This is a genomic window from Pseudoxanthomonas sp. (assembly GCF_036845285.1).
GTDB lineage: Bacteria > Pseudomonadota > Gammaproteobacteria > Xanthomonadales > Xanthomonadaceae > Pseudoxanthomonas_A.
In genome coordinates this window covers 57,672-113,691 of record NZ_DAIUEE010000009.1, presented here as the reverse complement: position 1 = coordinate 113,691, position 56,020 = coordinate 57,672, and the positions used below count along the sequence as shown (strand labels likewise).

General features: G+C 68.8%; 53 protein-coding genes and 1 pseudogene (2 of these 54 only partly in view). 28 read left to right on the top strand and 26 right to left on the bottom strand.

Annotated features, from left to right (window positions below):
• Positions 1–528: the 5' portion of a phenylalanine 4-monooxygenase gene (gene phhA, locus V7060_RS12505; protein ID WP_334179574.1), read on the bottom strand. 357 nt of this gene lie to the left of the window's left edge; the window shows 528 of its 885 coding nt (coding positions 1–528); its start codon is at positions 526–528; the stop codon falls past the left edge of the window.
• A gap of 129 nt (positions 529–657) precedes the next feature.
• Here phhA and V7060_RS12500 point away from each other — a divergent pair, with 129 nt between their 5' ends.
• The 3 genes from V7060_RS12500 (at position 658) to V7060_RS12490 (ending at position 2,242) form a co-directional block, all read left to right on the top strand.
• Positions 658–1,137, top strand: coding sequence for an Lrp/AsnC family transcriptional regulator (locus V7060_RS12500; protein WP_334179573.1), 480 nt, complete (start codon positions 658–660; stop codon positions 1,135–1,137).
• A gap of 63 nt (positions 1,138–1,200) precedes the next feature.
• Positions 1,201–1,503: a putative quinol monooxygenase gene (locus V7060_RS12495; RefSeq protein ID WP_334179572.1), complete on the top strand. Its 303-nt coding sequence runs from the start codon at positions 1,201–1,203 to the stop codon at positions 1,501–1,503.
• Between the two features lie 127 nt (positions 1,504–1,630).
• Entirely contained in the window at positions 1,631–2,242 is a 612-nt protein-coding gene (locus V7060_RS12490) for an N-methyl-D-aspartate receptor NMDAR2C subunit (protein ID WP_334179571.1), read from the top strand.
• Positions 2,243–2,246: 4 nt separating this feature from the next.
• Here V7060_RS12490 and V7060_RS12485 read toward each other — a convergent pair whose 3' ends face one another.
• Both V7060_RS12485 and V7060_RS12480 read right to left on the bottom strand, forming a co-directional pair.
• Positions 2,247–3,281 carry a patatin-like phospholipase family protein gene (locus tag V7060_RS12485; RefSeq protein WP_334179570.1) on the bottom strand — a complete coding sequence of 345 codons (1,035 nt, stop codon included), beginning with the start codon at positions 3,279–3,281 and terminating at the stop codon, positions 2,247–2,249.
• Between the two features lie 71 nt (positions 3,282–3,352).
• On the bottom strand, positions 3,353–4,309 hold the full coding sequence (locus tag V7060_RS12480; protein ID WP_334179569.1) for an AraC family transcriptional regulator: 957 nt from the start codon (positions 4,307–4,309) through the stop codon (positions 3,353–3,355).
• A gap of 173 nt (positions 4,310–4,482) precedes the next feature.
• On the opposite strand from V7060_RS12480, the gene V7060_RS12475 reads away from it, so the two are divergent.
• The 5 genes from V7060_RS12475 to V7060_RS12455 all read left to right on the top strand — a co-directional run bounded on the left by V7060_RS12475 (position 4,483) and on the right by V7060_RS12455 (position 9,485).
• Positions 4,483–4,785 carry a hypothetical protein gene (locus V7060_RS12475; RefSeq protein WP_334179568.1) on the top strand — a complete coding sequence of 101 codons (303 nt, stop codon included), beginning with the start codon at positions 4,483–4,485 and terminating at the stop codon, positions 4,783–4,785.
• Positions 4,786–4,804: 19 nt separating this feature from the next.
• On the top strand, positions 4,805–5,656 hold the full coding sequence (locus V7060_RS12470; RefSeq protein ID WP_334179567.1) for a DUF692 domain-containing protein: 852 nt from the start codon (positions 4,805–4,807) through the stop codon (positions 5,654–5,656).
• Positions 5,653–6,423: a DNA-binding domain-containing protein gene (locus tag V7060_RS12465; RefSeq protein ID WP_334179566.1), complete on the top strand. Its 771-nt coding sequence runs from the start codon at positions 5,653–5,655 to the stop codon at positions 6,421–6,423. The genes V7060_RS12470 and V7060_RS12465 overlap by 4 nt, the downstream gene beginning before the upstream one ends.
• A 17-nt stretch (positions 6,424–6,440) precedes the next feature.
• Complete coding sequence (locus tag V7060_RS12460; protein WP_334179565.1) at positions 6,441–6,902, top strand: DoxX family protein; 462 nt, start codon at positions 6,441–6,443, stop codon at positions 6,900–6,902.
• Between the two features lie 291 nt (positions 6,903–7,193).
• Entirely contained in the window at positions 7,194–9,485 is a 2,292-nt protein-coding gene (locus V7060_RS12455; protein WP_334179564.1) for a TonB-dependent receptor, read from the top strand.
• 400 nt (positions 9,486–9,885) lie between these two features.
• Here V7060_RS12455 and V7060_RS12450 read toward each other — a convergent pair whose 3' ends face one another.
• Both V7060_RS12450 and V7060_RS12445 read right to left on the bottom strand, forming a co-directional pair.
• Positions 9,886–10,671 (bottom strand): rhomboid family intramembrane serine protease, encoded by a 786-nt coding sequence (locus V7060_RS12450; RefSeq protein WP_334179563.1) that lies wholly within the window; start codon positions 10,669–10,671, stop codon positions 9,886–9,888.
• A gap of 90 nt (positions 10,672–10,761) precedes the next feature.
• On the bottom strand, positions 10,762–11,721 hold the full coding sequence (locus V7060_RS12445) for a TerC family protein (RefSeq protein WP_334179562.1): 960 nt from the start codon (positions 11,719–11,721) through the stop codon (positions 10,762–10,764).
• 242 nt (positions 11,722–11,963) lie between these two features.
• Between V7060_RS12445 and V7060_RS12440 the strand changes: the two genes are divergently transcribed.
• Together V7060_RS12440 and V7060_RS12435 are read left to right on the top strand one after the other, a co-directional pair.
• The gene (locus V7060_RS12440; protein ID WP_334179561.1) at positions 11,964–13,133 is read left to right on the top strand and encodes a class I SAM-dependent rRNA methyltransferase; all 1,170 of its coding nucleotides are present in this window, start codon (positions 11,964–11,966) and stop codon (positions 13,131–13,133) included.
• A gap of 2 nt (positions 13,134–13,135) precedes the next feature.
• Complete coding sequence (locus tag V7060_RS12435) at positions 13,136–13,813, top strand: DUF1080 domain-containing protein (RefSeq protein ID WP_334179560.1); 678 nt, start codon at positions 13,136–13,138, stop codon at positions 13,811–13,813.
• A 142-nt stretch (positions 13,814–13,955) separates the two neighbouring features.
• Here the strand turns inward: V7060_RS12435 and fabV are convergent, their stop codons facing one another.
• Positions 13,956–15,173 carry an enoyl-ACP reductase FabV gene (gene fabV / locus V7060_RS12430; protein ID WP_334179559.1) on the bottom strand — a complete coding sequence of 406 codons (1,218 nt, stop codon included), beginning with the start codon at positions 15,171–15,173 and terminating at the stop codon, positions 13,956–13,958.
• A 166-nt stretch (positions 15,174–15,339) separates the two neighbouring features.
• Complete coding sequence (locus V7060_RS12425) at positions 15,340–16,776, bottom strand: amino acid permease (protein ID WP_334179558.1); 1,437 nt, start codon at positions 16,774–16,776, stop codon at positions 15,340–15,342.
• A gap of 326 nt (positions 16,777–17,102) precedes the next feature.
• Between V7060_RS12425 and rmuC the strand changes: the two genes are divergently transcribed.
• Complete coding sequence (gene rmuC / locus V7060_RS12420; protein ID WP_334179557.1) at positions 17,103–18,452, top strand: DNA recombination protein RmuC; 1,350 nt, start codon at positions 17,103–17,105, stop codon at positions 18,450–18,452.
• A 221-nt stretch (positions 18,453–18,673) separates the two neighbouring features.
• On the opposite strand, the gene V7060_RS12415 is transcribed toward rmuC, so the two are convergent.
• The 6 genes from V7060_RS12415 to V7060_RS12390 all read right to left on the bottom strand — a co-directional run bounded on the left by V7060_RS12415 (position 18,674) and on the right by V7060_RS12390 (position 22,923).
• Complete coding sequence (locus V7060_RS12415; RefSeq protein WP_334179556.1) at positions 18,674–19,681, bottom strand: MlaA family lipoprotein; 1,008 nt, start codon at positions 19,679–19,681, stop codon at positions 18,674–18,676.
• 28 nt (positions 19,682–19,709) lie between these two features.
• On the bottom strand, positions 19,710–20,012 hold the full coding sequence (locus V7060_RS12410; protein ID WP_334179555.1) for an STAS domain-containing protein: 303 nt from the start codon (positions 20,010–20,012) through the stop codon (positions 19,710–19,712).
• Complete coding sequence (locus V7060_RS12405) at positions 19,996–20,658, bottom strand: ABC transporter substrate-binding protein (RefSeq protein WP_334179616.1); 663 nt, start codon at positions 20,656–20,658, stop codon at positions 19,996–19,998. The genes V7060_RS12410 and V7060_RS12405 overlap by 17 nt, the downstream gene beginning before the upstream one ends.
• Before the next feature lie 8 nt (positions 20,659–20,666).
• Positions 20,667–21,209, bottom strand: coding sequence for an outer membrane lipid asymmetry maintenance protein MlaD (gene mlaD, locus V7060_RS12400; protein ID WP_334179554.1), 543 nt, complete (start codon positions 21,207–21,209; stop codon positions 20,667–20,669).
• A gap of 3 nt (positions 21,210–21,212) precedes the next feature.
• Positions 21,213–21,965, bottom strand: coding sequence for an MlaE family lipid ABC transporter permease subunit (locus V7060_RS12395; protein WP_334179553.1), 753 nt, complete (start codon positions 21,963–21,965; stop codon positions 21,213–21,215).
• A gap of 169 nt (positions 21,966–22,134) precedes the next feature.
• Positions 22,135–22,923 carry an ATP-binding cassette domain-containing protein gene (locus V7060_RS12390; protein WP_334179552.1) on the bottom strand — a complete coding sequence of 263 codons (789 nt, stop codon included), beginning with the start codon at positions 22,921–22,923 and terminating at the stop codon, positions 22,135–22,137.
• Positions 22,924–23,139: 216 nt separating this feature from the next.
• Here V7060_RS12390 and recC point away from each other — a divergent pair.
• The 5 genes and pseudogenes from recC to V7060_RS12365 form a co-directional block, all read left to right on the top strand.
• Positions 23,140–26,508 (top strand): annotated as a pseudogene (gene recC / locus V7060_RS12385) (exodeoxyribonuclease V subunit gamma); the annotation flags it as partial.
• 212 nt (positions 26,509–26,720) lie between these two features.
• On the top strand, positions 26,721–30,347 hold the full coding sequence (locus V7060_RS12380; protein WP_334179551.1) for an exodeoxyribonuclease V subunit beta: 3,627 nt from the start codon (positions 26,721–26,723) through the stop codon (positions 30,345–30,347).
• Entirely contained in the window at positions 30,344–32,257 is a 1,914-nt protein-coding gene (recD, locus tag V7060_RS12375) for an exodeoxyribonuclease V subunit alpha (protein WP_334179550.1), read from the top strand. The genes V7060_RS12380 and recD overlap by 4 nt, the downstream gene beginning before the upstream one ends.
• A 175-nt stretch (positions 32,258–32,432) precedes the next feature.
• Positions 32,433–32,705 carry a hypothetical protein gene (locus V7060_RS12370; protein WP_334179549.1) on the top strand — a complete coding sequence of 91 codons (273 nt, stop codon included), beginning with the start codon at positions 32,433–32,435 and terminating at the stop codon, positions 32,703–32,705.
• Between the two features lie 8 nt (positions 32,706–32,713).
• Entirely contained in the window at positions 32,714–33,058 is a 345-nt protein-coding gene (locus V7060_RS12365; RefSeq protein ID WP_334179548.1) for a hypothetical protein, read from the top strand.
• Positions 33,059–33,139: 81 nt separating this feature from the next.
• On the opposite strand, the gene V7060_RS12360 is transcribed toward V7060_RS12365, so the two are convergent.
• On the bottom strand, positions 33,140–33,307 hold the full coding sequence (locus tag V7060_RS12360) for a hypothetical protein (RefSeq protein ID WP_334179547.1): 168 nt from the start codon (positions 33,305–33,307) through the stop codon (positions 33,140–33,142).
• Positions 33,308–33,500: 193 nt separating this feature from the next.
• Here V7060_RS12360 and V7060_RS12355 point away from each other — a divergent pair, with 193 nt between their 5' ends.
• The 4 genes from V7060_RS12355 to V7060_RS12340 all read left to right on the top strand — a co-directional run bounded on the left by V7060_RS12355 (position 33,501) and on the right by V7060_RS12340 (position 36,441).
• Entirely contained in the window at positions 33,501–33,776 is a 276-nt protein-coding gene (locus V7060_RS12355) for a hypothetical protein (protein WP_334179546.1), read from the top strand.
• A gap of 267 nt (positions 33,777–34,043) precedes the next feature.
• Positions 34,044–34,412: a GFA family protein gene (locus tag V7060_RS12350; RefSeq protein ID WP_334179545.1), complete on the top strand. Its 369-nt coding sequence runs from the start codon at positions 34,044–34,046 to the stop codon at positions 34,410–34,412.
• 103 nt (positions 34,413–34,515) lie between these two features.
• Positions 34,516–35,496 (top strand): alpha/beta hydrolase, encoded by a 981-nt coding sequence (locus V7060_RS12345; RefSeq protein ID WP_334179544.1) that lies wholly within the window; start codon positions 34,516–34,518, stop codon positions 35,494–35,496.
• Positions 35,497–35,649: 153 nt separating this feature from the next.
• Entirely contained in the window at positions 35,650–36,441 is a 792-nt protein-coding gene (locus V7060_RS12340) for an alpha/beta hydrolase (protein WP_334179543.1), read from the top strand.
• Positions 36,442–36,510: 69 nt separating this feature from the next.
• Here the strand turns inward: V7060_RS12340 and V7060_RS12335 are convergent, their stop codons facing one another.
• From V7060_RS12335 to V7060_RS12325, 3 genes are all read right to left on the bottom strand, one after another.
• Positions 36,511–37,608 (bottom strand): hypothetical protein, encoded by a 1,098-nt coding sequence (locus tag V7060_RS12335; RefSeq protein WP_334179542.1) that lies wholly within the window; start codon positions 37,606–37,608, stop codon positions 36,511–36,513.
• 50 nt (positions 37,609–37,658) lie between these two features.
• Positions 37,659–38,357, bottom strand: a complete 699-nt coding sequence (locus tag V7060_RS12330) for a class I SAM-dependent methyltransferase (RefSeq protein ID WP_334179541.1) — start codon at positions 38,355–38,357, stop codon at positions 37,659–37,661.
• Positions 38,358–38,424: 67 nt separating this feature from the next.
• On the bottom strand, positions 38,425–38,973 hold the full coding sequence (locus V7060_RS12325; RefSeq protein WP_334179540.1) for a DUF2058 domain-containing protein: 549 nt from the start codon (positions 38,971–38,973) through the stop codon (positions 38,425–38,427).
• A gap of 77 nt (positions 38,974–39,050) precedes the next feature.
• Here V7060_RS12325 and V7060_RS12320 point away from each other — a divergent pair, with 77 nt between their 5' ends.
• The gene (locus V7060_RS12320) at positions 39,051–39,551 is read left to right on the top strand and encodes a M48 family metallopeptidase (protein WP_334179539.1); all 501 of its coding nucleotides are present in this window, start codon (positions 39,051–39,053) and stop codon (positions 39,549–39,551) included.
• Between the two features lie 97 nt (positions 39,552–39,648).
• On the opposite strand, the gene V7060_RS12315 is transcribed toward V7060_RS12320, so the two are convergent.
• Positions 39,649–40,077 (bottom strand): hypothetical protein, encoded by a 429-nt coding sequence (locus V7060_RS12315; RefSeq protein ID WP_334179538.1) that lies wholly within the window; start codon positions 40,075–40,077, stop codon positions 39,649–39,651.
• 138 nt (positions 40,078–40,215) lie between these two features.
• Between V7060_RS12315 and V7060_RS12310 the strand changes: the two genes are divergently transcribed.
• On the top strand, positions 40,216–40,767 hold the full coding sequence (locus tag V7060_RS12310) for a YdeI/OmpD-associated family protein (RefSeq protein ID WP_334179537.1): 552 nt from the start codon (positions 40,216–40,218) through the stop codon (positions 40,765–40,767).
• Positions 40,768–40,830: 63 nt separating this feature from the next.
• Here the strand turns inward: V7060_RS12310 and V7060_RS12305 are convergent, their stop codons facing one another.
• On the bottom strand, positions 40,831–41,307 hold the full coding sequence (locus tag V7060_RS12305) for a nuclear transport factor 2 family protein (protein ID WP_334179536.1): 477 nt from the start codon (positions 41,305–41,307) through the stop codon (positions 40,831–40,833).
• Positions 41,308–41,332: 25 nt separating this feature from the next.
• Complete coding sequence (locus V7060_RS12300; RefSeq protein ID WP_334179615.1) at positions 41,333–41,680, bottom strand: Atu4866 domain-containing protein; 348 nt, start codon at positions 41,678–41,680, stop codon at positions 41,333–41,335.
• Positions 41,681–41,819: 139 nt separating this feature from the next.
• Between V7060_RS12300 and V7060_RS12295 the strand changes: the two genes are divergently transcribed.
• A complete protein-coding gene (locus V7060_RS12295; protein ID WP_334179535.1) occupies positions 41,820–42,731 on the top strand; it encodes a LysR family transcriptional regulator in 912 nt (303 codons plus the stop codon).
• A 153-nt stretch (positions 42,732–42,884) separates the two neighbouring features.
• Positions 42,885–43,124 (top strand): hypothetical protein, encoded by a 240-nt coding sequence (locus tag V7060_RS12290; RefSeq protein WP_334179534.1) that lies wholly within the window; start codon positions 42,885–42,887, stop codon positions 43,122–43,124.
• A 51-nt stretch (positions 43,125–43,175) separates the two neighbouring features.
• On the opposite strand, the gene dcp is transcribed toward V7060_RS12290, so the two are convergent.
• Positions 43,176–45,323, bottom strand: a complete 2,148-nt coding sequence (dcp, locus tag V7060_RS12285) for a peptidyl-dipeptidase Dcp (protein ID WP_334179533.1) — start codon at positions 45,321–45,323, stop codon at positions 43,176–43,178.
• Between the two features lie 242 nt (positions 45,324–45,565).
• Between dcp and folE the strand changes: the two genes are divergently transcribed.
• Together folE and V7060_RS12275 are read left to right on the top strand one after the other, a co-directional pair.
• Complete coding sequence (gene folE / locus V7060_RS12280) at positions 45,566–46,171, top strand: GTP cyclohydrolase I FolE (protein ID WP_334179532.1); 606 nt, start codon at positions 45,566–45,568, stop codon at positions 46,169–46,171.
• Positions 46,172–46,316: 145 nt separating this feature from the next.
• A complete protein-coding gene (locus V7060_RS12275; protein ID WP_334179531.1) occupies positions 46,317–46,700 on the top strand; it encodes a YchJ family metal-binding protein in 384 nt (127 codons plus the stop codon).
• An 11-nt stretch (positions 46,701–46,711) separates the two neighbouring features.
• Here the strand turns inward: V7060_RS12275 and V7060_RS12270 are convergent, their stop codons facing one another.
• Complete coding sequence (locus V7060_RS12270) at positions 46,712–49,579, bottom strand: protein kinase (RefSeq protein ID WP_334179530.1); 2,868 nt, start codon at positions 49,577–49,579, stop codon at positions 46,712–46,714.
• 128 nt (positions 49,580–49,707) lie between these two features.
• On the bottom strand, positions 49,708–51,021 hold the full coding sequence (locus V7060_RS12265) for a M20 family metallopeptidase (RefSeq protein WP_334179614.1): 1,314 nt from the start codon (positions 51,019–51,021) through the stop codon (positions 49,708–49,710).
• Positions 51,022–51,254: 233 nt separating this feature from the next.
• Here V7060_RS12265 and V7060_RS12260 point away from each other — a divergent pair, with 233 nt between their 5' ends.
• Positions 51,255–52,043, top strand: a complete 789-nt coding sequence (locus tag V7060_RS12260; protein ID WP_334179529.1) for a TSUP family transporter — start codon at positions 51,255–51,257, stop codon at positions 52,041–52,043.
• A 164-nt stretch (positions 52,044–52,207) separates the two neighbouring features.
• Here V7060_RS12260 and V7060_RS12255 read toward each other — a convergent pair whose 3' ends face one another.
• The 3 genes from V7060_RS12255 to V7060_RS12245 all read right to left on the bottom strand — a co-directional run bounded on the left by V7060_RS12255 (position 52,208) and on the right by V7060_RS12245 (position 54,896).
• Positions 52,208–53,515, bottom strand: coding sequence for an amidohydrolase (locus V7060_RS12255; protein ID WP_334179528.1), 1,308 nt, complete (start codon positions 53,513–53,515; stop codon positions 52,208–52,210).
• A 196-nt stretch (positions 53,516–53,711) separates the two neighbouring features.
• Positions 53,712–54,563 (bottom strand): formyltetrahydrofolate deformylase, encoded by an 852-nt coding sequence (gene purU / locus V7060_RS12250; protein ID WP_334179527.1) that lies wholly within the window; start codon positions 54,561–54,563, stop codon positions 53,712–53,714.
• Positions 54,564–54,578: 15 nt separating this feature from the next.
• Entirely contained in the window at positions 54,579–54,896 is a 318-nt protein-coding gene (locus tag V7060_RS12245; protein ID WP_334179526.1) for a hypothetical protein, read from the bottom strand.
• Between the two features lie 105 nt (positions 54,897–55,001).
• Here V7060_RS12245 and V7060_RS12240 point away from each other — a divergent pair, with 105 nt between their 5' ends.
• Positions 55,002–56,020 carry the 5' portion of a linear amide C-N hydrolase gene (locus V7060_RS12240; RefSeq protein WP_334179525.1) on the top strand. It continues 40 nt past the right edge of the window, so 1,019 of the gene's 1,059 nt are visible here — the first part of the coding sequence; its start codon is at positions 55,002–55,004; its stop codon lies beyond the right edge, outside the window.

Genomic DNA, 56,020 nt, shown 5'->3' with positions numbered 1-56,020 from the left:
GTACAGCCGGGTCAGGTGCTGCAGCGCGTCCGTGCCGATGCCGTGCGCTTTCACGCCGCCCTTGCCGTACGCCTCCATGTAGTCGGCGAACACCGGGTTCATCAGCAACGGCACATGGCCGAACAGGTCGTGGAACAGGTCCGGTTCGGCGATGTAGTCGATCTGGTCCGGGCGGCGGATCCACCAGGTCACCGGGAAGCGGCGGTTGGCCAGGTGGTCGAAGAATTCCAGCTCCGGCAGCAGGCCTTCCACGCCGACCAGCGTCCAGCCGGTGGTGGCGCGCAGCACGTCGTTCAGCGCGTCGAAGCGGGGGATGCGGTCCGGCGTCATGCCCATGGCGTCCTGTGCCTGCAGGAACTCGTCGCAGGCACGGCCGACCAGCAGGGCACGCTGGCGCTCGTACAGCGCGCCCCAGGTGGCGTGATCGTCGGCCGGGTAGTCGGCGGGCTGGTCCACGAGGGCGGTCGTATAGACCGGCACGTAGCCCTTGTCGGTCTGCTGGTGCTCGACGCGGCGCGGCTCGTTCATGGTGGTTCCCAGGGCGGACGGGTGAAGGAACGATGCTAGCGGCAGAACCGCGCAACAGGCTTGCAAAGTTGCGTCTCTGTCGACCAATGGCGCAATGATCGTGCATGAACAGGATATTCTGTGCAGCAAATGACCGAATCGCCCACCCTCGACCGTATCGACCTGCGCCTGCTGGCCCTGTTGCAACGCGACGGCCGCGCCACCAATGCCGACATCGCCGCGCAGGTGAACCTGTCGCCGTCGGCCTGCCTGCGCCGCATCCAGCGACTGGAAGCGACCGGCGTGATCGCCGGCTATGCGGCCCGCGTCGACCCCAAGGCCATCGGCATGGGCCTGCAGGCGTTCGTCCGCGTGCAACTGGAAAAGCACGACCCCGCCAGTGTCCAGCTGTTCGGCGACGGCGTGCGGGCGCGGGACGAAGTGGTGGCCTGCTACGCACTGACCGGCGACATGGACTATCTGTTGCACGTCGTGGTGCAGGACCTGGAGCACTTCTCGCGCTTCCTGCTGGATGGCCTGCTCAACGCCAGCGGGGTGGCCGACGTGAATTCCAGCTTCGTGCTGCGTGCGGTGAAGACCGACGCCGGCCTGCCGTTGCCGAAGGCCTGAACGGGGACACGCATTGTCCGCATCACGCGCCATAACGTGCTCGACCCTCCCGGAGAACCCGCCATGTACGGACTGATCGGCACGATGCGCGCCACGCCGGGCCAACGCGACGCGCTGCTCGCGATCCTGCTCGACGGCACCGACGCCATGCCCGGCTGCCTGAGTTACGTCATCGCACAGGATCCCGCCGACGCCGATGCGATCTGGATCACCGAAGTCTGGACGGATGCGGCCAGCCACAAGGCCTCGCCGTCGCTGCCCAACGTGCAGCAGGCCATTGCCAAGGCACGGCCGCTGATTGCCGGCTTCGACAGCCGTGTCGAAACCGTGCCGGTGGGCGGGCATGGATTGCCGTCCAGGCGGTGATCGCGCGGAACATTGATGTGGGAGCGACGTAAGTCGCGATGAACCGCCGCGGTGCCGTCATCGCGACTTACGTCGCTCCCACACCTGAGTCTCCCGCGCTTGCACCTCTTTGGTCCTAGACTGCGCCATGGATCTTTTCACTACCTCCTGGCGACGCGCCTGGGCCGGCATTGGCGCGGTGGGCGAGGGCGGTGCGTTGTTCGCGCAGCTGAAGGGGGCATACGCCGAACCGCGGCGCCATTACCACACGCTGCAACACCTCGGCGAATGCCTGGCGGCGTTCGACGACGTGCAGGCGCAGGCGGAGCATCCGCACGAAGTGGAACTCGCGCTGTGGTTCCACGATGCGATCTACGACATCAAGGGCCACGACAACGAACAACGCAGTGCGGACTGGGCGCGCGATGCGCTGCGCGAAGCGGGCGTCGCCGCGGCGTCCGCCCAGCGGGTGCATGACCTGGTCATGGCGACGCGCCATACCGCCGTGCCGTCAGGACGCGATGAGCAATTGCTCGTCGATATCGACCTGTCCATCCTCGGTGCGGAGCGCGCGCGCTTCGATGAGTACGAACAGCAGATCCGCCAGGAATACGCCTACGTGCCGGGCTTCCTGTTCCGGCGCAAGCGGCGCGAGATCCTGAAGGGCTTCCTCGACCGGCCCGCGATCTACAGCACGCCGCAGTTCCACGACGCGCTGGAGGCGAGGGCGCGCGACAACCTGCGTCGCGTGACGGCGTAGCCGGTTACGGCTTCACCGGTTGGCCGGTGGCATCGCACTTCACGTCGCGGCCGAACAGCTTGCCGAGCCGCGAGGGTTCTTCCAGGCAGCGCGGGTCGGGTTTCGGCGGCGCATGTTTCGCCGCGTGTGCGGCAGTGCGCGTGCGCTGCAGTTCGGCGAGCTTCGCCTTGATCTGCGGCATCGCCGCCAGCGCGGCGCGCTCGCCTTCGAGGATGGCGTTGTTCTTCTGCTCGAAGTCGGCCGGACCGATGTCGTTGACCTTCGGGCGGATGACGATGTCGGCGCGCGCCAGTTCCTGTTCGCCCAGGCGCTGGCCCATGATGCCGATGGACTGGTTGACGATGCCCAGCATGCTGCCGGGCTTGGTGCCGGGCGCCTTGGTGGAGATGTCCACGGCGATGACGAAGTCGGCGCCCAACTGGCGCGCCGCGTCCACCGGCACCGGGCTGACCACGCCGCCATCGACGTAGCTGGCCTTGCCGATCACCACCGGCTCGAACACGCCGGGGATGCTGCTGGACGCGCGCACGGCCTGGCCGGTGTTGCCGCGCACGAACACGGTGCGCTCGCCGTTCTCCAGCTGCGTGGACACGGCGGCGAACGGCTTCTTCAGCTGCTGGATGGTGCGCTTGCCGACCAGGTCGTTGACGTAGTCCTGCAGTTTCTGGCCCTGCACCAGGCCGCCGGAGAACAGGCGCACGTCACGGATCTTCGCTTCGTCCAGCGCGAAGGCGGTCTTCTGCATCTGGAACGGGTCCATGCCGCTGGCGTACAGCGCGCCGACCACGCTGCCGGCGCTGGTGCCGGACACGACGACCGGCTCGATGCCGTTGGCTTCCAGCATCTTGATCACGCCGATGTGCGCGAAGCCCTTGGCCGCGCCGCCACCGAGCGCGATACCGACCTTCAGCTTCGGCGCCGCTGGCGCCGGTGCGACCGGAACGGGGGGCGGTGTCGGCTTGACGTTGTCGCCGCCGCACGCAGTAAGCAGCAGCGGGCCGAGCAGCAGGGCAGGGAGCAGGCGAAGGGCAGGGCGCATGGGCAGGACGCTGGGGAACCGGCGCGCAGGATAGCGCCCCTTGCCGCAACCCCGGCCAACACGCGGCGTGGCTAAGACGTGCCGCCCGGCCGGCGGCGGGCGCTGCCGGGACCCACCCCTTCGACGCGCTTGAAGAAGCGGCGGAACGCCGCCTCGCTGCTGTAGCCCAGCATGTCGGCGATGGCCGCCACGGAAAAGCGCCGGTTCTTCAGCAGTCGTCTGGCCTCGGTGGCGCGCCAGTGCGCCAGGTACTGGATCGGCGGTGTGCCGACCGTCGTGGTGAAGAGTTCGGCGAACGCGGTACGGGACATGCCGGCTTCCTGCGCCATCGACTGGATGGTCCAGTCCTCGCCGGGACGCGCGTGGATCGCGGACAGCGCGCGCGACAGGCGTGCATCGGTCAGTGCCGCCAGCAGGCCGCGCGGCTGTTCCGCCTGGCGCACGTACTCGCATACCGCCATCGTGAACAGCGAATCCGCCAGCTTGTTCTGCACCAGCTGGCGGCCCCAGCGGCGTTCGCGGCTGGTGTCGGCCAGCATCTGGGCCAGCTGGCGGAAGCCGGCGCTGCTGTCCTGCGCGCGGATCACGAACCAGCGGGGCAGCGCGGCGAAGATCGGGTTGTGCGAGCCGGTGATGAACTCCAGTTCGCCGCACAGCATGCTGGTGTCGCCCGCATCCGGCGCGTCGGGCAGGTGCGGGTCCGGCGAGGACGACAGGATGTGGCGTATGCCCGCCGGGAACACGATCAGGTCGCCGCGCTCCAGCAGCACCGGCGTCTCCAGCGCTTCCCCGCTGATCCAGCAACATCCCTGCGTGACCAGATGGAACTGGCCGTGGTGCGTGGCAGGTTCGCTGTCGTACCAGGTGCCGCAGTAACGCACGTCGGCCGTGATCTCCACCCGCATGCGGTACGCGCCCAGCACGGTTTCCAGCACGGCATCGCGGTCATCGTCCTCGATCAGGGCGAGCGCGGAGAGCGGAGGCGTATCCATGCCGGCATCGTAGGCCACGCCCACCGCGCGGGCCATGACCGTGCGTCCGGCGGTTCATGCGCGCACGTCCGGACCGCGGCGCGACTGGACGATGGGGCATATCGCGGGAACGCGCGGGAATGGTCGCCGGTGCGCGGTGGCGCTGGAATGGCCATGCGTCCTGCGGCGGTCCGTCGGGGGACGTCCTTCCCATTCCAACGAGGATTCCCATGAACACCACCAAGCTTTCCGGCCTCTCGGTCGCCGTCGCCGCCGCAGCCCTCTTCCTTGGCGCGCCGATGGCGCAGGCCGCCCAGGCCGGCGCGGCCAAGGTTGGCCACTGCGTCGGCGCCAACGCCTGCAAGGGCCAGGGCGCCTGCAAGAGCGCCGCCAATGCCTGCAAGGGCCAGAACGCGTGCAAGGGCCATGGTTTCACCGAATCGACCGCAGGCGCCTGCAAGACCGCCGGTGGCAAGTTCGAGGCGCCCAAGCCGCAGAAAAGCGCACCCGACGCGAAGAAAGCCAACAGCTGACGCGCCGGAGCGACACGCCATGACCATGCCGCTGCACGGGTTCGGGCTGGGCCTGCGCCCCCACCACTACGACGCGTTGCTGGCCGGCGCGGCGGCCGTGGACTGGCTGGAGATCGTCAGCGAGAACTATCTGGTGGCCGGCGGACGGCCCCGGTGGATGCTGGACCGGATGATCGAACGCTGGCCGGTGGCGATGCATGGCGTGTCGCTCAACATCGGTGGCCGCGATCCGCTGGATCGCGACTACCTGCACGCGCTGCGCGGACTGGTGCGCCAGACGCGCCCGCGCATCGTGTCCGATCACCTGTGCTGGACCCGCCATGGCGAGGTCCATTTCCACGACCTGTTGCCGTTGCCGCAGAACGAGGACACGGTGCGGCACGTCGCACAGCGCGTGCGCCAGGTGCAGGATGTGCTGGGCCTGGCGCTGGTGCTGGAGAACGTGTCCAGCTACCTGCGCTTCGCCGACGACACGCTGGACGAAGCGCAGTTCCTGTCCGCCATTGCCTCCGAAAGCGGCTGCGGGCTGCTGCTCGACGTCAACAACGTCTTCGTCAACGCCCACAACCATGGCTTCGATGCGGTCGCGTTCCTGGATCGCCTGCCACGCGGCGCGGTACGGCAGATCCACTTGGCCGGACACAGCGAGGATGCGCGCGGCAGCGGCCTGCTGATCGACACGCACGACGCACCGGTGCCGGACGGCGTCTGGCGTCTCTATCAGCACGCCGTACGCCGGTTCGGTTCGGTGCCCGCGATGATCGAGCGCGACGACCACATTCCCCCGTTGGACGAACTGCTGACGGAACTGGACATCGCACGCCAGCTCGCTGCCGAAACACTGGAGGTGCAGATGGATCGCGCGGCATGACCGCCACGATGCCGCTCGCACGCACCCAGCGGGCGTTCGCGGCGTGGCTGCTGCATCGCGATGCCGCGAAAGCGCCCGGCATCGTCGCGGTGGACGAGGGCGACCGCGCGGTGAGGCTTGGCATCTATGCCGATGGCTACCGGTGGCGGCTGGTGGACGTGTTGGGCGACGACTACCCGGTCCTGCGCGCGTCGCTGGGGCAGGACCGCTTCGATGCTCTGGCGGAGGCGTATCTGCACGCGCATCCGTCGCGGCATCCGTCCGTGCGCCACGTCGGCGCCGGCTTCGCGCGCTGGTTGGTGACCCGCACGCAGGAAGCCCCCGCGCTGGCCGACCTGGCGCGACTGGAATGGGCGCAGGGCGAGGTGTTCGACGCCGCGGACGCGGACACCGCCAGCATCGACGCGCTGGCCACGCTGTCCCCCGATGCCTGGCCTGCGCTGCGTTGGTCCCTGCACCCGGCCGTGCGGCGGATACGCCTGCGCAGCAACGCGATCGCATTGCTGGATGCGCATGCCGGTAACGCATTGCTGCCCGCGTTGCGCAGCCAACCCGCCACGACGTGGCTGTTGTGGCGTCATGCCTTCGACGTGCACTGGCGCCGCCTGCCGCGCGACGAAGCCATGGCGCTCGCTGCCGTCGCCCGTGGCGCGCCCTTCGCCGACTGGTGCGCGCGCCTGCCCGGTGCGGTGCCGGCGCTGCGTGCTGCCGGCCTGCTCAAGCGCTGGCTGACCGACGGCCTGCTGACAGACCTGCCGTCCCCCTGACCCTCTGGAGACCTCCCATGCAAACGACGCCCCTGTACGCCCGCGCGCTCGCGTTCCTCGATGACCACGCCTGGATCGGCCCGCTGCTGGTGCGGCTGGTGTTCGGTTACTTCTGGCTGGAAACGGGGTGGGCCAAGCTGCACAACCTGGCGTTCTTCACCGAGCGCTTCGTCGAGTGGGGCATCCCCTGGCCGGCCCTCAGCGCGACGGTGTGCGCGGGCACCGAATTCATCGGGGGCGCCTTGATCATGCTGGGCCTGGCGACACGCCTGACCATGCTGCCGATGATCTTCAACATGCTGGTGGCGCTGGCCGTTGTGGTCCTGCCCGGCATATCCACGCTGGACGGGTTCGTCGAACTGGACGAAGTGCTGTACGTGGCCGTATTCGTGTGGCTGCTGTTCGCCGGTCCCGGCCAGGCCAGCCTGGATCATCTGATCGCGCGCCGGGCGAAGGCGGGGACGCCCGCGTTGGCGTAGGGGCGCTTCCCCCGTCGCCGCCTGCCGCGCCCCTTCAGCGCGGGCGAACGCCCGGCCCGCCTCCGGCGGAAGGGGCGACACGGACGAAGGAACGCCCATCCGGGGCGCGGCGAGTGCCAAAGGCACGCCGGCGTGCGTGGCCATGACGTGGCCAGCCGCAGGTCGGCGGGCATCGGCGCGATGGCCGAAAGCGGGACTTCCGGCCATTGCTCCCCCTGTTGCTGTAATGCAACATCCGGGTGCTAGCGCCGCCAGGCGCCCCGAACCCCACCCACTCGGAAAGCCACCGCCATGTCCCCAGTCCGCCCGGCCGCCATCCGGCCGCATCGCCTTGCCTTTGCCATCGCCGCCCTGCTGCCTTTCGGCACCGCGTTCGCGCAGGACGCCAACCCTGCAGCGGAGAAGGAAGCCGCCACGCTCGACACCGTGCGGGTCACCGCGCAGCGCAAGGTCGAGAACATCCAGGACGTGCCGGTGTCCATCAGCACGATCAACGGCGAACAACTCGGCGTGCTGGCGTCCGGGGGTGCCGACATCCGCTTCCTGTCCGGTCGCGTCCCCAGCCTGAACATCGAGTCCTCGTTCGGCCGTGCGTTCCCGCGCTTCTACATCCGCGGCTACGGCAACACCGACTTCCGCCTCAACACCTCGCAACCGGTCTCGCTGGTGTACGACGACGTGGTGCAGGAAAACCCGATCCTGAAGGGCTTTCCGCTGTTCGACCTGGAGCAGGTCGAAGTGTTGCGCGGCCCGCAGGGTTCGCTGTTCGGTCGCAACACGCCGGCCGGCGTGGTGAAGTTCGAATCGGCCAAGCCGTCGCAGGAAACCAGCGGCTACGGCAAGGTCGGCGTGGGCAGCGACAACATGTGGAATGTCGAAGGTGCTGTCGGTGGAGCGCTGAGTCCGAACTGGTCGGCACGCGCGTCGGTGCTGTACCAGCGTCGCGACGACTGGGTGACCAATACCTATCCCGGCCCGAACGATGGTTTCGAGGGCTATGACGAATCCGCGGGCCGCGTGCAGTTCCTGTACGAAGGCGATGGCTTCGAGGCGCTGCTCAATGCGCATGCACGCAAGCTCAACGGCACCGCGCGCCTGTTCCGCGCCAACATCATCGATCCCGGCACCAACAACTTCGTCCCCGGCTTCGACAAGGACAAGGTATCGCAGGACGGCCTGAACTACTCCGAGCTGGAGTCGCAGGGTGCCAGCGCACGACTCAATTGGGATGTAGGCGACTACAAGCTGTACTCGATCACCGGCTACGAAAGCGTCGAGACGATCAATCGCGGCGACATCGATGGTGGCTCCGGCCCCTATTTCACGCCGGAGCTTCCCTTCGCTTCCGAGACCGCCGACGGCATCCCCGACCATTCGCAGTGGACGCAGGAATTCCGCATCGAGTCCGAGTACGCCGGACCGTGGAACTGGCAGGCGGGTCTGTTCTATTTCAAGGAAGACTACCGCGTCGAAAGCTTCAGCTACGACTCGCTCAACAACAGCGCGCAGGACGGCTACCAGCGCATCCGCCAGACCAACGACGCATGGGCCGTGTTCGGCGCAGCGACCTGGCAGGCGACCGACAAGCTGGAGCTGCGTGCCGGCCTGCGTTACACCGTCGACGAGAAGAAGCTGACGGTCGAGGATTACTGGAACACCGGTTTCGCCGCCTGCGTGCTGGCCGGCAAGTGCACGCTGGCGCAGCTGGCGGCGCAGGAACCGGATGGCGATCTGTCCGCTTCGCCGGAAGACAAGAAGTTCAACTGGGACCTGTCGGCCACCTACGCCGTCAACGACGACGTCAATCTGTATGCGCGCGCGGCCACCGGCTTCCGCGGCAGCAGCATCCAGGCGGCGGGCGCGTTCAACGGCAAGTCCGTCGCCGGGCCGGAAACCGTCACCTCGTTCGAGACGGGCGTGAAGGCCGACTTCTGGGACAAGCGTGCGCGCATGAGCGCAGGTGTCTTCTACTACCGCGTGAAGGACCAGCAGCTGACCGCGGTGGGCGGTGCGGCCAATGCCAACATCCTGGTCAATGCCGACAAGTCGGTCGGCAAGGGCTTCGAGCTGGATTTTCAGGCCTACGTGCTGGACAACCTGCTGGTCACGCTGGGCAGCAGCTACAACGACACCGAGATCAAGGACGACAACCTGAACGTCGCCGTCTGCGCGGCATGCACCGTGACCGACGAAGAGGTGCTGGACGAGAACGACGACCCGACGGGCCGCTACTACATTGGCGGAAACCGTTTGCCGCAGGCACCGAAGTGGGTACACAACGTCACCGCGCGCTACAGCATCGGCATGGGCGAAGGCAGCGAACTGTACGTCTACACCGACTGGGCGTACCGCAGCGAGGTGAACTTCTTCCTGTACGACTCCATCGAGTTCACCGGCAAGTCGTCGCTGGAAGGTGGCCTGCGCATCGGTTACGGCTGGGGTTACGGCGACTACGAGGTCGCCCTGTTCGGCCGCAACATCACCGACCAGCGCCGCATCGTCGGCGGCATCGACTTCAACAACCTGACCGGCTTCATCAACGAGCCGCGCACGGTGGGCGTGGAGTTCAGCGCGAAGTTCTGATCCGCACAGACACGCGATCGACACACGGGCGCCCCAGGGCGCCCGTGTTGTTCGTAGCGTGCGCCATGCGCACGACCTCATGATTCCTGACCGAAACCGCAGTCGTGCGCATGGCGCACGCTACGTGCACCAGGTGTCCTTCGTGGGAGCGACGTGAGTCGCGAAAGAGCGCCGATCCATCATCCGCAAGAAGAAAAGGCAGCCCAGCACGGCCTGCCCGTTCCTTGTGTCCCATCGACTGATCCGCGCAGACGCGCGATCGACACACGGGCGCCCCAGGGCGCCCGTGTTGTTCGTAGCGTGCGCCATGCGCACGACCTCATGATTCCTGACCGAAACCGCAGTCGTGCGCATGGCGCACGCTACGTGCACGAGGCGTCCGTCGCTGCCACAGAAATCATCACGATGTCGGCGGATCCCGTGGCGGGAAACGCAGCACGACGCCACGCTGTTCCTCTTCCGGCTGCTCCGGGCGTACCCACAACAGCGGCACCTCGCGCGGCGCGGGCAGTTCGAGTTCGTCGTCGCTGTGCGCGGCGGCTTCCTCTTCCTCGATTTCCCAGCTGTACTTCTTGCGCGGCAGTTCGGGGTCGAGGCGACGGAACAGGAATGCGGCGATCAATCCCGCGACTGCGCCGCCCAGGTGCGCCTGCCACGACACGCCGGCTTCGCGCGGCAGGATGGTCAGCACCATGCCGCCGTAGAACAGGAACGCGATCATGCCGGCGGCGATCGCCGCACGGTCGCGGCGTAACAGGCCGAGCATGAAGACCATGAACATCAGGCCGTGGGTCAGTCCGCTCGCGCCCAGCGTATGCGTGCCGGGTTCGGCCAGCAGCCACGGACCCAGTCCGGAACCCAGCCACACCAGTGGAATGGCCCACAACGTCGCGCGTGGATAGACCGCGCCGGCCAGCGTGCCGAGGATCAGCAGCGCCGATGCGTTCGCCGCGATGTGCTCCAGCGAACCGTGCAGCAGCGGCGCGGTCAGGATGCCGAGCAGGCCTTCCATCGACAGCGGCGAGATGGTGAAGGCGCGCACGTCGAAACTGTTCTGCGCCGAGTACACGATGGCCAGCAGCAGCACGAACGCCAGGCTCAGGTTGAGCGCGCGCAGGATGCGCTTGCGGTCGTAGCGCTGCTGGGATTCCGGATCGAACGCCGGGTCGTCGGGATGCAGGTCCATGGTCCAGTTCTGGCGGCGCCCGGCGCGAATGCAAGCCCGGACGCCGATGGACAGACCATCCCGCAGGCGGGATGGTCTGCCGGCGCCGCGTCAGGCGACCGGGTCGGCGTTCTGCGGCCGCGCCAGGCTCAGCGCGACGGTCACGCCCAGGATCAACGCTACCGTACCCAGCGCCCACGGCACCGGGATCTTGTAGACATCGATCAGCAGCATCTTGGTGCCGATGAAGCCCAGCACCACCGCTAGGCCGTACGGCAGCAGGTGGAAGCGGTCGGCCATGCCGGCCAGCAGGAAGAACATCGCGCGCAGGCCCAGCACCGCGAACACGTTCGAGGTCAGCACGATGAACGGGTCCGAGGTGATCGCGAAGATCGCCGGGATGCTGTCCACCGCGAAGATCACGTCGGTCACGCCGATCAGCACCAGCACCACGAACAGCGGGGTGAACCAGCGCGTGCCGTTCTCGCGCACGCTCAGCCTGTCGCCACGGTAGCCATCGGTGAGCTTCAGGTGGCCGCGCATCCAGCGCAGCGCCGGGTTCTTCTCCAGGTCCGGCTCCTTGCCGGCGGCGAACCACATCTTGATGCCGGTCAGCAGCAGGAACGCGCCGAACAGATAGAGCAGCCAGTGGAACTTCGCCAGCAGCGCCGCGCCGGCGAAGATCAGGATGCTGCGCAAGACAATCGCGCCCAGGATGCCGATCACCAGCACGCGCTGGCGCTGTTCCTCCGGCACGGCGAAGTAGGTCATGACCATCAGGAACACGAAGATGTTGTCGACCGCCAGCGCCTTCTCGACCAGGTAGCCGGTCAGGAACTCCAGGCCCACACGGTTGGCCTCGACCAGACCGGCGGTCTCGTTGACGTACCACCACAGGCCACCGTTGAAGGCCATCGCCAGCGCGACCCAGCCCAGGCTCCACCACATCGCTTCCTTGAACGTGACCTTGTGCGGCCCGCCGTGGCGCATCAGCACCAGATCGACCAACAGCGCGATCACCACCAGGCCGCCGAAGCCGGCCCACAACCAGGGGTTGCCAATCGTTTCCATCGAGATTCCCGAAAAAAGTGGAGGACGGCCGCGGGTGCGGACATCTCGGGAACCGGTGAACGGGGATCCAGGGTATGCCTTCGCCATCGCGGCGAAGGTCTCGCTCACAGCCCGGTGGGCTGCCGTGGGACCGGAGCATCGCTGCTCGAAATGACGGCCGGCACGTTGGGAGCTACTCCCCTTCTGGCGCGGATTGTCCGGATGGCGCCCGGCTGGGTCAACCGGACGGGTAAAATGCGTTCATGAACACGCCCAACCCGACCGTACGCCTGAAGAACGCCTGGCGTTCCAGCCACCCGTGGATCTTCCAGAAACTGGTCGAAAAGCCGACCGCCAAGCCCAAGCCCGGCACCGTCGTCGAAGTCGTCGGCGTGGACGGCGAATGGATCGGCCGCGGTTTCTACAACGGCCATTCGCGCATCGCCGTGCGCATCCTGGAGACGCACTCCGACATTCCGATCGACGCCGGCTGGTTCTCGCGCAAGATCGCCGACGCCGTGGCGCTCCGCCGCGAGGTGCTGAAGCTGGACGCCACCACCGACGCGTGGCGCGTGGTGCATGCCGAAGGCGACGGCCTGTCCGGCCTGGTGGTGGACCGCTACGGCGATCTGATCGTGGTCGAATTCTTCGCCGCCGGCATGTTCCGCCATCGCGAATGGATCTACGAGGCGCTGCGCGAACAGTTCCCCGGATGCCGCTTCCACAGCTTCGCCGACGAGCACGTGCAGAAGCAGGAGAGCTTCGAGTTCCACGGCAATACGACGACCGAAGCCGCCGTCATCACCGAGTACGGGGTGAAGTTCCGCGCCGATCCCGCGGGCGCGCACAAGACCGGTTTCTTCGCCGACCAGCGCGAGAACCGCGAGTGGCTCAGCCGGCAGGTGGAGGGCAAGAGCGTGCTCGACCTGTGCTGCAACACCGGCGGCTTCGCCGTGTACGCGGCGGCGCGCGGCGCGTCCGAGGTCATCGGCGTGGATATCGACCAGGACGTCATCCAGATCGCCAAGGGCAACGCCAAGCTCAACAACACGCGGCCGAAATTCGTGCAGGCCGACATCTTCCCGTACCTGCGCGACGCGGCGAACCGTGGCGAGCAGTACGACGTGGTGATCCTGGACCCGGCCAAGATGACGCGCGACCGCGAGCAGGTGATCGCGGCGCTGAAGAAGTACCTGGACATGAACAAGCTGGCGCTGGGCGTGGTGAAACCCGGCGGTCTGTTCGCCACGTTCTCGTGCACCGGCCTGGTCAGCGAGGAGCAGTTCCTCGACATGCTGCGCCGCGCCGCCTACTTCTCCGGCCGCACCATCCAGATCCTCAAGGTCGCCGGCGCCGGTCCCGACCACCCCTTCATGGCGCACGTGCAGGAGTCGCGCTACCTGAAGGCGGTGTTCTGCCGCGTGGTCGACTGACAATGCAGGACGCGCGCGGCCTGCGGATCGTTCCGGTTCTGCTCGCCGCGCTGCTGGCCGGCTGCGCATCCACGCCGGCCGCACCCTGGCAATCGCTCGCCGACGCATCGCAATGGCGCAGTGTCGGCGGAGCCACGCTGGATCCGCGCTGGCAGATCCGTGACGGCGAACTTGCACTGACCGAGGCCGGCGGCGGCGACATCATCAGCGCCGGCACGTACGGCGATTTCGAGCTGGAACTGGAGTGGCGCCTGCCGCCCGGCGGCAACAGCGGGCTGTTCTATCGCGCGGTCGATGCGTCGCCGGTGTGGGCGCGCGCCGTGGAGTACCAGTTGCTCGACGACCGCGAGGCGGAAGACCGCATCGTGCCAAGCCATCGTGCCGGTGCCGTGTACGACCTGGTCGCTCCGGCACGTGACGTACTGCGCACCATCGATCATTACAACCACGCGCGCATCGTCGCCTGCGGCCCGCGCGTGGAGCACTGGCTCAACGGCGTGCGCGTCGCGGCCTACGACGCGGACAGCGAAGACTGGAAGCGCCGCGTAGCCACCAGCAAGTTCGCTGGCCAGCCAGCGTTCGCCAAGGTGCGTCGCGGTCACCTCGCGCTGCAGGACCACGGCAATGCCGTGCATATCCGTGGCATGCGTATCCGCGCGCTGGGACCAAAGTGCCCGTAGAGTCTGATGTGGGAGCGACGTAAGTCGCGATGGCAGATCGCTGCACAGGTTCATCGCGACTTACGTCGCTCCCACATCCCATGAGCAACCCATGAAAAAGGCGGGCCGAAGCCCGCCTTTTTCTTGCGCCACGCAAGGGAGATCAACCCTCCGGCGACAACTCGATACAGTCGAACTGCACGTCCGGGTTTACGTCGGCGTCGTAGTCCACATCGCTGCGTTCGAAGCCGAACAGCTTCAGGAACTCGTGCTTGTAGTTGGCGTAGTCGGTCAGCTCGAACAGGTTCTCGCTGGTGACCTGCGGCCACAGCGCCTTGGCCTGGTCCTGCACCTCGGGCTTCAGTTCCCAGTCGTCCAGGCGCAGGCGGTTCTCGTCGTCGGTTTCGGCCGGCGCCCCGTCGGTGCGATACATGCGGTCGCGGAACAGCCGGTCGAGCTGCTCGATGGTGCCCTCGTGCAGGCCCAGCTCCTTCATCACCTTGAACACGATGCTGATGTACAGCGGCATCACCGGGATCGCGGAGCTGGCCTGCGTCACGACCGATTTCAGCACCGCCACATTCGCGGTACCGCCGGTCTTCTTCAGGCGCTTGTCCAGACGCTGCGCGGTCTGGTCCAGGTCCACCTTGGCGCGGCCCAGCGCACCGTGCCAGTAGATCGGCCAGGTGATGTCGGTGCCGATATAGCTGAAGGCGACCGTGCGCGCGCCGTCGGCCAGCACGCCGGCGGTGGCCAGCGCATCGATCCACAGTTCCCAGTCCTGGCCGCCCATCACGGTGATCGTGTCCTCGATCTCTTGCTCGGTGGCCGGTTCGATGGTCGCGTGGGTGATGACGTCCTTGTTGGTGTCGACCGCGGTCGAGGTATACGGAGCACCAATCGGCTTCAGCGCGGAGCGCTTCACTTCACCGGTCGACGGCAGCTTGCGCACCGGCGAGGCCAGCGAATAGATCACCAGGTCGACCTGGCCGCCCATCTCCGTCCGGATCAGTTCGATGACCTGGGCGCGCGCCTCGTCGGAGAACGCATCGCCGTTGATCGAACGGCTGTACAGCCCGGCCTCCTTCGCTGCCTTGTCGAACGCGGCGGAGTTGTACCAGCCCGCAGTGCCGGCTTTCTTCTCGCTGCCGGGCTTCTCGAAGAACACGCCCAGCGTGTCCGCGCCGAACCCGAACGCCGCGCTGATGCGCGCCGCCAGGCCGTAGCCGCTGGACGCACCGATCACCAGCACCTTCTTCGGTCCATCGCTGCGCACGCCCTGCGCGCGCGTCGCCGCGATCTGGTCACGCACGTTGAGCTCGCAACCGAGCGGATGGGTGGTGGTGCAGATGAAGCCGCGGACTTTGGGATGGATGATCAACGTGGTAACCCGGGGGATGGTGTGCCTGCGCGGCATCTTAGTGCCGCAGGCGCCGGGAATGAAGCGCCGACACTGCACACGCAGGCGTATGGACGTAGCGTGCGCCATGCGCACGACCGCAGGATCCCAAGACGATCCGGGTCGTGCGCGCAGCGCACGCTACGGATCATGCGTCGCCGCCCTTCGCCAGCATGCTGTTGCGGCGGCTGTAGGCCAGGTAGACGACGATGCCGACCACGTTCCAGATGAGGAACCACAGCTGCGTGCGGTGCGGCAGGCTCCAGAACAGGTACAGGCAGCCGAGGATCGCCACCGGGCCGACCAGCCACGCCAGCGGCGTGCGGAACACGCGCGGACGGTTCGGTTCGCGCGTGCGCAGCACCAGCAGGCACACGCCCACGGCGACGAAGGCCGCCAGCGTGCCGGCATTGGCGAGCGCGGCGATTTCGTCCAGCCGCGCGACGCCGGCCAGCGCCGCGACCAGCACGGCGGTGAACACGGTGATCGCCACAGGCGTGCCGGTGCGCGGATTGACCTTCGACAGGCTGCGCGGCAGCAGGCCGTCGCGCGACATCACGAAGAAGATGCGGCTCTGCCCGTAGAAGAACGCCAGCAACACGGTCGGCAGCGCGATGATCGCCACGATGCCGATCACCAGTGCGGCCGTGCCGTGGCCGAGTTCACGCATGATCAGCGCCAGTGGTTCGGCGCTCTGGCCGAACACGGTGTAGCTGAGTGCGCCGACCGCGGCCACCGCGACCACCAGGTAGATCAGCGTGCAGCCGATCATCGAGCCGATGATGCCGATGGACAGGTCGCGGCCCGGGTTCTTGGTTTCCTCGGCGGCGGTGGAGATCGCATCGAAACCGTAGAACGCGAAGAAGATGATCGCGGCCGCCGCCATCACGCCGCGCTCGACGCCATCCGGCCCGATCGATTTCGGGAAGCCGTACGGCATGAACGGCTGCAGGTTCTCCGGATTGAATGCCGGCAGTGCGACTGCGATGAACACCGCCAGCGCGATCAGCTTGAACACCACCAGGATCGCGTTGAGCGTGGCGCTCTCGCGCGTGCCGGCGATCAGCATGCCCGCGACCAGGAAGGTGATGACGATGGCCGGCAGGTTCAGCACGCCGCCAGCATGCGGGCCGGCCGACAGCGCCGCAGGCAGGGTGACGTTCCAGCCGAAATTCTGCTGCACCCATTCCAGGAAGCCGACGAAGTAGCCCGACCACCCGACCGCCACCGTGCTGACCACCAGCGAATATTCGAGGATCAGGCTCCAGCCGACGATCCAGGCGATGGATTCGCCCAGCACGCCATAGCTGTAGGTGTAGGCGCTGCCGGCGGCCGGCATCATCGTCGACAGTTCGGCGTAGGCCAGCGCCGCGCAGGCGCAGACCACGCCGGCCACGACGAAGGAGATCAGCACCGCCGGGCCGGCCTTCTCGGCACCCACGCCGATCAGCGTGTAGATGCCGGTGCCGACGATCGCGCCGATACCCAGCGCCACCAGGTGCGGCCAGCTGAGCGTGGGGACCAGGCGCCGGCCTTCTTCGTGCTCGGTGATCCGGTCGATGGATTTGCGGCGAAGCCAGGTCATGGAAACTCCTCGTGTTGCGTCAACGGAACAGCGCGCGGGCGGTGCGCCAGCGCAGGCGGGATGGGGGGATGATCCGCAGCACGGGGCCGCGCGACCGCCCGCAGCCTAAGCGGCCGGGGCTGGCGCTGGCAATCGGCGCCGCACCACGCGGGGAAGCACCCGGCCTGGAGAGACGACCGCCGCGCGGGGGCGAAGACTTGCGGGCGGCGGTGTACGTCCTGGAGGCCGAACAACACGTCCAGTTCCTCGTCCGAACGCACCGGTCCGCAGCCGTGACGCCGCGCGGCCGGCGCAGGCGCTGAGACGCCAACGGCTACACTGTGCACATGGATTCCCAGACCCTCCTCCTTGTCCTGCTCGCCCTTGTCGCCGTGGCCGTCGTGCTGCTGGCGGTGCTGGTGCTGCGCCGACCGGAAGCGCGCATCGGCGACCTGCTTGAGCGCGCGCTGCGCGATGAGCAGCGCGAGGGCCGCGGCGAACTGCGCGACCAGCTGGAAGGCTTGTCGCGCGCGCAGGAAGTGCGCATCGACGGCTTCGCCCGCAGCCTCGCCGACCTGAGCACGCGCACCGACCAGCGCCTGGACGTGTTGCGCGACACCTTGAGCGAGGACGCGCGCAAGGGCCGACTGGACGCGTCCGAGTCGCAACAGCGCTTCGCCGACGCGCTTGGCCAGCGGCTCAACGAACTGACCCAGCGCAACGAGCAGCGCATCGGCGAAATGCGCGCCACGCTGGAAGGTCGGCTGAAGGAACTGCAGGCCGACAATGCGCAGAAGCTGGAGCAGATGCGCGCGACGGTGGACGAGAAGCTGCAAGCCACCTTGACCCAACGGCTGGACGCGTCGTTCTCGCTCGTATCGGAGCGGCTGGAAGCAGTACAGCGGGGGCTGGGCGAAATGCAGCAGCTCGCCACCGGCGTCGGCGACCTCAAGCGCGTGCTGACCAACGTCAAGGACCGCGGTGGCTGGGGTGAAGTGCAGCTGGAGAACCTGCTGGAACAGGTGCTCACGGCCGAGCAGTTCGCGCGCAGCGTGAAGGTGCGCCCGGACAGCAACGAAGCGGTGGATTTCGCCATCCGCCTGCCCGGCCGCCAGGACGACGACGTGCCGGTGTGGCTGCCGATCGACGCCAAGTTCCCGCGCGAAGACTACGAACGGCTGATCGACGCGCAGGAACGCGGCGATACCGACGCGATGCGAATCGCCGCCACGCAGCTGGAGCGCGCGATCAAGGTGCAGGCGAAGTCGATCAACGAGAAGTACGTGGTGCCACCGCACACCACCGACTTCGCGGTGCTGTTCCTCGCCACCGAGGGCCTCTATGCGGAAACCATCCGCCGTCCCGGCCTGGTCGATGCGCTGCAGCGCGACCACCGCATCGTCGTCGCGGGTCCGACCACGCTGGCGGCACTGCTCAACAGCCTGCAGATGGGCTTCCGCACGCTGGCCATCGAGAAACGCTCCAGCGAGGTGCGGGTGCTGCTGGGTGCGGTGAAGACCGAGTTCGGCAAGTTCGCCACCGTGCTGGAGAAAGCGAACAGCCAGCTGGACACGGTGCAGAACAGCATCAAGCAGGCCGGCGTGCGTACGCGTGCGATCGAGCGCCAGCTGCGCGGCGTCGAAGCGCTGCCCGGCGAGGAAACCCAGAAGCTGCTGGGTGGCGACGAGGCGGAATGAGGGCAGAGGATCAGCCTTCTCCCCGCGTGCGGGGTAGAAGGTGCCAGGAGGGCGTAGGAGGGGGCAGGCGCGGTCTTCCTGCGTGCGCAGAATCTTTCCCTCCCCGCTCGCCCCTCACCCGCCTTCGGCATCCACTCCCTGCTGCGCAGGGAGAGGGGAACCGCAAAAAGAAGACGGCGCCCTGAGGCGCCGTTTTCGTTCATCGCATCGCCAATCCCGCTTCAACCGCCGCCGCTGATCTCCGGCATCGGCATGGCATCGGCCGGCACCGTCGGGGTGTTCTCGTCCTGCAGGTACTCCGGCAGTTCCTCTTCGGTCTGCTTCTGCGAGCGATGGCTTTCAATCTGGTAGTTGCGGCGCTGCAGCCACGAATCGCGGACTAGCGCGTAGTCGTCCACCGCACCTTCGCGCAGGCTGTCCAGCGACAGCAGTTGCGCGCGCGTGTCCACCAGGTTCAGGCCCTGCAGGAAGATGCGGGTCTTGTCGTCTTCCACGTAACGTGTGGGACTGAGCGGCATGTCGCCGGCCAGGCCGAGCACGTCGCGCACGGTGCGCGGGCCGAAGAACGGCAACTCCACGTAGCGCGAGCGCTTCCAGCCCCAGGTGCCGAGCGTCTGTCCGAAATCCTCGCTGCGGCGCTTCATCTTCAGCTCGCTGGCGGGATCGAAGATGCCACCGATGCCGACCGTCGAGTTCAGCACGAAGCGGCCGAACGTCTGCGTGGCGTCGCGCGGACGCCCCTGCAGCAGCTGGTTCACCATCGTCAGCGGCTGGCGCAGGTTGTCGAAGAAGTTGCCGACACCCAACCGCACAGGCCGTGGCACGGCCGCGACGTAGGCGAGCGCCAGCGGTCGCGCCACCGTGCGGTCGACCGCATTGTTGAAGGCGTGCACCTTGCGGTTGAACTTCTCCCACGGGTCGTAGGACACCGGCGCCTGCGCGGGTGCGGGCAGGGTCGGATCGGCGACCGGGTCGTAGACGCCGCCGCCGTAGATCTCGGCGAAGTCGTCCTCCGCCGCCGAGACCGCGCCGCTTTGCGCCGCCGACGGCGGCAGCGGCGCGTCGATGGTGGCCGGATCGATCGGCGGCTCCGGCGGTAGCGGGGCGGCGACGGTGCCGTCGATCACCACCGCATCGGTCGGCGCGTGCGTCGACGGCGCGGGTGCGGACGCGCACGCCGTCGCCAGGGCGGCCAGCAGGACCACGGTGCTGAGGCGGAACAGATTCATCCTGATTCCTGGAAACTGCGGGGTGGGGTTACGCCGGAAAATCCAGTTCCGGTGTCAAACGGTAGGCAGCCTGCAGATCGGCGAGACCCGGGGGCTGTCCTTCGAAGCGGGGAGCGGTACCGCCGGCGCGCAGGCGCGCGGCCAGTTCGGCCAACAGTGCCAGCCCGGCGCTGTCGACGGTAGTGACATGGGTCAGGACGATGCGTTGCGCACCCGCCAGCTGCGCCGAAGCCTGCGGCCACAGCGTGGCGGCCGCCGCACGGTCGAGCGCGCCCGTGAACACGAGCGCGTCGCCATCCCGACGGATGCTGGCGTCAGTTGCCGCCGGCACTGCCGTTGACCTGCAGCTTGCCGGACTTCAGGTCCGCCGCCACCTGTGCGATGGACTTCTGCCGCAGCGGCGTGTCGAACTGGGTCTTGAAGGTCTGCACGAAGGACACGCCTTCCGGCAGCACGTCGAACACTTTCCACTGGCCGCCCACATTGCGTGCGTAGAAGGTGATCGGGGTGACGGTCTGGTCGGTCTGCACGAATTCGGTGTCGACCTTCACACCGCGGCCACCGGGCAGCGGCGACTCGGACTTCACCCGCACCTTCAGGCGCGCGTTGAAATCCGCCAGGCGCGCGCCGTACGCGGACAACAGGCGCTCGGTCAGGGCCTGGCCGAACAGCTTCACGTCGGCGTCGGAGGCGCCCCGACCATGCACGCCCAGCACCAAGCGAGCGGCGTAATCGCCGTCGAACAGGGTGTTGAACTCGCTGGTGACGAACTGGCGCAGCGCCGCCGGATTCGACTTGAACTCGGCACGGCGCTGGTCGAGCGTGGTCAGGATGCGCGTGCTGCTGCCCAGCACGACCTGGCTGGCGCTGTTCTGCTTCGCGGCGGCGGCCGGTGCCGCGGCCTGCGCGAACACGGCGACCGGCGCGGACGCCAGCAGCGCGGCCGACAGCACGACGGACAGCAGGGAGGGCTTGATCAGGGTCTTCATGGTGTGGGTTCTTCCTTAGCGGGGGGAGCGGCGGTCTCGCCGCTGGCCGGGGTCTCCCCGGAGCCTGCACCGGCATTGTTGGCGCCACCGCTGAACATGTACTTGCCGGCCAGCTGCAGCAGATCCACGGCGGGCTGGGTGAAGGCGATCTCCTCGCCCGGCTTCAGCACCTCCGGGTCACCGCCCGGCGACAGGCCAATGTAGTTCTCGCCCAGCAGGCCGCTGGTGAAGATGCCGGCGGCGGTGTCGGCCGGCAGGTCCTTGTACTGGCTGTCGATGGACAGCGTGACCAGCGAGTCGAACTTGACCGGGTCCAGCCGGATGTCGGCCACCTGGCCGATCACCACGCCGCCGATCTTCACCGGCGCCTGCTTGCGCAGCTGGCCCAGGTTGGAGAAGCGTGCGGTCAGCTCGTAGCTGCCGCCGCCCACGCCGAAGCGCTTGTTGGTGGAGGCCAGCGCCAGCACCAGCAGCGAGGCCAGGGCCAGCAGCAGGAAGGCGCCGACGGCGAATTCGAGGCGGGGTCCACGGATGGACATGGGTCAGCTCCTGAACAGCAATGCAGACATGACGAAATTGAACATGAGCACCAGCAGCGAGGCGTTCACCACCGCGCGGGTGGTGGCCACCGAGGTACCTTCGATGGTCGGCTCGGCGTGGAAGCCCACGTAGGCCGCGACCAGCGCGGCGGTGCCGCCGAATACGGCCGACTTCAGCAGCGCCACGCCGAAGTCGTCCCAGAAATCGACGCTGTTCTGCAGCGCCGACCAGAACGTGCCGTTGTCGAGGCCGAGCACGTGCACGGCTTCGAAGTAGCTGGCACTGATCGCCAGCGAGCAGAAGAAGCCGGTCAGCAGCGGCACCGTCAGCACCGCCGCCCAGAAGCGCGGCGCCACGGCCTTGGCGACCGGGTCGATGGCCATCAGTTCCAGCGCCTTGATCTGGTCGGTGGCGCGCATCAGGCCCAGCTCGGCGGCGATGGAGCTGCCGGCGCGGCCGATGAACAGCAGCGCGGTCAGCACCGGGCCGAGTTCGCGGTACAGCGACAGGCCGAGCAGCGTGGACAGCGCATCGCTGGCGCCGAACGTGGTCAGCGTGCGGTAGCCCTGCAGCGTCAGCACCAGGCCCACGAACGCCCCGCCCACGGCGATGATCGGCAGCGAGCGCCCACCGATCTTGTAGATCTCGCGGGTCAGTTCGGCGAAGAAGTCGCGGGTCGGCGTGGAGGCGCGCAGCACCGACAGCGAGAACAGGCCGGCACGGCCGAGCGAGCGGATGGCGGCAACGAAAGGCATCAGGCGGCCTCCTCCCGGTGCGGCGCGCCCTTCCCCTGCTTGCGGGGGAAGGTGCCCGAAGGGCGGATGGGGGCGAATCCGGCACTTGGCTCAACTGCTTTGCCCCCACCCCAGCCCTCCCCCGCTTCGCAGGGGAGGGGGCGCATCGGGAGTGCTTCGGGATATCCCATCACGCTGCCTCCCCGCGTTTGACCGTGTCGAACGCGATCGGGCCGTCCGGCTCGCCGCGCAGGAACTGCTGCACCAGCGGATCCGACGAGGCTTCCAGTTCCGCCGGCGTGCCGGAAAACACCAGGCCACCGTTGGCGATCACGATCGCCTGGTCGGCGATCGGCAGCGTCTCGTGCACGTGGTGGGTCACGATGATGCTGGTCAGCCCCAGCGTGTCGTTGAGGCGCTGGATCAGGCTCATGATCACGCCCGAGGCGATCGGATCCAGCCCGGTCAGCGGCTCGTCGTAGATCATCAGCGGCGGGTCCAGCGCCAGCGCGCGGGCCAGTGCCACGCGGCGCGCCATGCCGCCGGACAACTCGCGCGGATAGGCATCGGCGGCGGCGCGCAGGCCGACCGCATTCAACTTGAATTCCACCAGCCGGCGGATCAGTGCATCCGGCAACGTCGTATGCGTGCGCAGCGGCAGCGCGACGTTTTCCGCCACCGTCAGGTCGGTCAGCAGGCCGTTGCCCTGCAGCAGCACGCCGATGCCCTTGCGCATCTCCAGCAGCGCGCGGCTGCGGTGCGGTACGGGCTGGCCGAACACCTCCACCGTGCCCGCTGCGGGCGGCAGCTCGCCGGTCAGCGCGGCGAGCATCGTCGACTTGCCGCTGCCGGACGGGCCGAGCACGGCGGCGATGCTGCCGCGGGGCACGGTCAGGTCGATGCCGCGCAGGATCGTGCGGCCACCGCGATCGAGGCGGAGTCCGGACAGATGCACGGCAGGGGCGTCGGCAGGCGTCATGGGCGTCGTCGGCGGACCAGCAGGAGGGTTAACGGAAAAACAACGGCGTAGCTTCGCGGCCAGCGGCTGAACATAAACCGTACCGCGCAGTTTGATTATTGTGGCACCCATGTCGCGCCCATGCCGTATCCACATGCGCGATTCGTGCGGGATGCTGTGGCCCAAACCGTGGCGTCTCGGGTGCTGCGACCGTCATCCGGCACAATGGGGACAACGATGACAACGTCCGCCACGCCCGACTTCCGCCTCTATCCGTCCAACGTGCTGGGGCTGCTGGCGGCCCTGCTGGCCGACGAGTTGAAGCGGCCCATGCCGGGACAATCGCCGCTGGCGCCGGAGGTGGTGCTGATTCCGCAGGTGGCGATGCGCCGCTGGCTGCAGGCCACGCTGGCCGCCGAGTACGGCATCGCCGCGAACCTGGAATTCCTCACCCCCGGCGAATTCGTCGCCCGCGCGCTCGATACCAACCTCGGGCCGGCCGGCGACGACGACCTCGATGCCGCCTCGCTGCAGTGGCGCCTGTACGCCGCGCTCGACGAACCGGCGCTGCGCCGCGATCCCGCGCTGGCCGCGCTCGACGGCTGGCTGGCCGATGGCGATCCGCTGAAGCCCTGGCAGCTGGCCGGCGAACTGGCCGGCGTGTACGAGAAATACCAGGCGTGGCGCCGCGACTGGCTGCTGCGCTGGGAAGCGGGCGCCGACCGCGACGATCCGCAGGCGCGGCTGTGGCGTGCCGTCGCCGCCGGCCGCGACTATCGCGCCCGCCGCATCGACGCCTACCTCGCGCGCTTCGGCCGCGACGACGGCCCGCTGCCGCAGGGATTGCCGAAGCGCCTGCTCGTCTTCGCCACGCTGAACATCTCGCCCGACGTGCTGCGCGTGCTGGCCACGCAGGCGCGCGTTGGCACGCTGCATTTCTACCTGCCGACGCCGGCACGCGGTTACTGGGGCGACCTGCAGACGTTGCGCGAGCGTCGCCGCGAAGGCGAGGCCGAGCTGTTCGCCGACGATGTGCAGGAAAACCCGCTGCTGCAGGCGTGGGGCGCGGCCGGGCGCGACTTCATGGCGCTGCTGGGCGATTACGAGGTGGTGCATCCGCGCGCCGAGATCGACGTCTACGCCGATCCGCTCGCCGCCGACGGCCCGGACACGCTGCTGCACCGGCTGCAATCGGACCTGTTCCATCGCCGTGCGCCGGCATCGCCGCCCTCGCGCTCCACGCCGGACCTGGCCGATCCCAGCCTGCAGGTGCACGCCTGCCACACGCGCCTGCGCGAACTGCAGGTGCTGCACGACCAGCTGCGTGCGCTGCTGGAAGACCCGCGCTTCGATCCGCCGCTGCAGCCGCGCGACATCGCGGTGCTCGCGCCCGACATCGATCCCTACGTGCCCTACCTCGATGCGGTGTTCGGCGGCAGCGGCCACGACGACGCGCTGCCGTGGGCGCTGGCAGATACCAGTCCGCTGGCGAACGAGCCGCTGGCCGAGGTGTTCCTGCGCCTGCTCGACCTGCCGCTGTCGCGCTTCGGCCTGGACGAGGTGCTGGACCTGCTGGCCAGCGCGCCGGTGGCGGAAGCCGCCGGCCTCGACACCGATGCCATCGACCGCCTGCATGGCTGGCTGCGCGAGGCCGGCGCGCGATGGGGGCTGGATGCGAATCATCGCGCGGCATCCGATGCGCCGGCCGACGACGCCTACACCTGGCAGTTCGCGCTCGACCGCCTGCTGCTGGGCCACGCCAGCGGTACCGACGACGCCATCGCCGGGGTCGCACCGTGGCCGGAACTGGAGGGCGGTGCGCTCGCTGCGCTCGACACGCTGGTGCGGCTGTTGCGCGAGCTCGCCCGCCAGCGCCGCGTGCTCGGCGAGGCGGCGACGCCCGCGCGCTGGCGCGAGCGCCTGCTGCACCTGATCGCCGCGCTGCTGCCGGAACAGCCGAGCGCACCGCGCGCGCAACGCACGCTGGAGCGCCTGCGCACCTTGATCGACCGCTTCGCCCGCGATGCGGAGACGGCGGGCTACGCCGGCGTCGTGCCGCCCGAGGTCGTGCGTGCGCATTTCAGCGACCAGCTTTCGCAGGCCGACACGCGCGCGCCGCTGCTCACCGGCGGCATCAGCGTGGGCCGCATGGTGCCGATGCGCCTGCTGCCGTTCCGCGCCATCTGCCTGCTCGGCATGAACGACGGCGACTTCCCGCGCCGCGATCCTGCGGCCGGCCTCAACAAGCTCACTGCGGAACTGCACGCCGGCAAGCGGAAGCCAGGCGACCGCTCCACGCGCGAGGACGACCGCTTCCTGTTCCTGCAGCTGTTCGCCGCCGCGCAGGACGTGTTCTACGTCAGCTACCTCGGCGCCGATCCGCGCGACGGCAGCGTGCGCGAACCGTCGGTGCTGGTCAGCGAACTGCTCGATGTCGCGGCGCGCTACCACGCCGATCCGGCAGCGAAGGCGAAGCTCGTCGTCCGCCATACGTTGCAGCCGTTCGCGCCGGCCGCGTTCGGCAGCGCCGAGGAACCGCGCCGCTTCAGCTACCGCGCCGCCTGGCGTCCCGCAGCCGATCGCGTGGATGCCGCGCGTGGCGCGTCGACGCCATGGGTCGACGGGCCGTTGCCTGCACCCGAAGACGAACACGACCTGCCGCTCGACACGTTGCGACGCTTCCTGCTCGATCCGGCCGGCGCCTTCCTCGCGCACCGCCTCGGCCTGCGGCTGCCCGACCCGATCGATGTCGCTGAAGACACCGAGCCGCTGGTCGCGCCGATCCGCGGGCGCGAACGCGCACGGCTGCGGCGCGAGGTGTTCGACTGGCTGCTCGACGTCGCGCGTCCGCAGGAGGCACGCACGCCGTCCGCGCTCTACACGCGCCTGCGCGCGCGCGGCCAGGTGCCGACCGGGCCGCTGGGCGAACACGCCGCAGAACAGGTATTCGCCGAGGTGGAGCCGTATGCGCAGGCCTTCGCCGACTGGATCAGCCACGACCGCCGCCATCGGCAGCATGACGCGCTGAGCGAACCGGATGGCCAGGCCGTGCTCGCCGCCGTGCTGGCCGGTGAGACCATCCACGCCGACACGCTGCGCGCGAGGCTGGCGGAACAGCAGCTGTTCCCGTGGCAACGGGGCAACGGGCGTGCACCGGGGCCGGACGCCGAGCTGCGCCGCCTGATGCTGCTGGTGCACGAAGCCGAACAGGTCGCACGCCTGCAGCCACAGTGGCGCGCGCATGTGGAATGGCGCGGCCTGGTCGCGGCCGACGACCTCGGCGCGCCGCGCATCGAGGCGGTGATCGACGGCGTGCGCGTGCACGGCCGCATCGCCGATGTCTATCCGCATGGCCTGGCACGCGTGCAGATCGGCACACTCAACGGACCGGCCGTCATCCGACACGGCCTGGACGCGCTGCTGCTCAATGCGGCGGGGCTGTCGATCCCGCTGGTGCAGATCCACGATGGCGACGAGGGCATTCGCGCCTACGTCACGCCTGCGCGGTCGGTTGCGGACGCACAGGACGCGTTGCGCATGCTGCTGGCGTTGCGCCGCGACGGCCTGCGCGCGCCGCTGCCGTTCGCCCCGGCGACGGGGTGGGCCATCCATGCCGCCGAACCCGCACTGCGCGAGGCCGCGGCGCGCGACGCCTGGTATCCGGGCGACTACCGCTGGGGCGAAAGCACGGGCGAGGCGATCCAGCTCGCGTTCCGCGGTCGCGATCCGCTCGCCGATGCCGACGGCATGGCGGACTTCATCGATACCAGTCTGCGTGTCTACGGCGCGCTGCGTGGCGCATCCGCGGAGGACGCCGCATGAACGCCTTCGATCCCGCCTGCGAGCCTTACCTGACGCGCGCACTCGACGGCGTGCAGCTGATCGAGGCCAGCGCAGGCACCGGCAAGACCTACACGCTGGCCACGCTGTTCACGCGCCTGATCGTCGAGCAGCGCCTGCGCATGGGCGAGGTGCTGGCGGTGACCTATACCGAGGCCGCCACCCAGGAGCTGCGCAAGCGCATCCGGGAACGGCTGGCAATGGCCGCCGACCTGGTCGGTACGCCGCCGCGCGACGACGAGCAGCACGAGGTCGCGCTGACGCGCTTCGTCATCGATCGTCATCTCGCGGCTGGCGCGGAAACGCCGACGCAACTGGCACGCCGCCTGCGTACCGCCGCCGAGGAAACCGATCTCGCCGCCATCTTCACCATCCATGGCTTCTGCGCGCGCGTGCTGCGCGAGCATGCGCTCGATGCAGGGCAGGGCTTCGAGGCCAGCGACCTGCTCGGCAACACGCGCGCGCTGCATGCGGATCTCGCGGCGGACCTGTGGCGCACGTACGCGGCCGATCCGGCGACGGTCGGCGCATTGACCGCCCTGTGGAGCGGCCCCGACGCGCTGGCCGACGATCTGCCCGCGCTGTGCGGTCCGCTGCCGCTGCTGCCGCCTGCACCACCGCCCACGGCGGGCGATGACGTTGTGTCGCTGCTGGCCGATGCACGAACACGTCTCGCGGAAGGCATGTCAGCAGAAGGCGATGCGTACTTCACGGCACTGCTCACGGCCGCGGACGGAGGCATGCTCAACAAGATCTCCTACAAATCGGACTGGCTGTCGCTGCTGCATCGTCAGCTGATGGCATGGGTGCAGCATCCTGCGCTCGACGTCCCCATGCAGGACAAGCTGGTCAAGCTGACGCTGGACGCACTGACGAAGGGCACCAAGAAGGATTACGCAGGAAAGACGCCGCTCTCGCCGTTGCAGCCCCTGATCGCGGACTACGCGGCTGCCCACGAGCGCTACACGCAATGGCGACGCAGCCAGTCGATCCTGCTGCTGCACCGCCTGCGCGACGATGCGCGCCGCCGGCTCGACGACCTGAAGCGCACGCGGCGTGTACAGACCTACGACGACCTGATCGAACGCGTCGCCGTCGCGCTCGATGGCCCGCAGCGGCAGGCGCTGGTCGCCGCCCTGCGTGCGCAGTACCGCGTCGCGCTGGTGGACGAATTCCAGGACACCGACGAGCGCCAGTGGCGGATCTTCGCGCGCGTGTTCGGCGATTCCGACGAGGTCCGCGCGCTGGGCGAGACGCCCGCGCTGTTCCTGATCGGCGATCCCAAGCAGGCCATCTACGGCTTCCGCGGTGGCGATGTCGCGACCTATCTGCTCGCGCGGCGCGCAGCGGACGAAGCGCCGCGGCTGGCGCACAACTTCCGCTCGCGCCCAGCCGTGCTGCGCGCGGTGCGCGCGCTCTACGACGGTGCGGACGCGGCGGGTCAGGAGGCCTTCGCGCATCCCGACATCCGCTTCGAACCGGTCGAACCCGGCGGCAAGCGCACCGACGACGACTACCGCCACGGCGACCGCGCCGCACCCGCACTGACCTTGCGCCTGTTGCGCAACGAAGCCGGCGGCGCGTTCGATGCCGACCGGTCGCGCGAAGCCGCCACCGCCGCCTGCGTCGCCGACATCCAGCGCGTGCTCGCCGATGCGCGCGCCGGACATGCACGCATCGACGGCCGGCCCGTGCGTCCCGGCGACATTGCCGTGCTGGTGCGCAACCACAAGGAGGCCACCCGCGTGCAGCAGGCACTCGCCCGCGCCGGCGTGCCTGCGGTGGCGGCCGGCAAGCAGAGCCTGTTCGCCAGCACCGAAGCCACCGAGCTGCGCGCGCTGCTGCTGGCGCTGCTGCATCCGGCCGACCATGGCCGCCTGCGCACCGCGCTCGCCACCGTGCTGCTGGGCGAAGACGCGGCCGCGCTCGCTGCGCTGGACGAAGACGGCGAGGCGCAACGCCTGCACCAGCTGCGCCTGCTGCAGTGGCGCGAACGCTGGCAGCGCGGCGGCCCGTTCGCGCTGGTGTCCGAGCTGTGCGCGGCGCAGGCCGAACGCCTGCTCGGCCTGCTCGACGGCGAGCGCCGCCTGACCAACTACCTGCAACTCGGCGAGCAGCTGCAGGAAGCCGCGGCGCGCACGCTCGGCCTGCACGGGTTGCTGGACTGGCTGCAGGCCCGCATGGCCGACGCCGATGCGGACGACGAGATGCAGCTGCTGCGTCTGGAATCCGATGCGCTGCGCGTGCAGATCGTCACCCTGCACAAGAGCAAGGGACTGGAATATCCGCTGGTCTATCTGCCGTTCGCCGGCCTGGGGACCTCGCGTCCCGACAGCGGCCGTTATCGCGTGGTGCACGACGGCGCCCAGCGCGTCCTGCAATGGAAGCTCGACAAGGACGATCCCGCGTGGAAAGCCGCCGGTGACGCCGCGCGCCGCGAGTCGGTCGCCGAGGACGCGCGCCTGCTCTACGTCGGCCTGACCCGCGCGGAGCATGCGCTGTGGATCGCCGCCGGCGACGTCGCCGATCTCGCCAAAAGCCGCCTTGCGCCGCTGATCGTCGACCTCGCCCTGCTTGGCGCGCATGCCGACGTGCGCATCGTCGAAGGCCCGGCCGAACCGCCGCCGCCGCGCCTGCCGCCCGAGCGTGAGACGGTCGTGGCGCCCGCGCGCATCGCCGCGCGCCGCATCGCGCCGGACTGGTGGGTCTACAGCTTCACCCAGCTGGCGCATGCGGACGGCGGTGCCGATCCGCTGGCCGCGGCCACGCAGGCCGATCCCGGTGGCGAAGATGAAGCACCGGCATCGGACCTCGACGAGGCGCCACGCGATGCCGCCGCGCCTGCCCTGGTCGATCCGCGCTTCGCCGGCAGCCGTTTCGGCGTGGTCATGCACGGCGCGCTGGAGCACGCCGACTTCGCTTCATGGCGCCACTGGCAACCGGGCGATGCCGCACCCACGGGGCAGGACCTCGTCATCGCCGACGCCTTGCGCGAAGGCGGGTATGCGGAGGCCGAAATCGCCGATGGCCTGGAGGTGCTGGTGCCGCTGGTCGGCCACACGCTGGGTACCACCCTGCCCGAGGGCGTGCGTCTCGCGGACCTGCCCACGGAATGGCGCCGCGCCGAAATCGAATTCCACTTCGCCATGCAGCCCACCGGCGTGCCGGCCCTGCTCGCGCTGCTGCATCGCCACGGCGTGCTGCGCCATCGCACGGCCTTCGGCGCGCGGCCGCGGCTGGAAGGCCTGATGACCGGCCTGATCGACCTGACCTACGCGCACGACGGGCGCTGGTACGTGCTCGACTACAAGTCCAACCAGCTGCCCGCCTATGACGCCGCGGCCATGCAGCAGGCGATGGCGCACAGCGAATACGACCTGCAGGCGCTGATCTACACGCTGGCGCTGCACCGCTGGTTGCGCTTCCGTCTCGGTGACGCCTACGACTATGCGCGCGATTTCGGCGGCATCCGTTACCTGTTCTGTCGCGGCGTTGACCTGACGCGCCAGCCGTCGCCCGGCGTGCATGCGCAGCGCTTCGCGCCCGAGCTTGTGCATGCGCTCGATGCCTTGTTCGCCGGCGCACCGCAGGGAGCCGCCGCATGAGCCTGCTCGATGCGCTCTACCAGGGCGGCCATCTGCGCACGCTGGACCATGCGCTCGCGCAGAGCCTGCGCCGGCTCGACCGCGACACCCCGGACAGCGTGCTCGCCGCCGCCGCGCTCGCGTCGCTGGCGGTCGCCAAGGGCCATGCGGGCGTGTCGCTGGCATCGCCGCAGGCGCTGTTGGACGCCGAAGCGGATATCGCCTTCCCCGACGGCGACGACTGGCGCGCGCAGCTCGCTGCCTCGCGCTGGGTCGGCACGCCGCGCGATGCGACCGATGAAGCGGATACGCAGGTGCCGCTGGTGCTGGAAGGCGACCTGCTCTACCTGCGGCGTTACCGCGAATACGAACGCGCGCTGGCGCTGGGCCTGCATCGCATCGCACGCCGCGCACTGCCGGCCGACGATCCCGCATCGCTGGCGTCGCTGTTCGCCACGTTGTTCCCGCAGGCCACGCACGCCGACCACCAGGCGCGCGCCGCCGCGCTGGCACTGCGGCATGCGCTGCTGCTGGTCACCGGCGGTCCCGGTACCGGCAAGACCACCGCCACCGCGCGCCTGCTGGTGCTGCTGGCGGCGCAGGCACGGCGCGCCGGTCGTGCGCCGCCGCGCATCGCGCTGGCGGCGCCGACGGGACGCGCGGCCGAACGCATGGCGGAGAGCGTGCGCCACGCGGTGCAGGCGCTGGCCGCCGCCGGCATCGACACCGACCTGCTCGCTGCATTGCCCTCGACGGGCACGACCCTGCATCGCTTGCTCGGCACGATTCCCGACTCGCCACGCTTCCGTCACCATCGCGACAACCCGCTGCCGTTCGACGTGGTGGTGGTCGACGAAGCCTCGATGATCGACCTGCCGCTGATGGCCAAGCTGGTCGACGCCGTCGCCGACGGCACGCGCCTGGTGCTGCTGGGCGATCCCGACCAGTTGCCGTCGGTGGAAGCCGGCGACGTGCTGGCCGCGATCCTCGGCGCCGCGGGCGATGGCGACACGCTGGCGCAGGACGACGCGGACGCACTGCGCCCATTGCTCGGCGAATCCTTCGACCCTCACCCGTTGCATGGCGAATCCTCCCCCCGTCATCCCCGCGAAGGCGGGGACCCAGCGACTTTCCTCCCCAAGTTCCCCGGCGCACGCGTGCACCTGCAGCGCAGTTGGCGCCAGAGCGAAGCGCTGCAACTCGCACCGCTCGCCGCCGCCGTGCGCGAAGGCGATGCCGAGACCGCGCTCGACCTGCTGCGTGGTGGCAGGCTGTCGAACGTGCGCTTCCACGAAGGCCTGACCGATCCGCTCGACGTGCAACGCGAGGCCTTGCTCGCGCACTGGCGCTCGCTGGCCCATGCGGCGACGCCGGCCGATGCGCTGGCGCAGTCCACGCGGCTGCGCCTGCTCACCGCGGTGCGCGAAGGCCCGCAGGGCGCACGCACGCTCAATGCGCGCATCGAGCGCCTGCTGGTGGAGACGGGCGCGGGTACGCCGCGTGGCGGTCCCGGTCATTTCCACGGGCAACTCCTGATCGTCACCGAGAACAGCTATCGCCATCGCCTGTTCAACGGCGACATCGGGATCTGCCTGCGCGACGACCGTGGCGCGCTGGTGGCGTGGTTCCCCGGCGAAGATCCGGCACAGCCGCGTGCGTTCCATCCCGCCGCGCTGCCTGCGCACGAGTCGGCGTTCGCCATGACGGTGCACAAGGCGCAGGGATCGGAATTCGATACGGTGTGGCTGCTGCTGCCCGCGCGTGGCAACCGCGTGCTCTCGCGCGAACTGGTCTACACCGGCATCACCCGCGCCCGCCGCGAACTGCACGTCGCCGGCAGCGAGGCGGTGATCCGCGAAGCCCTGTCGCGCCATGCCAGCCGCTGGTCGGGGCTGGGCTGGCGCTTGCGCGATCCCGTTTTTTCGCGGTGAATCGCCTGCGATACCGCATTGCGCATGACGTGATGCCTTTCACGCGTTTGCGGTCCCGGCCCCAACGGCGTATACCTGTCCCGCTGACGGGCAGTTCCCTTCCGCCCTCCCGCGGGCCGATTTTTCTCCCTCTCGGCTTGACCAGCGCGGTCACGCGCGTGCCGAGGAGGCGGAAGTGTCGAACCAGCAAGTCCAGGTCTTCATTCTTCACCTGGGGCCGCAACAGTCCATCGGTCCCGGCGATCTGCGGGTGATGTGGGCCACGGCCTGCGAGTCCACGGACATCGCGGTGTCGCGGCGCTCCACCGGCAACGGCCACACCACCGGCCGTCCGTGCTTCAGCCTGTGGGCCGGACGCCAGTTCCATCGCGTGCCGGCCGAACGGCGCATGCGCGCATTGCTCGAAGCGCGCGGGTTTCTTTTCACGTTGACGCATACCGCCCTGTAGGAGGGTGCATGGCTTTTGATGTCGGGATCGGCAAGTGCCGGTCGGTGCAATCGGATTCGGTGGATGTCTGGGTGGACGGTTCCATCGTCCGGCGGCTGGTACCGGAGACCAAATGGCAGCGCGATGGCATCAGCGTGCTGCAGGTGCCGTCGAAGGTGTGCAGTCCGCGCCACCGCGTGGCTGCCGGTGAAGAGGTGTACCTCGATACGGGGTTGATCACTTCGAATACCGTGGGCAAGCTGGATGTCGACGGCAGCGGCGATTTCGCCAAGGCGCGCCTGTCGCTGCTGGTGCCGACCATCGATCCGACGCCCACGCCGCCGCCGCCGTCGCGCAAGGCGAGCTGGCGCTGACATCGCGCCACGCGATCTTCCATCCCTTGCAAAAAAGAAGAGCCCCATGCGGGGCTCTCCTCTGACGCACATGCCGACGGATCAGTGCTTCTGGTCCTGCTCGCGTTTCTGGTCCTGCTGCGGGCTGCGCTGACGGTCCTGGTCGTTCTTCCGGACCGGATTTTCCTGCTGCGCTTTCTGGCCCTGCGGATCCTGTTGCGGATCGCGTTTCGGCGGTTGCGGCGTCTGCGGGTTGGGGGTGTTGCCCATGGGAATTTCTCCGACTCGGCCGAATGCCGAGGTGGCACCACCCTGCGCGCTTCAGGGTGAGCATCGTGTGCGTGCTGTCGTCGCGTGGCGATCATGTGCATGAACCCGATGCCACGGGATGCATGCGCGGCTTCGTCACGCGAAGCGCACGGCATGCGTGTGACGCTGCACGCCGCGCCCGCTGGAGCATGCCGTGAGTACACGTACCTCAGCCCCGCTGCCGGAAGGATTTTCCTGGGAGGTCGGCGACCGGCACAGGACCTTGATCTGCCACGGTCATCCGATCGTGCGGATCGCGCCGGAACGGCAGGGATGGATCGCGAAGATCCTCGTCAGTGGCAAGGGCGTCCGCCAGGACCAGGTGGCCGTGCGCTCGCTTGATGCAGGTGCCGGCTGGGCCACGCGCTGGATGCTGGAACGCCAGTCGGCGCTGATCCGCGTCGTTGCCGAACAGCCGCCGCACGGCTGATCCACGGTATCCGGCGCCGTTCGTCGGCATGTCCCGTACGCCGTAATGCATGCAGGCGCTTGCGATCAGACGGACGGTGATGCGCGCCGCGGTGTTTCCGGCCATGCATCCATGCGTGGGGCGGCGATGACACGACCGCATCCGTCATCGGCTGGCGTGCGGGCGGAAGCGCACGCACGATGCGCGTCGCATGCCGGTCGCGCGGGAATCCCATCCTGTTTCGCGTGCTAGGGTCGCAGGCCGCAGCCACCACACCTGGTACGTTCCATGCACACCGTAACGGGCACCTGCCACTGCAGGGCCGTCGCATTCGAAGTGGATCTCATCGACGGCCACCAGAACATCCGTCGCTGCAACTGTTCCATGTGCAGCCGCCGCGGCGCGATCATGGCCGGCGTCACGCTGGACCGGCTGCGCATCGTCCGCGGCGAGGACATGCTGAGCCTCTACCAGTGGAACACGAGGATCGCCAGGCACTGGTTCTGCAGCGTGTGCGGCATCTATACCCACCACCAGCGCCGCAGCGTGCCGAACGAATACGGCTACAACCTCGCCTGCATCGAGGGGATCGACCTCGCCACGATCGGCGACATCGGCGCCAGCAACGGTGCGGCGCAAACGCTGGTGTCGTCCTGATCCGGAGAGGATCGACGCACCGGACGGCAGGCGCATCGACTGCGGTCCGCCCTGTCCGCAGGGTGCCGTAAGCTACCGCCCACCCTCGAAGGGAGTCTGGGTCATGATCCGGAAGCTCATCGTCTCCCTCCTCCTGCTCGTCCTGGCGGGCGTCATCGGTGCGGTGTATGTCACGCCGTGGCCCAGCGTGCTGGCCACGCGCTACCTCTTCGATCGTGGTGCCGAGGAAGCAGCGGCCCGCCTGGCGCCGCGGGTGCCCGACGATGTCGGCGTCACCCGCGGACTGGTGTACGACGCGGCGGACAGCCATGCGCTGCTGGACATCTATCGTGGCCGTACCGTGGACGCGACCCGGCCCACCATCGTCTGGTTCCATGGCGGCGGCTTCGTGTCGGGGCGCCGCGACGACATCGCCAACTACCTCAAGATCCTCGCGGGCCGTGGCTTCACCGTCGTGAACGTCGACTACACGATCGCGCCGGAAGCCACCTACCCCGCCCCGATCCGACAGGCGAACCGCGCACTTGCCTACCTGAGTGCGAACCGCACGCAGCTGGGCATCAACGCGGACCGTTTCGTGCTGGCAGGAGACAGTGCCGGGTCGCAGATCGCCGCCCAGACGGCCGCGATGCTGACCAACCCGGCGTATGCCCGCCTGCTGGAGATTTCCCCTGGTGTGGATGCCGGACAGGTCGCCGGTGCGCTGCTGTTCTGCGGCGTCTACGACCTCGGCCAGATGGGAGAGGGGGGCGGCGTCGCCGGATGGTTCGTCAACGCCGCGGCGTGGGCATACAGCGGACGGCGCGACTGGCGGGAAGACGAGCGCTTCCGGACCATGTCGTTGCCACCGCACCTGACGCCGGCATTCCCCCGCACCTTCATCAGCGCGGGCAATGCCGATCCACTGGAACCCCAGTCCAGGGCCATGGCGCAGGCGCTGCACCGGCAAGGCGTGTCCGTGACGGAGGTGTTCTATCCAGCGGACTACGCACCGCCGCTGGCGCACGAGTACCAGTTCGATCTCGGCACGGCCGCCGGCCGGGGCGTGCTCGACGCCGCCGTCGCCTGGCTCACCGCGCGGTAGGCGCGGGTGCCGGTCGCCGCACTGCTGGCGCGGGACGATATGTACGATCAATCAAGTTTTCCGTACTTAATGCGGCCGATAGTTCGGAGGTGCGCGGCAAAGTAGCCCTGCCGGCCACAACGCCGCACACCCACCAAACCCGAGGACACGACCATGTTCAAGCTGATCCCCGCATTGCTCGCGACCGCACTGGCGGCCACCCTCTCGCCCGCCACCCAGGCCCACGACGCCGCATCCGGTGGCCACGGCACGCAGGTGAAGAACGTCGTGCTGGTGCACGGCGCCTTCGCCGACGGTGCCGGCTGGCGTCCGGTCTACGACACCCTGACCGCGCGCGGCTATCGCGTGTCGATCGTGCAGAACCCGCTGACCTCGCTCGCCGACGATGTGGCCGCAACGAAGCGCGTGCTCGACCGCCAGGACGGTCCTGCCATCCTGGTCGGGCACTCCTGGGGCGGCACGGTCATCACCGAGGCCGGCGTGCACGACAAGGTGGCCGGCCTGGTCTATGTGTCCGCGCTGGCGCCGGACGCGGGTGAAACCACCGCGCAGCAGTACAAAGGGTTCGCGCCGACACCCGAGTTCGTGATCGAGACCAGCGCCGATGGCTACGGTTTCATCAGCCCGGCCAAGTTCAAGGCCGGTTTCGCGCACGACACCAGCGATGCCGACGCCGCTTTCCTGCGCGACTCGCAGGTGCCGATCAACATGTCCGCCTTCGGTACGCCACTGACGAATGCGGCGTGGCGCACGAAGCCCAGCTGGGCCGTGATCGCAACCGAAGACAAGGCCTTCGACCAGGCGATGCTCATCCACATGGCCGAACGCATCGAGGCGCGCATCACCAAGGTTTCCGCCAGCCACGCCGTCTTCATGACGCAGCCCAAGGTGGTCGCCGACACGATCGATCGTGCGGCACGGGAAGCCGGTCAGCAGGCGAAGTAAGTCGGCGGCGCACCGGCCGGCGTGCCCGGCGGGTGTGCCTTCGTTTCACTGCGGTGATGACGGTCGCGATCAGCCGTTCGGCCGCTTCCCCGTTTCCACCCACTCGGTCAGCACGCGGAACGCGTCGCGCACCTGGTCTTCCGAGAACCGGCAGTGGCCGCCCGGCACGTCCGGCAGCGTCAGCGGCGCGACGGCAGCGCCCTGAGCGCGTTGCACATACACCGGACGGAAGCGCGGGTTGATGGTCGGGTCGTCGGCGTTGTACTGCAGCACCAACGGCTTCTGCGGCCGGGCCGACAGTGCCGGCGCCGCGGCCACGTAGTCCATCGCCGCCACATCGCCGACATAACGCGGCACGCGGCGGTTGAACGCGTCGTCGTCGCCGAACCCGGTGTAGCGCACCAGCCGGTTGTCCACCGGCATGCCGCCGCCGCGCGTCATCAGGTCGCGGATCACCAGGTAGTGCAGGCCGACCGTACCGGGCAGCGACTCGACCGACACCTCCAGTTTGGCGGCGAGTCGCTGTGCGGCCGCAGGATCGCGCGGCAGGTCGGCGTCGACGCGGTCCATCACCGCGCCCTGGTCGAGCATGGGCGCGGCGGGATCCGACAGTCGATGGGCGCCCTCGCGTGGCGGGAACAGCGCGTCGAATGCGACCAGCGAGGTGAACAGGTCATTGGCCAGCACATCGCCCGGCAGGTTGGCGCCGCACAGCGACAGCGCACCGTCGTAGTACGCGGCCTGCTGTTCGAGGCTGGCGATGGCGATGCCGCCGCCCATGGAGAAGCCGACCATCCAGGTCTTCTTCGGATATCCGTGCCGTTGCACGAAATGCGCGCGCAAGCGTTCGCTGTCGGCAATGGCATCGCGCACGGCCCAGCCCTGCGTGGCGTAGCCGCTCTGCGCCACCGCATAGCGCGCCGAAGTGAATATCGGCGTGGCGGGATCGGCTGGCCATGGCGTCGCGCGTGGCACGCCGACCGGTTCGAAGCCGTGCGCCAGCACGACGAGTTCGCCATTCCAGTCGGCGGGAATGGCGATGCGGTATGGCGCCTCGGCCAGCGTGCCCGTCTCGTCGACCGGCGGCGACACCGCAGTGGAGGTATCCAGCGCCAACGCGGGCGACACGGCGAGGCACCACGCGAGCGAGAGGCAGGTCAGGCGCATGGCGAGCTTCCTTGGCAGTGGCGTTGGCGGAACGGGGCAGCGGCGCAAGCCTACCGCGGCGTGCGTGCGCACCAGCCGTGGATCATGCCGGCCTGGTGGAAGCGCAGCGGCGGCAGGAAGCCGCCGGCCTCCGCCAGCGCGGCGACGCGGTCGGGCGGCAGGATGGCGACATCGCGGGCGTAGTTGGCGCGGATCTGCTCGAGCGCAGCGGCATCGAGGCCGGCGCCGGACATCGTTTCCATCCACAGCTTCAGCATCGCGGGGTAATCGGCGGCCCCGGTGTCCCAAGCCAGGTCGGCCCAGGCGAGCGTGCCGCCGGGATGCAGACGGCGCGCGATCGACGCGAAGAACGCGGTGCGCACGGCGGGATCGAGCAGGAACTGCGAGACCAGCAGGCAGGTGGCGCCATCGAACGCGGCGGCCTCCGGCAGCGTGTCGACCACATCGGCATGGAATCCGCAGCGGTCGGCGAAGCCCTCGCGCTCGGCGCGTCCGCGGCAGGCGGCGATCATCTGCGTGGAGGGGTCCAGCGCGACGAAGGTCCAGCGCGGGAAGCGCCGCGCCAGGTGCCCGATCTCGGCGCCGGTGCCGGCACCGACGCACAGCAGATGGGCGTCCTCCGGCAGGTCCGCCAACACGGTTTCCATCAGGAACAGCAGGCTCTCGCGGATCGGCGCCATGCGTATCCAGCGGGCGTCGTAGCCGGCGGCCTGCTGGTCGAAGAGGGCATCGAGTTCGTGCTGCTGCATGGCGGTCTCCGCTGGGGTCTTCTTCCACCCTACACGGGCCGTCAAGCCCCGCGCGGCAGGCCGGCCGTCACCACATCAGGTCGTCGGGGACCTTGAACTGCGCGTAGTAGTCGTCGTCCTCGGAGGTGGACACGGCGGCGTCCATCCCGTGGCCGTGGTCGAGGACGATCATGCCGGCGTCGCGCTCGCGCACCTTGTCGGCGGCCACGCGCGGCAGCAGCTCGTAGCGCTCGTCGACGCGGGCGATGACCAGCGCGCCGGCGGCCAGCTTCTTCTTCAGATCGTCGTTGACCAGCACGGTGCGGATGACGCCGTCGACCGGGAAGCGATATTCGATCTCGCCGGTACGCGGTACCTTGCGGTCGGCGACGATCTGGCGCGCCTGCGCGCGCAATTCGGCATGGCGTGCCTGCGCCTTGCGCTCGGCTTCGAGCGCACGGTCGCGCTCGGCCTTCCCGGCGCGCGCACGTTCGGCCTCGCGCTGGATCTCGTTGGGCGCGGCGGGGCCTTTGCCGTGGCGGGCCTTGTTCTGTTCGCGCGCCACCTCGGCCAGCTTGGATTTCTTGACCAGGCCGGCCTTGAGCAGCTGTTCCTGCAGGGGGTTTCCCTTCGCCATGTCGCGGTTTCGTGCTGGAGTCCGAGGGTCCATCATACCCGTCGCCCCACGACCGATCGCATCCTCGCCGCCGCTCAATGGAACCCTTGAAGTACCTCGCCGGTTATCCCGAAGACCTGCAGACGCGCGTGCGCGCGCTGATCGCGCAGGACGGGCTGCGGCCGATGCTGGCGAAGAAGTATGCGGAGCCGCATGCCGTGCGCAGCGACGGCCAGTTGTACGACTACGTGCAGGCACTGAAGGAGCGGTACCTGCGGCGCTCCGTGCCACTCGGCAAAGTGGTCTACGACAGCACGCTGCAGGTGATGAAGCACGCACTCGGCACGCACACCACGATCTCGCGCGTCCAGGGCAGCCGGCTCAAGGCCAGCCGCGAAATCCGCATCGCCACCGTGTTCCGCGATGCGCCCGCCGACTTCCTGAAAATGATCGCCGTGCACGAACTCGCGCACCTGAAAGAAGCCGACCACAACAAGGCGTTCTACCAGCTGTGCACGCACATGGAACCGGACTACCACCAACTGGAGTTCGACCTGCGGTTGTACCTGACGCAGCTGGAGATGATGGCGGACAGCTGATCCAGTCGCAGGGCCTACAGCACCCGACTGATCGTGAAGCGGCCGACAGACGTGGGGAGCCGCATGGTGCCGGGCGCGGGCGAAGGCGGTGTGCGGTTCAATGCACCAGGCGCGCCGCCATGCTGTCGAGGTCGTAGCCGAAACCGCCATCGACGCGACGGACGATGTCGGCACCCGCGGCGGCATGCAGGAACGCGGGTGTGATCTGGTAGCCGTCGGCCGATGCGCCGATGTGGCCGGCAATGCGGCTGTCGGTTTCGGCCTGGTTGATCAGGTCGCCGAAGGCGATCACGCGCAGCACAACCGAGGCTTCTTCTTCCAGCGTCAGGCCGTGCCCGCCGATCTGGCGCGCGATGACGTTCATGCCGGTGCACGCGAGATCGTCGCCGTCGTATTCGCCGACCGGCATCGCGCCGTTCATCACGGCCTGGAACACATCGATGCCGAAGTTCAGCAGCGCGGGATCCACCGCGACCACGTCGATGGCGTGAAGGGGCAGCGGATCGTGTCGCTGGATCTGGGGCATGGCAGCCTCCCGGAATGCTCGTGGAGGTTCCGTTCTAGGCATGCCTGCGGAAACATCGCGTGATGGTGCCGCTGCATGGTGTTCACAACATGGAATGTCCGCACAATGCCGCGCTCGCGACGGCGATACCATGCGCCGATGAACACGCCGATCCAGCCGATCCGGTTCACCGCCACGTTGCGCCGCCCCGCCCAGCCGAAAGCGGCGACATGGACGTTCCTGGTGTTGCCGAAAGCCGTCAGCGCAACGCTGCCGACGCGCGGCATGACGACGGTGGAGGGCACGTTTGCGGGCCAGCCGTTCCAGGCCACGCTGGAACCCGATGGCGATGGCAGCCACTGGCTGAAGGTCGAGAAGGCGCTGCGCACTGCGGCCGGCGTCGAAGCCGGCGACGCGGTCGACCTGGTGATCGCACCGGCGAAGCAGGAACCCGAACCCGTCGTGCCTCCCGACCTCCGCAAGGCGCTCACCGCTGCTCCGGAAGCGAAAGCGGTCTGGAGCAGCCTGACGCCGGTGGCGCGCCGCGACTGGATCCACTGGATCACCTCGGGCAAGAAGGCCGAGACGCGCGTGAAGCGCATCGCCACCGCCTGCGACATGCTTGCCTCCGGCAAGCGCCGCGCCTGCTGCTTCGACCGCTCGGGCATGTACAGCAAGGGCAACATGGGCGCGCCAGTCGCAGCGGAGTGAGGCGGCACGTCTTCGTCGCGCTGATGCACCGGTTCGCGCCGGCGGACCCGTGTCGTGCGGCGGTCACTCCATCAACTGCTGCAGCGCCCACGTATCGAGGAAGGCGGTGACATGGACGATGCGGCCTTCGTCGAAGACCATGTGCCACGCATAGCTGTTGCGGTAGGTGTCGCCGTCGACGGTGGTCGCCGTCCCGTCCCAGAGCACGGTGACAGCGTCGCCCTGTGCCATCACCTGCTTCACGTCCGGCGTTATGCGGGTGGCCAGGCGAGCGGTGATCGGCGCGACGGCACGGTCCATGAAGACCTGCTTGGACCGGTAGGTGCCGGACACCGGGCTGTGCCCGGCGACGGTCCAGACGGCCTGTGGATCGAGCAGGTCGAAGACGGTGCCGGTGCCTGCACGCCATGCCTCGAACGCCGCACGCGTCCGTGCGGTGTTCTCCCGTTCCATGGTGGACGACGTATCGGTGGCCAGTGCAGGTGCGCTCAGCATCGCGGCGGCGATCAGGCCGCGCCGGAGCAGGGTGCGGATGGACATGAGGAATCTCCTTGGTGTGGTCGGATCAGTCGGCGTCGCGGGACGTGCCCGGGTGCTTGGGCACGGAAGCGCGGCGGAGCACCATGCCGCCGTGGTACAGCACGCCATCGATGAATTCGCCGTCGGCGGTGAAGCCGGTGTCGTCCACGTAGTCGATGTGGTGGCCGGTGACGGTGTAGCGCCCCTGGTAGGCACTCTCGCGCTGGCCGCGGGCCTCGTCGTAGCGGCCATTGGGTAGCAGTTCGTGGCGGACGCGACCATCGGTGGTGACCCACATGCCGACGTAGGGATGGGGCGCGTCGGCCGGGGCGGCGGCGTCCGTGGCGCCGAGGCTGGAGGCGGCGAGCAGGCTCGGGGCCAGGGCGGCGCTCAGGGCGCGGCGACGCAGGGTATCGGCGGAAGGGGTGGTCATGGCGGTCATCTCCGGACGGGGGTGTGCGAACACCGTAGTCCCCGGTCGCTGTCGAGGGAATCCGCCCGCCGCTAACCGGATTGGTTAGCATGACTGGACGATGGAACCCGATTTCAATCTGTTGCGCGTGCTGCACGCCGTGGCCGAAGCCGGCAATTTCCGTGCGGCCGCGGATCGGCTGGGCGTCACCCGCTCGGCGGTCAGCCAGGCGATCCGCCGGCTGGAAGACAGCGTAGGGATCGCGCTGGTGCAGCGGTCGACCCGCAGCGTGCGCCTGACCGAAGTCGGCGAACGCCTGCATCGCCAGATCGCCATGCCGCTGGCGGTAATCGGCAGTGCACTGGAGGACGCGCTGGGTGAGGGACCGCCGCGCGGCCTGCTGCGCGTGGCGGTCACCTCCATCGCCGAGCGCTTCCTGTCCGGCCCGCTGGTGGCAGGCTTCGCCGAGGCCTACCCCGGCATCACGCTGGATGTGACCGTCACCGACGAGGAGTTCGACATCGTCGCGGCTGGCTTCGATGCCGGCGTGCGGCTGGGCGAAGTGATCGAGCAGGACATGATCGCGGTCCCGGTGGGGGGACCGCAGCGCGAGATAGCGGTGGCATCCCCGACCTATCTGCAGCGGCACGGCACGCCGATGCATCCGCGTGAGCTGGCGGCACACCGCTGCATCGGCTGGCGCCGTGCGCCTGAGGTGGCGCCGCACCGCTGGGAGTTCAGCGAGTCCGGCCGCGCGTTTGCGGTGGAAGTGGCGCCGCAGGTCACCACCAACGACCTGCAGGTGATGCTGCGTACCGCGCTCGCCGATGGTGGCGTCACCTTCGCACCGGAAGACTGCTTCCTGCCCTGGATCGCGAACGGGGCGCTGGTGCCCGTGCTGCTGGATTACGTGCAGCCGTTCCCGGGCTTCTTCCTCTACTACCCCAGCCGCCACAACCCGCCGCCGAAACTGCGCGCGCTGGTGGCGCATGTGCGCGCCTTCAACGATCAGGTCCAGGCGTCACGCGGTTGAGTGGTGATCGGTCAGCGATGCGGTGTTCGCGGCGTGGCGGCGATGCGGCCCAGCCATTCGCCCAGCAACAGGCGTTCGCCCGCGCCGGGGCTGACGCGTGCCGTGGTCACCGCGTGCTGGAAACCAGGCTCGGCCTGTCTGTGCCGCTATCGCATGCCGACGACGGTCGCAGAGTTGGATCAGTACCGTTGGGTGGTCTATCCGCCCAGCCTGCGCTCGGTGACCGTCACGACGGAAGAGAAAGCCGTCGAGGTGCCGGTGCAGGGTGACGTGGTCACCGACAGCGCGGGCTCGCGGCTGGAGATCTTCCTGGTGCATGGCCGCCGCATCGGACCGAGTGCGTGCCTGCTGCGGGATTTCCTGCTCGACGACGCACGCGACGGCGCGGCGTGATCGTCGCACCTCGCCATCTCCCCGCATGCGGGGAGATGGCGGGCGATGGGCTTACTTCAGCCCGCGATGTTCCAGCAGCGGTTCGACGCTGGGATCCTTGCCGCGGAACTCGCGGTAGGCGGTGGCGAGGTCGCGCGAGTGGCCGATCGACAGCACCTTGTCGCGGAAGACCTGGCCGTTCTCGCGAGTCAGGCCGCCGTGTTCGCGGAACCACTGGAAGGCGTCATGGTCCAGCACTTCCGCGCCGAAGTAGGCGTAGTAGCCGGCCGCGTAGCCGCCGCCCCAGATGTGGCTGAAGTAGCTGGTGCGATAGCGCGGCGGCACCGCCGCCAGATCGACCTTGTACGTGGCCAGCGCCTGCTTCTCGAACGCGTCGACGTCCTGCTTGCCGGCGCCGGCCGGCTGCAGGTGCCAGGCGAGATCCAGCAGCGCCGCCGACAGGTACTCGGTCGTCGCATAGCCCTGGTTGAAGGTGCGCGCCTTGATGATCTTGTCGACCAGCGCCTGCGGCATCGCCTCGCCGGTCTGGTGGTGCTTGGCGTAGTTGGCAAACACCTTCGGGTCCAGCGCCCAGTGCTCGTTGAACTGCGACGGGAACTCGACGAAGTCGCGCGGCACGTTGGTGCCGGCCACGCTGGGATACTGCGTCTTCGAGAAGAAGCCGTGCAGTGCATGGCCGAACTCGTGGAACAGCGTGGTGACGTCGTCGAAGCTCAGCAGCGCGGGCTGGCCGGCGGCGGGCTTGGTGAAGTTCTCCACGTTGTAGACCACCGGGATGTCGCCGGTCAGGCCGTTCTGTTCGACGAAGTTGCCCATCCACGCGCCGCCCTGCTTGCTCTCGCGCTTGAACGGATCCAGGTAGAACAGCGCCAGCTGCTTGCCGTCGGCGTCCATGATGTCGAACACGCGCACGTCGGGGTGATAGACGGGAATGTCCTTGCGCTCCTTCGCGGTGATGCCGTACAGCTGGTTGGCGGCGAAGAACACGCCGTCCTTCAGCACGCGGTCCAGCTCGAAGTAGGGCTTGATCTGCGACTCGTCCAGATCGAACTCGGCCTTGCGCACCTGCTCGGCGTAGAAGTCCCAGTCGGCCGCGCCGGCGGTGAAGCCGCCCTTCTGCGCATCGACCACGCCCTGGATCTTCGCCAGCTCGGCGCGCGCACGCGCGGTGGCGGCGGGCACGGTGTCGGTGAGCAGCTTCAGTGCGACCTCGGGCGTGCCGGCCATCTGGTCGGCGATGCTGTAGGCGGCGTAGTTGGGGAAGCCCAGCAGCTGCGCCTTGCGCGCGCGCAGTTCGGCCAGGCGCTGGATGGTCGCGCGGGTGTCGTTGCCGTCGCCCTTCTCGGCGCGGCCCAGCGAGGCGGCCATCAGCTGCTCGCGCAGTGCGCGATCCTTCAGCGAACCCAGCGACGGCTGCTGGGTGGTGTTCTGCAGGCTCAGCAGCCACTGGCCGTCCTTGCCGGCGGCTTTCGCCGCATCGGCCGCGGCGGCGATCGCGCCCTCGTCCATGCCGTCGAGCTTCGCCTTGTCGGTGACGAATACGCCACCGGCGTTGCCCGCGGCCAGCAGCTTGTTGCCGAATGCGGTGGTCAGCGAGGACTCCTCGCTGTTGAGTGTGCGCAGCTCGGCCTTGTCGGTATCGGAGAGCTGCGCGCCGGCGCGCACGAAGCCGTCGTAGGTGTGCTCGACGACGGTCTTCTGCTCCGGCGTCAGCCCGAGCGTGTCGCGCTGGTCGTAGACCGACTTCACGCGGGCGAAGAGCTTGGGATCCAGGTGGATGCTGTCGCCGTGCTCGGCCAGCTTCGGCGCCAGCGCTTCTTCGGCGGCCTGCAGCGCGGGGTTGGTGTTGGCGCCGGTCATCGCGAAGAACACGGTGGTTGCGCGCGTCAGCAGCGCGCCGCTGCGCTCCAGCGCCTCGAAGGTGTTGGCGAAGGTGGCCGGCTCGGCGTTGTCGGCGATCGTGCGCACCTCGGCGAGGTGCTGGCGCATGCCTTCCTCGATGGCCGGCTGGTAATCGGCGTCCTTGATCTTGTCGAACGGCGGCGCCTGGAACGGCAGCGCGCTGGCGGTGAGCAGAGGGTTCGCGCCCTCGGCGGGCGTGGCGGCGGTGGCGGGCATGGCGGATTCGGGAGCAGGGCGGTCGCCGCAGGCGGACAGGGCGACGGCGATGGCGGAAGACAGCAACAGCGTACGCAGCATGGAGGAACTCCGGGACAGGTACTACGGGAAGAGAGCGGGATCGCCCGCCACGGTGGTGGACCGGCGCATAGGGTGCGCCCGTGCGCGCAGCTTGGCGAGTGCCGGACGGCGGGCCGGCGCCTGCGGCGCTGCCATCCGCCGCATCCGGCAAGGCGCCGCCCGCATCCGCAGGGCGATCTGCGCCGTAGAGGGCCGGCAAGACAGATGCGTTATCCTCCACGCCCCCCGCAGGAATCGATCCGATGAGCCAGTCCGACGACAAATCCGGCAAGGTCAGCCAGGCGCAGGCCGAGGACGCCGTGCGTGTGCTGCTGGAGTGGGCGGGCGAGGATCCCTCGCGCGAAGGCCTGCTGGACACGCCCAAGCGCGTCGCCAAGGCCTACCGCGACTGGTTCAGCGGCTACCAGATGGACCCGCGCGAATACCTGGCGCGCACGTTCGAGGAGGTCGCCGGTTACGACGAGATGATCGTGCTGCGCGACATCGAGTTCGAAAGCCATTGCGAGCACCACATGGCGCCGATCATCGGCCGCGCGCACGTGGGCTACCTGCCCGACGGCAAGGTGGTCGGCATCAGCAAGCTGGCGCGCGTGGTGGACGTGTACGCGCGCCGCTTCCAGGTGCAGGAGAAGATGACCGCGCAGATCGCGCAGTGCATCCAGGACGTGCTGCAACCACGCGGCGTGGCCGTCGTGGTCGACGGCGCGCACGAATGCATGACCACGCGCGGCGTACACAAGCGCGGCGTCAGCATGGTGACCAGCAAGATGCTGGGTACCTTCCGCGAGGACGCGCGCACGCGCGCCGAGTTCCTGCGCTTCATCGAGACGGGTCACGGCAAGCGTTGAGTGCCTGCGGCTGTTGTAGGAGCGACGTAAGTCGCGACCGCACGACATCTATGTCCCATTGCCCGGCGGACTGCAGAAAGTCCGCTTTTCTGTTGTCGGAAAACATACGGTCGCGACTTACGTCGCTCCTACAGAAAGCCAAGCCATGAACGCTTGCCCCTGCGGCACGGGCCGCGACTACGCCACCTGCTGCGGCCGTTACCACGCCGGTGAGGCGGCGCCGGACGCCGAAGCGCTGATGCGTTCGCGCTATAGCGCCTACGTCGTCGGCGATGCCGACTACCTGCGCACGACCTGGCATCCGGACACGCGACCGGACGAACTTGGGCTGGACGCACCGGGTGCTGCGAAGACCACGTGGCTGGGTCTGACCGTGAAGGACCACCGCGTCACCGGGCCGGAGACGGCCGAAGTCGAATTCGTCGCGCGCTACCGCATCGGCGGTGGCAGCGCGGTGCGCATGCAGGAACTCAGCCGGTTCGTCCGCCTGGAGAAGCGCTGGTACTACCTTGATGGCGACCATCGCTGACCCGGCGAGGTTCAGCGCAACAGCTGGAAGGTTCCTGTGCGATCCAGCGCATCGAGTTGCGCGCGCGTGCGTCGCGCGGCCGGATGTTCCGGCCCGAACATGGCCTCCGTGCGCGCCACCGCTTCCGCCAGCCGGGTCCGCGCCGCCGGGAGGTCGCCGCGGCGCAGGACGATCATCGCCCGCAGCATCAGGGCATCGCGCAGGGTGAAGCGGTTGTTCGTGGTCGCCACATGCTCCTGGATATCGATCGCCAGGCGCTCGAGGAGCGCATCGGCCCGCACCGCATCGCCTTCCAGATAGGTGACGTAGGCGAGCAGGTAGCGGTTGTAGAAGACCATGCTGTAGGTGGGCGGATAGGCGCGCAATGCGGCCTCGTTCTGCTCGACGAGTTCGCGCGCCCGCTGCAGGTCGCCAGCGCCGGCACGTTTCAACAGCCCTTCCGCCAGCGTGATCCGGAGGATCGGCTGGGGGCTGATCCGGCCTTTCGCATGGTCGGCCATCACCGTTTCCATCAGCGCGATGGATTCATCCCTTCCCTTTGGATCGGACGACAGCAGGCGGCGGGCCAGCATCTGGCGGACACGCAACACCGTCTCGTGCTGCGGTGGGTAAGCCGCGAGCAGCAGCGCTTCCGCACGCCGCAAACTCGTGAGGGCGTCGTCCGTACCGGATCGGCCGAACATGCCCAGTACCGAGCGTACCCGGAGGACATCGGCGAACTCAGGATGCTGGTCGCCGAAGTGCAGCCGGACGATCCGCTCGGCGTGGTCGATGGACGCCGCGCAAGCCTCCAGCTGCCCCCCCGTGCATTGCAGGTTGGCCAACACGCGCCACGCACGGCCCACCAGCGGATGCGAATCCCCCAACCTCCGCCGATAGTCGGCCAGCAGTTCTTCCGCGATCCGGAGGCCATCGTCGACGCGGTCCTGCACGAGCAGGTTCTGCGCAAGGACGCGGCGGGCTTCGTTGGCCACCAGGGGGTAGGACGGCGTGGCCAGCGCGATCGCGTGGCGCAGGTCGGCATCGGCCTGCGCGAAGCGGGTCAGGCGCGTGTTCCAGTAACCACGCAGCGTCAGCAATTCCGCCTGCTCCGAGGCCAGGCGATGGTCCCCGGCGAGCGCAAGCGCCTTGTCCAGCGTGTGGCGCGCGAGATCCTGTTCACCCAGGTCCCACTGGCTGCGGGCCAGCTCGGTCAGCAGCTGCAGGCGCGTCGGCAGGGCGCCCGCGTTGGCGATGTCCTTGAGTCCTTCGCGCGCGGCAACCTGCGCTTCGCGCGGCCTGCCCTGCAGGTTGAGCAAGGCGGCGAGGGTCGCCTGCGCGGCAGCCAGGCCGGGCGGATCGTCGCCCTGCAGGCCGGCGGCTTCGGCAGCCAATCGCGTGGCGCGGTCGTAGTCGCCGACCACGCTGTAGTTGCGGGCCAGCAACGACAGGCCGCGCGCCAGCACCACCGGATGCTCCTGCAGCGGCAGGGCGCGTACCTGGCGTTCCGTATCGGCCAGCAGCGCGCCCGACGACATCGGGGTATCGCCCAGTCCCGACAGGGTGGCGTTGCCGAGCATCTGTTCGAACACCTGCGACAGCGCGAGCGCTGCGGTCGCTTCCCGTGCCGCGCGATCCCGTTGCCAGGCGACCAGGCCGGTACCCGCCACCAGCACCATCAGGATCACGCCGGCCAGGCCAGCGGCCAGCCGGTGGCGTTGCAGGAAACGTCCGGCGCGATACAGCGCACCGGCGCCGCGCGCCTGTACCGGGCGCTTCTGGCGCCACGCCTGCAGATCGTCGCGCAGCGCGGCGACGGTGGCGTAGCGCGCGGCGGGATCGGGTGCGACGCAGCGCGCCGCGATGGCATCCAGGTCGCCGGCCAGAGCGCGGGCCAGCGCGCCCGCATCGCCGAAACCGCGGACCCGCGCACCCGATGCCGGGGACCGTGCGGCCAGCCGCGACATCGGTGGCGGGCGGCCGTGTTTCTCCCGCTCCAGCACGGTCGACAGCAGGGGCTGCGAGGCATGCGGCAATGCACCGCACAGCAGTCGGTACATCAGCATGCCGAGCGACCAGATATCCATGGTCATCGCGGGCATCGCACCGGCCATCGCTTCCGGCGCCGTGTAACTGTCGGACGCGGCGATCCGCGGCAGGACGTCCGTGGCGGCCAGCGACGCGGCCAGGCCGAAGTCCAGCACCTGCACCTGACCCGCGTCGGTGACCATCAGGTTGGAGGGTTTGATGTCCTGGTGCAGCACCCGGCGCTGGTGCGCGTACGCCAGCGCATCGCAAACCTGCATCAGCAGGTCCACGCGCTGCTGCAGTCCGGCCCCGCGTGCGTCGCACCAGGCATCGATCTGCGCACCCTGCACGTAGCGCATGGCGAACCATGGGTGGCCGTCGGGTTCGACGCCGCCGTCGAACAGCGTGGCGATGCCCGGATGCTCCAGGGCGGCCAGCGCATCGCGTTCACGGCGGAAACTGTCGATCAGGCGTGGCGAGGTCAGTTCGCTGCGGATGCACTTCAACGCGACGCGCTGGTCGTACTGGCCGTCGTCGCGCCAGGCCTCGTACACCGTTCCCATGCCGCCGGAATCCAGCAGCCGGTCGATCCGCCAAGGCCCCAGCCGGCTGCCGATGCGCTGGTCCGCATCGACGTCGGGCGCGGCCCGCATGCCCGGGCGCGCAGGCAGGACGTCGATCGACGCCTTCGGCAGCAGGTCGTGCTCGCCCGCGTCCTGCAGCGCGTCATCCGCCGCCAGCAGTATCTGCAGTGCGCGATGGGTGTCCGGCTCCTCGCGGGCGAGTCCGGCCAGCATGGCCGCGCGCTCCGCGGGCGCCATCGCCACGCAGTCGTCGAACAGCGCCAGTGCGCGGGCGAGGGCCTGGCTCATGCCGGAAGGCCGCCACGCGTGGCGGCCGCGCCGTGGAGGACGGCCTGGATGGCGGAGGGCGGCAGGTGGAAGGGGACATTCATGGGCGCGGCATTGTGGTCCCGCCCCCGGCGCGCGGCAACGGGGCGTCAGCCTGCCGGTGCGTGCAGGTAATCCAATGTGACCTGTAACAGGGCACGCAGGCCAACGTCGAGCGAGCCTTCGTCCAGCATGAATTCCGGTGAATGGTTGCTCGGCGCGGTGACCGGATCGGTGCCTTTCGCCGTGCTGCCGACGAAGAAGAACATCGACGGCACTTCGCGCGCGTAGAACGAGAAGTCCTCCGCGCCCATCTGCAGCGAGGGCGTGATGACGTTGTCCGTGCCGACCACGGCCTGCAGGCTGGGCAGCATGCGCGCGGTGAGTTCGGGGTTGTTGACGGTGACCGGGTTGCCGTCGTTGTCGGGCACGCTGGCCTCCACTTTCGCGCCGTGCGCCGCGGCCACATGCGTGGCGACGTTCTTCAGGTCGGCGAAGATCTTCTGCCGCATGCCGTCGTCGAAGGTGCGGATGGTGCCGACCACTTCCACGTCGTCGGGAATGATGTTGTAGCGGATGCCGCCCTTGATGGCGCCGAAGCTGACCACCGCCGGCAACTTCGAAATATCGGTGCGGCGGCTGACGATGGTCTGGGTGGTGCCGATGAGGTCGGCCATCGCCACGATCGGGTCGATCCCGCCCCACGGCCGTGAGCCGTGCGTCTGTCGGCCGACGACTTTCAGCGTGAAGCTGTCCGAAGCGGCCATCAGCGGCCCCTGGCGCACGCCGATCTGGCCGACCGGGATCGACGAGAACACGTGCAGGCCGAATACTGCTTCCGGCTTGAATTCCTTGAACACGCCTTCCTTCAGCATCAGCTCCGCACCGCCTTCCTCGCCGGCCGGCGGGCCTTCCTCGGCGGGCTGGAACACCAGCAGCACTTCGCCGGGCAGCTGGTCCTGCATCGCGACGAGCGATTTCGCCACGCCCAGCAGGATGCCGGTATGCGCGTCGTGGCCGCAGGCGTGCATCACGCCGACGGTCTCGCCGCGGTAGGTCGACGTCGCCTTCGAGGCGAACGGCAGGTGGTTGCGCTCGGTCACCGGCAGTGCATCCATGTCGGCGCGCAGCGCGATGCGCGGCCCCGGCTTGCCGCCCTTGATCACGGCGGTGACACCGTGGTGGGCGATGCCGGTACGCGGCTGCAGGCCCAGCTTGCGCAGTTCCTCGGCCACGCGCCTGGCGGTCTGTTCCTCGCGGTTCGACAGTTCCGGGTACTGGTGGAAATGACGGCGCCAGTCGATCACCTGCTGCTGCGCGGCCATGCCGGCGGCCGCGACCTCGGGACGCTGCGTGGTGGCGTCCTGGGCAGCGGCGGGAAGGGCGGCCGCCAGTGCAGTGGTCAGCAGGGAAGCAGCGAGCAGGCGTGCGTGGCGCATCGTGTCGGACTCCGGACGGGATACGGCGATGCTAACCGCAATGGTGGCGGCTTCGTCGCTCCGGTGCGGAAATCCTGTGGCCGGCGCTGCACAGAGCGAAGGCACTGGGTCCCCGCCTGCACGGGGATGACGGATTTCGACCTCGCGTTGTTCGTAAAATGGAAGGCGCCTCGCGGGCTGGCCTGCAGGCGAGCACGCACCGACTCCCGTGGAACCCCATGCCCGACCTCGCCCTGCAGGTGCTCCTGCTGCTGTTCCTCGCCGCCATGCTGGCGGGTTTCATCGATGCCATCGCCGGTGGCGGCGGCATGGTCACCATCCCGGCGATGCTGCTGGCCGGCATTCCGCCGCTGCAGGTGCTGGGCACCAACAAGCTGCAGTCGCTGTTCGGTTCGGGTTCGGCCAGCTGGGCGTATGGGCGGCACGGACATGTCGATCTGAAAGGCCAGTTGCCGATGGTGCTGACGGCGGCGCTGGGCGCGGTCGGCGGTGCGCTGCTGGCGACGGTCATTCCGGTGGAATGGTTGAAGTGGGCGCTGCCGTTCCTGCTGGCCGGCATCGCCATCTACTTCGGGCTGAAGCCCGACATCGGCCACGTGGACCGCCACCAGCGCATGCGACCGCAGGTGTTCGCGCTGACCTTCGTGCCGGCGATCGGTTTCTACGACGGCGTGTTCGGGCCAGGCACCGGCTCGTTCCTGATGCTGGGTTTCGTGGCGCTGGCCGGCTTCGGCATCCTCAAGGCCACGGCGCACACCAAGTTCCTCAACTTCGGCTCCAACCTCGGTGCGTTCGCGGTGTTCCTCGCGAACGGCGCGGTGCTGTGGAAGGTCGGCCTGCTGATGGGCGCGGGCCAGTTCCTCGGCGCGCAGCTCGGTTCGCGCTTCGCCATGAAGCAGGGCGCGCGCATCATCAAGCCGCTGCTGGTGACGGTGTCGATCGCGCTGGCGATCCGCCTGCTGGCGGATCCGCAGCACCCGTTGCGGGTGTGGGTGGCGGCCTTCTGACCGCGCCATTTTTGTAGGAGCGACGTAAGTCGCGACCGCACGGCTTGCACTCGCAAGCCTCTGGGGTTCGCGCTTCCATCGCTCATGCGCGATCACAGATTCCTGGATCGAGCGGTATTCGTGCGGTCGCGACTTACGTCGCTCCTACAAAGGAGACGTCTGCATCAAGGCGTATGCAGATAATCCCACGCCACCTGCAGCATCGCCTTGCTGCCGGTTTCCAGTGCCTGTTCGTCGAGCAGGAACTGCGGCGAGTGGTTGATCGGCGCGGTCGCGGGATCGAGGTTCTTCGAGGTCGAGCCGACGAAGAAATAGAACCCCGGCACGGTGTTGGCGAACTGGGAGAAATCCTCCGCCACCGTCACCAGCGGCATCTCGAGCACGTTCGCGGCACCGACGGCTTTCTCCAGCGAAGGGCGCACGCGCTGCGTCAGCGCGGGCTGGTTGATCGTGGCGGGCGCGTTGTTGACCACCTGCAGTTCCGCGGTGCCTTCGCTGGCGTGCGCGTAATCATTGGCGATGCGGCGGAAGCGCGCGATCACGTCCTCGCGCACCGCAGGATCGAAAGTCCGCAACGTGCCGACCAGCTTCGCTTCGTCGGGGATGATGTTGAAGCGCACGCCGGCCTGGAACTGGCCGGCGGTCAGCACCACCGGGCTGGTGGCGATGTTGACCTGGCGCGCGATCATGCTCTGCGTGCCCAGCAGGATCTGCGCACCCAGGGTGATCGGATCCACGCCGTCCCACGGCCGCGAGCCGTGCGTCTGCTTGCCTTTCACCACCAGCGACCACTCGTCCGCCGCCGCCATCAACGGGCCGCTGCGGTAGCCCACGCTGCCGACCGGCAGGCCGGCCCACACGTGCAGGCCGAACACGGCGTCGGGCGTGAAGTCCTTGAACACGCCTTCCTGCAGCATCAGCGCCGCGCCGAACACCTCGCCCGCGACCGGCGGGCCTTCCTCGGCGGGCTGGAACACGAACATCACCTCGCCCGGCAGTTCGTCCTTCGCCGCGACCAGCGCCTGCGCCACACCCATCAGGATGGCGACGTGCGCATCGTGGCCGCAGGCATGCATCACGCCGACCGGCTGGCCGCGGTAGTCCGCCTTCACCGTCGACGCGAACGGCAGGCCGGTCTGTTCGGTGACCGGCAACGCGTCCATGTCGGCACGCAGCGCGATGCGCGGGCCGGGCTTCGCGCCCTTCAGCACGGCGACCACGCCGGTCTTGCCGACGCCGGTGCGCACCGTCAGGCCGAGCGCACGCAAGTGGTCGGCGACCAGCTGCGCCGTGCGTATTTCCTGCTCGCCGAGTTCGGGATGCTGGTGGAGGTCGCGGCGCCACTGCACCAGCTCTGGTTGCGCGCGCTCCAGCGCGGCGAACGCGGTGGCGTCCTGGGCCTGGACGTCGGTGCCCGCCAGTGCGGCGGTGGCGACCAGCAGGGCGGCGAACAGGCGAGGGGCGCGAAACATGGCGGCATCCGGCGTGCGTGGGGAACACGATGCTAGCGCGCGCCCACGTCGCGTCCAATGATGCGAAGGCATGAGGTGAGCCTTCATCCTGTGCAAGCGGCGCGAGTCGCGTGCTTTCCGTCTCGCCCCTGGAAGCGCTTCGCGGCACATGTCGCTTCCACGACAGGCTGGCCTCGACCAGCGCCGGGTTCCGCGCTCAGCGGAACACCACCGTGCGGTGCCCGTTCAACAGGATGCGGTGTTCGACATGGCGACGCACGGCCCGTGCGAGTACCAGCGATTCGATGTCGCTGCCCATGCGCACCAGGTCCTTCGGGGTCATCGCATGGTCCACGCGGGCGATGTCCTGTTCGATGATCGGGCCTTCGTCGAGGTCGCGCGTGACGTAGTGCGCGGTGGCGCCGATGATCTTGACCCCGCGCGCGTGCGCCTGGTGGTACGGCTTGGCGCCCTTGAAGCTGGGCAGGAAGCTGTGGTGGATGTTGATGGCGCGCCCGGAAAGCGCATCGCACAGCTCGGGCGAGAGGATCTGCATGTAGCGGGCCAGCACCACCAGGTCGATGTGCTCGCGCTCGACCAGGTCGAGGATGCGCCGTTCCTGCTCGCCCCGGTTGTCGGCCGACACGGGCAGGTGGTGGAAGGCCACCCCGTAGGATTGCGCCAGCGCTGCGAAGTCGTCGTGGTTCGACGCCACGCAGGCGATGTCCACCGGCAGCTGCCGGCTGTGCACGCGGAACAGCAGGTCGTTGAGGCAGTGGCCCTGTTTGCTGACCAGCACCATCAGCCGCGCCTTGCGCCGCGCGTCGTGCAGTTGCCACGCCATGGCGAACGCATCGGCCAGCGGTGCGAAGCGCGCGCGCAGCCCGTCCGCGGTGATCGTCGCAGGCAGGTCGAAATGCACGCGCAGGAAGAAACGCCCGGATTCGTCGTCGCCGAACTGCTGCGCATCCAGGATGTTGCAGCCGGCGTCGAACAGCAGGCCGGTCACCCGGTAGACGATGCCGGTGCGGTCGGGGCAGGACAGCGTGAGGATATGGTCGCGAGGCATCTGGAACCGGCGGCGTTATTCGCAGCGCGCGGCGGTGATGCGGTTCTGCGCATCGATGTAGACGCGCAGGCGGTCGTTGCGCGCATCGTGCTTCACGACGGTGGTGGGGCTGATCGGATTGACCAGGCCTGCGCCGCTTTCGCTCGACAGGCGGCGGAGGTTGGCTTCATCGGCCGGCTGGCCCACGGCCCACCCGAGCGATGCATCGCTGCACGTCCCGGTGCCGGAGACCTGTGGGCCAGGCGTGCTGACGCAGGCAGCGAGCGCCATCGCGGCGACGGCGGGTAGCATCAAGCGGGTGGACGAACGGCGCGTTGGCAGGCACAGGGACATGGCAGCATCTCGGGGGCGGCTGAGGATCGCTGTTTAACATACCCGCTGGCATAAAGGGCGGGCGGTGCCGAGCATCGCCCGCTCCCCCCTTTCACGGAGAACCCCATGGATCGTCGTTTCGTCGTGCCGCTCGCGTTCGCGCTCACCCTGTTCTCCTCGCTCACCGCCCCGTCCGCCGACGCCTGCACGCGCGTCGTCTACCTGGGCGCCAACGACGACGTCATCACCGCCCGCTCGATGGACTGGAAGAACGACGTCGCCACCAACCTGTGGATCTTCCCGCGCGGCATGGCGCGCAGCGGAGAGGCCGGGCCCCACTCGGTCAAGTGGACCTCCAGGTACGGCAGCGTCATCGCCACCGGCTACGACATCTCGACCACCGACGGCATGAACGAGGCCGGGCTGATGGCCAACGTGCTGTGGCTGGTGGAATCCGAGTACCCCGCCTACGACGGCCGTGGTCCTGGCCTGAGCATCGCCGCATGGGCGCAGTACGCGCTGGACAACTACGGCAGCGTGAAGGAAGCCGTCGACGCGCTGGGCAAACAGCCGTTCACGGTGGTCACCGACAAGGTGCCCGGCGAGGACCGCCTGACCACGCTGCACCTGTCGCTGTCCGACGCCAGCGGCGACAGCGCCATCATCGAGTACATCGGCGGCAAGCAGGTGATCCACCACGGCCGCGAGTTCCAGGTGATGACCAACTCGCCGGTGTTCGACCAGCAGCTCGCGCTCAATGCGTACTGGAAGCAGATCGGCGGCACCGTGATGCTGCCGGGCACCAACCGCGCCTCGGACCGCTTCGCGCGCGCCTCGTTCTACATCAACGCGATCCCCAAGGCGGAGGATCCGGTGAAGGCGCTGGCCAGCGTCTTCAGCGTGATCCGCAACGCCTCGGTGCCGTTCGGCATCAACACGCCGGAGGAACCGAACATCTCCTCCACCCGCTGGCGCACGGTCGCCGACCACAAGCGCAAGCTGTACTTCTTCGAGTCCGCGCTGACGCCCAACACCTTCTGGGTCGACCTGAAGGAGGTCGACTTCTCGAAGGAGACCGGCAAGGTGATGAAGCTGGACCTGGGTGCGGACCAGCGCAACGTGTTCGCCGGCAACGCGGTGAAGGA

Bases quoted from the DNA above. Each gene is read 5' to 3' on its own strand.
- V7060_RS12260 (WP_334179529.1), top strand. From the start codon at position 51,255: ATGCCCGACCTCGCCCTGCAGGTGCTCCTGCTGCTGTTCCTCGCCGCC.
- V7060_RS12320 (WP_334179539.1), top strand. From the start codon at position 39,051: ATGGAACCCTTGAAGTACCTCGCCGGTTATCCCGAAGACCTGCAGACG.
- rmuC (WP_334179557.1), top strand. From the start codon at position 17,103: ATGGATTCCCAGACCCTCCTCCTTGTCCTGCTCGCCCTTGTCGCCGTG.
- V7060_RS12480 (WP_334179569.1), bottom strand. From the start codon at position 4,309: ATGGCCCGCGCGGTGGGCGTGGCCTACGATGCCGGCATGGATACGCCT.
- V7060_RS12295 (WP_334179535.1), top strand. From the start codon at position 41,820: ATGGAACCCGATTTCAATCTGTTGCGCGTGCTGCACGCCGTGGCCGAA.
- purU (WP_334179527.1), bottom strand. From the start codon at position 54,563: ATGCCTCGCGACCATATCCTCACGCTGTCCTGCCCCGACCGCACCGGC.
- V7060_RS12495 (WP_334179572.1), top strand. From the start codon at position 1,201: ATGTACGGACTGATCGGCACGATGCGCGCCACGCCGGGCCAACGCGAC.
- V7060_RS12485 (WP_334179570.1), bottom strand. From the start codon at position 3,281: ATGCGCCCTGCCCTTCGCCTGCTCCCTGCCCTGCTGCTCGGCCCGCTG.
- folE (WP_334179532.1), top strand. From the start codon at position 45,566: ATGAGCCAGTCCGACGACAAATCCGGCAAGGTCAGCCAGGCGCAGGCC.
- V7060_RS12270 (WP_334179530.1), bottom strand. From the start codon at position 49,579: ATGAGCCAGGCCCTCGCCCGCGCACTGGCGCTGTTCGACGACTGCGTG.
- V7060_RS12245 (WP_334179526.1), bottom strand. From the start codon at position 54,896: ATGTCCCTGTGCCTGCCAACGCGCCGTTCGTCCACCCGCTTGATGCTA.
- V7060_RS12305 (WP_334179536.1), bottom strand. From the start codon at position 41,307: ATGTCCATCCGCACCCTGCTCCGGCGCGGCCTGATCGCCGCCGCGATG.
- V7060_RS12345 (WP_334179544.1), top strand. From the start codon at position 34,516: ATGATCCGGAAGCTCATCGTCTCCCTCCTCCTGCTCGTCCTGGCGGGC.
- V7060_RS12275 (WP_334179531.1), top strand. From the start codon at position 46,317: ATGAACGCTTGCCCCTGCGGCACGGGCCGCGACTACGCCACCTGCTGC.
- V7060_RS12310 (WP_334179537.1), top strand. From the start codon at position 40,216: ATGAACACGCCGATCCAGCCGATCCGGTTCACCGCCACGTTGCGCCGC.
- V7060_RS12500 (WP_334179573.1), top strand. From the start codon at position 658: ATGACCGAATCGCCCACCCTCGACCGTATCGACCTGCGCCTGCTGGCC.
- V7060_RS12435 (WP_334179560.1), top strand. From the start codon at position 13,136: ATGCAGGACGCGCGCGGCCTGCGGATCGTTCCGGTTCTGCTCGCCGCG.
- V7060_RS12290 (WP_334179534.1), top strand. From the start codon at position 42,885: ATGCCGACGACGGTCGCAGAGTTGGATCAGTACCGTTGGGTGGTCTAT.
- V7060_RS12340 (WP_334179543.1), top strand. From the start codon at position 35,650: ATGTTCAAGCTGATCCCCGCATTGCTCGCGACCGCACTGGCGGCCACC.
- V7060_RS12360 (WP_334179547.1), bottom strand. From the start codon at position 33,307: ATGGGCAACACCCCCAACCCGCAGACGCCGCAACCGCCGAAACGCGAT.
- V7060_RS12440 (WP_334179561.1), top strand. From the start codon at position 11,964: ATGAACACGCCCAACCCGACCGTACGCCTGAAGAACGCCTGGCGTTCC.
- V7060_RS12335 (WP_334179542.1), bottom strand. From the start codon at position 37,608: ATGCGCCTGACCTGCCTCTCGCTCGCGTGGTGCCTCGCCGTGTCGCCC.
- recD (WP_334179550.1), top strand. From the start codon at position 30,344: ATGAGCCTGCTCGATGCGCTCTACCAGGGCGGCCATCTGCGCACGCTG.
- V7060_RS12315 (WP_334179538.1), bottom strand. From the start codon at position 40,077: ATGCCCCAGATCCAGCGACACGATCCGCTGCCCCTTCACGCCATCGAC.
- V7060_RS12330 (WP_334179541.1), bottom strand. From the start codon at position 38,357: ATGCAGCAGCACGAACTCGATGCCCTCTTCGACCAGCAGGCCGCCGGC.
- V7060_RS12390 (WP_334179552.1), bottom strand. From the start codon at position 22,923: ATGACGCCTGCCGACGCCCCTGCCGTGCATCTGTCCGGACTCCGCCTC.
- V7060_RS12425 (WP_334179558.1), bottom strand. From the start codon at position 16,776: ATGACCTGGCTTCGCCGCAAATCCATCGACCGGATCACCGAGCACGAA.
- V7060_RS12395 (WP_334179553.1), bottom strand. From the start codon at position 21,965: ATGCCTTTCGTTGCCGCCATCCGCTCGCTCGGCCGTGCCGGCCTGTTC.
- V7060_RS12450 (WP_334179563.1), bottom strand. From the start codon at position 10,671: ATGGACCTGCATCCCGACGACCCGGCGTTCGATCCGGAATCCCAGCAG.
- V7060_RS12475 (WP_334179568.1), top strand. From the start codon at position 4,483: ATGAACACCACCAAGCTTTCCGGCCTCTCGGTCGCCGTCGCCGCCGCA.
- V7060_RS12470 (WP_334179567.1), top strand. From the start codon at position 4,805: ATGACCATGCCGCTGCACGGGTTCGGGCTGGGCCTGCGCCCCCACCAC.
- V7060_RS12490 (WP_334179571.1), top strand. From the start codon at position 1,631: ATGGATCTTTTCACTACCTCCTGGCGACGCGCCTGGGCCGGCATTGGC.
- dcp (WP_334179533.1), bottom strand. From the start codon at position 45,323: ATGCTGCGTACGCTGTTGCTGTCTTCCGCCATCGCCGTCGCCCTGTCC.
- mlaD (WP_334179554.1), bottom strand. From the start codon at position 21,209: ATGTCCATCCGTGGACCCCGCCTCGAATTCGCCGTCGGCGCCTTCCTG.
- V7060_RS12325 (WP_334179540.1), bottom strand. From the start codon at position 38,973: ATGGCGAAGGGAAACCCCCTGCAGGAACAGCTGCTCAAGGCCGGCCTG.
- V7060_RS12455 (WP_334179564.1), top strand. From the start codon at position 7,194: ATGTCCCCAGTCCGCCCGGCCGCCATCCGGCCGCATCGCCTTGCCTTT.
- V7060_RS12365 (WP_334179548.1), top strand. From the start codon at position 32,714: ATGGCTTTTGATGTCGGGATCGGCAAGTGCCGGTCGGTGCAATCGGAT.
- V7060_RS12445 (WP_334179562.1), bottom strand. From the start codon at position 11,721: ATGGAAACGATTGGCAACCCCTGGTTGTGGGCCGGCTTCGGCGGCCTG.
- V7060_RS12415 (WP_334179556.1), bottom strand. From the start codon at position 19,681: ATGAATCTGTTCCGCCTCAGCACCGTGGTCCTGCTGGCCGCCCTGGCG.
- V7060_RS12255 (WP_334179528.1), bottom strand. From the start codon at position 53,515: ATGTTTCGCGCCCCTCGCCTGTTCGCCGCCCTGCTGGTCGCCACCGCC.
- V7060_RS12465 (WP_334179566.1), top strand. From the start codon at position 5,653: ATGACCGCCACGATGCCGCTCGCACGCACCCAGCGGGCGTTCGCGGCG.
- V7060_RS12460 (WP_334179565.1), top strand. From the start codon at position 6,441: ATGCAAACGACGCCCCTGTACGCCCGCGCGCTCGCGTTCCTCGATGAC.
- V7060_RS12380 (WP_334179551.1), top strand. From the start codon at position 26,721: ATGAACGCCTTCGATCCCGCCTGCGAGCCTTACCTGACGCGCGCACTC.
- V7060_RS12350 (WP_334179545.1), top strand. From the start codon at position 34,044: ATGCACACCGTAACGGGCACCTGCCACTGCAGGGCCGTCGCATTCGAA.